The following is a 57,671-nucleotide window of genomic DNA, read 5'->3' as shown; positions in this document are numbered from 1 at the left end:
GACCCGGACGAGCTCGACGAGGATGACGACACCTACCTGGACCGGCGGCCGGACCGCTACCTGCTGTGCCTGTGGCCGGAGGGCGATACGGCCGGCGACCCGGATGCCGGCGGGGCGCGCTCCGACGTGGTCCTGCGCGAGACCAGCGGCGCCGCCGCCTACTGGCACGCGTGGGCCCGCGCGCTGCCGCCCCCGCCCACCCTGTGGGAGCAGGTCGAGGCCGAGCTGCGCATGCGGTTGGAGCGGGAACGCCGCGCCGAGGAGTACCGCATGCGGGATGAGTTACGGCGCTGGGGCGGACGCCTGCCGAGTGAGCGGCTCCGGCGGGTTCAGGGCAACATCCAGGGCATCGTCCTGCTCGACCGGGACCTGGTCGACGCCGTGGCAGCGGCTGATGCCACAGGCCAGCGGCAGATCGCGATCTGGGCGGCGCGGCACGCGCTCACCGTCGCCGGCGTCGCGGACCTCGACTGGATGAGGCCGGCGTGGACGGCGCTGGATCGGGGCGAGCCGCTACCCGCCGAATTCGCCGACCCGACGGCGCTGTGGACACGGGTCCTGGGCGAGCCGGCCGTCACGTTCTCCATCGTGTCGCTGCGCCGGGGAGGTCGGAGCCCGGCCGAGGCGCTCCACACGTCTCTCGACGCCCCGGTGAATCCGGTCGCGATGGCACTGCCGGCGCTCTTGGCCGCTGGTGAGTCGGATCCGCTACAGGCCGCGCTGGAAGCGCTCTGGGCCGGGGTCGCCACCTACGCCGCTCAGCGAGCCGAGTTCCTGACGGAGGTGCGCCGGGCGTTCCCGTTCCTCGGCGCTTAGCCCGCACCACCGCGAGGGCTGCGCGGCCAGCCCGTCCCGCCGCGACGGCAGAATCCGCCGCCGTCGAGGTGGTGGTCACCCGGCCCCGCACCAGCACGTCAACCGATGCGGCAGGAGGAGTCCCCCCGTTGTGCTCCCTGCGGAGCTGACCCCTCCCACGGCACCTTCGGTTTGGGTGGCCGGACCTCGACCCCATCCGCCGCACAACAGGTGTTGAGCAGATTGGATTTCGGCTCAACGCCCGTTGCTCCAAACAGGAGCGAGCATACGCTCACGTTCCGTTCACGTGTCAACGTCTGTTTCGCTGCGGCACGCATCTGCGACACTGTCGTTTCGGTCGCTGGAGGGTGAAGGATCATGGTGGATCAGCACACGGAGCAGGAGTTGCCACCCCTCGACACGCTGGCCGCGAGGCTCGAATACCTGTTCGACGAGATCCGCCCCACCCCGGACGAGCTCGGCGACTCCGACGAACCCGGGCGCAAGTACACGAACAGGGAGATTGCCGACAAGATCAACCAAGCGTCGGCCGAAACAGGCGTCACGATCAGCGCGGCCTACATCGGAGAGTTGCGCCGTGGTGTGGCAAGCGATCCCCGCACCTCACACGTACGCGCCCTGGCCACCGCCTTCGGTGTGAACTCGGGCTACTTCGTCGACGACGCGGCGGCACGGCGGATACAGGACCAGATCACGCTGCTCAGCGAGCTGCGTCGGATGGACGTCAAGCAGGTGGCGCTGCGGCAGGTCCTCGCCGACAACGGACTCTCCGCGACCGACACCCAGCTCATCGAGCAGATGGTGGTCCGCCTGCGGGCCGTGGCCGAGGCCGGTGCGACAAGCTCCGCGCCCGACGAGCCCAGATAGCCGTGCACATCCTCCGGTGGGAGTACGCCGACGAGCAGGGGAACGCCGACGTGAAGCTGTACCGACTACGCAAGCGCTGCGAGCGGATCGTTGCCGAGCTCAGGGTGCCGGAGCCGTTCGACATCCAGACGTTGTGCGACGTCCTCGGCGAACGCCGCGGCCGGCCCATCCACCTGGTGCCGATCAAGCTGCCGGCGCAGACCGTGTGCGGGATGTGCGTGCCCACCGGCGACTTCGACGCCATCTTCTTCGAGCAGGACACCTCGCCGCTGCACCAACAGCTGATCATCGGCCACGAGCTGGGTCACCTGCTCGCCGGCCACGAGGCGACCGAGGTGCTGGACGCGGACGCCTCCCGGCTGCTGCTGCCGGACCTCGACCCGCAGCTGGTCCGACGCAGCCTCGGCCGCAGCAACTACGCCGCCGCCGAGGAACGCGAGGCCGAGATGATCGGCTCACTCCTCCTCCGGCGGCTCCGCGGCGGGCTCGGCGACGACGACGAACCGTTGGACGGCCAGGACGCCGAGCTGTACGGCCGGCTGCGGCACTCACTCGAACACCCCCGCTGGTAGCGCGGCGATGGATACCGTCCTCTACACCGTCTGCGCCGTGGCCGGCTGGATCGCCGTCGCGTACATGGTGCGGCTCCAACGCCGGCACCCGAGCCAGGCCCGCCGTGCGATCTGTCTGGGGCTTGGGGCGTTCGCCGCGGGGATCACCGCCGCCATCCCGCCGATCGCGGCCGCGATCGACCAGGCGTCCGGCCTACCCAACCTGGCCAAGGTCATCTCCCATGGCTGCGCGCTGACCATCTCGGCGAACGCCGAGATCATGCTCCTGCACTTCGCGCTTCCCCCGGCGAAGGCCGCCGCCCGCGCCCGCGTCTGGGTGTGGGTCACCGGGTTCGCCTTCGTCGTCATGGCCGGTCTCTTCGCGTACACCCTGAGCTACGACGACCCGGTGCTGCTGACTGTCGAGTACGCGACCGACCCCGTCGTGACCGCCTACCTGCTGATCTTCCTGTCGCTCGGCTTCTTCGCCTACTGCTTCGACATCACCCGGCTGTGCTGGAGTTTCGCCAAGATCTGCGGGCGACCCTGGCTGCGCCGTGGCCTTCGCATCACCGCCGTGGGCGCGGCCTTCGCGCTGCTCTACAGCACGAACAAGATCGTGTATCTCATCGCCTACTGGGCCGGTCACCAACCAACCGGCGAACGGCAGATCGCCGCGGTCCTGGTGACCATCGGCGCGCTGCTCATCACCATCGGGCTCACCATGCCGGCGTGGGGGCCCACCCTCAAGATCAGCCGACGGTGGGAGGACTTCCACTCCTACCGACGGCTCGAACCGCTCTGGAGCGACCTCATCGCGGCCCTGCCCGAACTCGAACTCGATCCCGCCCTGCGCCGCACTCTCGCGGCGCTGGGCGACATCGACTACGCGTTGACCCGCCGGGTGGCCGAGATCCGCGACGGCCGCCTGGCGCTCCGCCCCTACACGGACGTCGGCGTGACGGTGCTGGCGCAGCAGTTCGCCGAGCGGGCCGCGCTGGGCACGGAGGAGCGGCAGGCTGCCGTCGAGGCCGCCCACCTCGCCTGCGCGCTGCGCCGACATGGCGCAGGTCTCGTGGCCGCCGCCCCGCAGCCCGCGGACGAGCTGCACCGCCCGGACGGTGGCTACGCTGGCGAGGTCGCGTGGCTGACGCTCGTCACCCACGCCTACGTCCACTCGCCGGTGGTGGCGCAGACACTGGCCGCCACCGCCGAGAGCGCCCCGCACCCCACCGCTGGAGACACCCGCCGATGAGAGGCCGCTACGCGAACCTGAGCCGGACCCGCGCTCTGCTGCCGGAGCGCGACTACCTGGACATCTACCAGACCATGCTGCGGTACGAGTTCCCGTGGGACATGAAGCTCGGGCTCAACCTGGCATTCAACAGGTCCTTCTCCATCCCCGCCATCGCCGCCGTGCACACGGCCACCGGTGAGCTGACCGAGCGCACCCAGAAGCGGATCGACGACACCGGCCTGCTGATGTACGAGATGGTGCTCAACGGGTTCGAAGATCCTCGTGGCCGGGACGCGTTGCGGCGTGTCAACCAGATCCACCGCCCGTACGACATCGGCAACGACGACTTCCTCTACGTCCTCGGCTGCCTGGTCGTGATCCCGACGCGGTGGTTGCGGGAGTACGGGTGGCGCCCGCCCTGCTGCCACGAGCGGGAGGCCACGTACCTGTTCTACCGGGAACTCGGCCGGCGGATGGGCATCACGGACATCCCCGGGTCGTACGACGAGTTCGAGACCTGGTTCACCGCGCACGACGCGGTTCACCTGCGGCCCAACGACGACGCGGCGGCCATCGAGCGGGCCACCCGGATGCTGATGCTCACCCGGATCCCCCGGGTGCTCGCACCGCTGGGAAACGCGCTGGTCAGCGCCATGTACGACGCCCCGCTGCGGCGCGCCACGCAGGTCGACGAGCCGGCGTGGCCGGTCCGGGCTGGCCTGCACCTGGCGTTGCGGACGCGCTCGCGGCTGCAACGCTGGTTCGGGGCGCCACGGACGACGGCGTTGTTCGCCGACGGGATCACCGCCCGGAGCTACCCCGACGGGTACGAGATCAGCCAGCTCGGTCCCCGACACTGACGGGGCGTGTTGCGGAAGGTGTCGGGGGAATCGACACGTCCACAACACGCCCCAGCGCGACCCGTCAGCAGCCGAGTCTCTTGGTGGAGAGGGCGATGTCGTCGATCCAGAGGTCGAACTCGCCCGGCGTCGTGCCACCCTGGTAGAGCTGCCAGCCGATCTTCACGGTGTTCACCGTCGGCAGGACGAAGGGCACGTCGTTGCCGCCGTGCTCGGTCGTGGAAGCGGTCAGCTCCGGGTTGGCCACGCCGTCGATCCACACGGTGACGCGGTTGTCCGCGGGGTCGAGTTTCCACTCGAAGCACTGCCAGGTGTCCTCGGTGACCGGGGCGGACTCCCGCCAGTTGGTCCAGTCGCCGGTCGGGCCACCGTCGGCGCCCACACCCCAGAAGATCCCGGGGACGGTGGGCGCGTACTGACCGCCGACGGGACGGACGACCTCCGGGCTCCCGGCGCCGGTCGCCTCCACGAGCGTGAAGTGGGCCCAGTCGGGGGCGGTGGGGAAGGCATCGACGCGCAGCCGCATCCGGCCGTAGAAGCGGTTGCCCGGCGCGGCGAAGTCGTCGACGCGCAGGAAGGCACGCCCGTTGTCCACGGTGTGGACGTGCAGCACCTGGTTGCCGCGCCGGGCACGCTCGACGGTGAGCGTGCCGTTGCGCGTGTCGACGCCCCAGTCCAACGTGCTGGCACCGCCGGGCGGCAACCGCTCGAAGTCCTCGCAGAACAGCAGGCCGCGGGTGCACGAGTGCTGGGGGGCGCCCGACGCGGCGGCCGGGACGCTGCCGGCTGTGGTGCCGAGGAGCAGGGCGGCGGTGATCACCGCGAGGGAACGGCGCATGGTCATCCTCCATGACGTTGGGCCCGCACCGCGTACGGCGGGGCCGGAGCATTTCTCGGACGTCGCGAGCGCCGCTCACCGGGGGTCTGGCGCGTCGACATGGCGATGTGGACGCCTCAGCTACCCGCGGGCGGTCGTCTCGGTGTCGTCAGAACGCGTGGTCGGGGCACGTACGGCGGGCACCTGCCCGTCGTCGTGCGGATGGCCCGGCGATGCGGCGCGCGTGCGCCGACGTGGCGCGCTGCCGGCACTGCGCTGCTCCCGTGCTGCCGGTTGCCAGCACGGTTGCCCCCGTGCCGCGGCGATGTGAGCCATTCCAGCACACCCCCGGCCGATCCAGCAATATCGATGACGAACGCCCGTGCGCACCGGCCGTCGGGGCGGTCAGTGATCCGCCGCTCCGAGGCTGACGGTGAGGCCCTCATCGGCCGCCAGGCGAACTCCCGCTGCGCGGCGGCCACCGCGGCTGCCCGGCCGTTGCCCGGCCAGCAGGGCGCGGTTCCGCCGACCGGGTCGGGTGAGCCGCCGGACGGTCGGGGCCCATCGGGGCACGCGACAGGGTGGCTGAAACGTGAATCTCGCCTAACTCGACAATTCACCCCTTAGGTTCGATGCGCAGGACGCCGCCGAACCGGGGAGAGACGTGGACAGCTATCCGGCGATCGAAGATCACGGACTTATCGGCGACCTGCAGACCGCCGCGCTCGTGACGTGTGACGGGACCGTCGACTGGTTCTGCGCGCCGCGCTTCGACTCGCCGAGCATCTTCGCCGCGCTCCTGGACAAGGAGAAGGGCGGCTACTTCCGTATCGCGCCGCACGACGTGCGGTACGTGACCAAACAGCTCTACCTCCCCGGCACACCCATCCTGATCACCCGGTTCATCAGCGCCGACGGTGTGGCCGAGGTGATGGACTTCATGCCGGTCACCGGTGAGCGGGCCACCGACGCGCACCGCCTGGTCCGCATCGTCACCATGGTGCGCGGCAGCATGCGCTTCCAGGTCGAGTGCCGGCCACGGTTCGACTACGCCCGCGAGGGCCACCACCTGGAGCGCCACCCCAACGGCTACGTCTTCCGCGGCCGGTCGGCGTCGCTGACATTCAACCCGGTCGACCCCACCCGGCGGTTGATCTCCGATCACGGCGACATCCATTTCGAGGGTGACGACCTCGTCGCGTACGGCACCCTCAACGAGGGCGACACCGGCGGGGTGGTCCTGGAGACGGGCGGCACCGAGCCGCGCATCATCGCGGCCGAAGAGATCCAGGGCATGTTCGAGTGGACTCGGGACTACTGGCGGCGCTGGCTCGAACGCTCGCGCTACACCGGCCGTTGGCGGGAGATGGTCGAGCGCTCCGCCATCACGCTGAAACTCATGACGTACGCGCCGACCGGCGCGATGATCGCCGCGCCCACCGCCGCGCTGCCCGAACTGGTGGGCGGCACCCGCAACTGGGACTACCGCTACACCTGGGTACGGGACACGTCGTTCTCGGTGCACGCGCTGCTCGGCCTGGGCTTCACCGAAGAGGTCAGCAGGTACATGGACTGGCTGGACGAGCGGATCCGCGAGGCCGGCGACCTCCAGGATCCGCTGAAGATCATGTACCGGGTGGACGGCTCGTCCGACCTGCACGAGGAGGTGCTCGATCACCTGGAGGGCTACCGCGGTTCACGGCCGGTGCGGATCGGCAACGGCGCCGCCGACCAACTCCAGCTCGACATCCACGGCGAGGCGCTCTACGCCATGCACCTCGCCGACGAGCAGGGCATCCGCGTCTCGCACCAGGTGTGGAAGAGCACGGTGCGGCTCGTCGACTGGCTCTGCCAGCACTGGGACCAGCCCGACGCCGGCATCTGGGAGAGCCGTCACCACCCCCGCAACTACACCTTCGGCCGGGTGATGTCCTGGGTCGCGTTGGACCGGGCCATCCGGCTGGCCACCCGCACCGGCCGCCCCGGGGACATGACCTGCTGGACCGAGCAACGCAACCGCATCTACAACCAGGTCATGGACCGCGGGTACGACCGGGGCCGCGGCACCTTCGTGCAGGCGTACGGCGAGACCGTGCTGGACGCGGCGTTGCTCGCCATGCCGGCGGTCGGTTTCGTCACGCCGAGCGACCCACTGTGGCAGTCCACCCTGAAGGCGATCGAGCGCGAACTGGTGTCCGACAGCCTGGTCCACCGGTACGACCCGGTCCACTCCCCCGACGGCCTCCCCGGCCACGAGGGCACCTTCAACATGTGCACCTTCTGGTACGTCGAGGCGCTGGCCCGTTCCGGACGCCTCGACGACGCCCGTCTCACGTTCGAGAAGATGTTCACCTTCAGCAACCACCTCGGCCTCTACGCCGAGGAGATCGCCGCGACCGGTGAGCAGATCGGCAACTACCCCCAGGCGTTCAGCCACCTCTCGCTGATCAACTCGGCGCTGACGCTCAACGACCTGCTCGACACCGAGGCCGACGCCCGACGCCGCCGGTAGCACGGGGGCACCCCGGTCGGCCGCGCGCACCGCGCCAACGCTGGGACGGGCTTGACGCGTCGACGTCCATCACGCATCGTCATCTTGAATCGACTTCCTTGAATGCATTGACCTTGGGGAGGGTTGATGAAAGCCTTCGTCTCCGCCGTCTCAGCCGCGGTCCTGCTGCTCCTGCCGTCGGGCGGTGGATCCTCCGACCGGCAGGCGGCCGACCCGCCCTGCACCGGGCAGATCCACGCCAACCCGGGTTTCGAGCTCGGCACCACCGGCTGGACCGCCGGCCCTCGCGTCGTCGTGTTCGGCGACGCGACCCGGCCGGCACACACCGGTCAGGCGTACGCCGCCTTCGCGGGGCTGGACGTGACGCGTAGCGACCTGCTGCGCACCACCGTCACGGTGCCGGCCGGGTGCGAGCTGACGGTCCGCTTCTGGGTCCGGACCCTCACCACGGAGACCCGCCGCGGTGACTACCTGAACGTCGGGCTGGCGGTCACCGGGATACCCCCGAAGACGAGGTTCTCGCTGGCCTTCGACGGCGGGTCGCAGTGGCGGCAGTACGCCATGTCGACCGGGACGGCGACGACCGAGCGCACCGCGACGGCGAGCTTCCTCGCCAGCGAGACGGCCGGCAACGGCGTCACGGCCTTCGACGTGGACGACGTCTCCTTCACGTTGAGCTGACCGCGGCGGCGACCACCGGGCGGCCCCGCAGGCTCGGTGGTTCGCCGGCACGCGGCGGACTCGAAGCCCCTGACCCGGGACGCAGGCGCACCCCGGGGGGTCTGGCTGCCTCAGGCACCGCCCTCGCCGGAGGCGGGTAGGAGGTTCGCGGCCGCCCGGGACGGCGTCGTCTCGCGGCCATCGTGTCCGCCCTCGATGTTCGCGTTCGGCAGCACGCGGTCCAGCCAGCGCGGCAGCCACCACACCCTCCGGCCGAGCAGTGCCATGGCGGCCGGCATGAGCGTCATCCGCACCAGGAAGGCGTCGAACAGGACGGCAGCGGCCAGCGTGAGCCCGAAGAGCTTGAGCGAGAGGATCACGGCACCGGAGCAGCCCGTACAGCCGCCTGCGGTTGCGGCGCCGGCCGCGGCGATGGGCACCGGGCCACGCCCGCCCCGGTTGCCGCACGCCCTCGCCACACGAGGCAACCGGCTCGGATCGACACGGCGCCAGCGGGGTACCGTGATCCGACCAGATCAGCCCTGTCGGCCCAAGCGGGTCAACCTACGCTGTCGGACCAGCACCACGACGGCCCACGTGGCGTGCCCAACCCCACCCCACGGACGTCGCCCCCGATGCGGTGCCGAGGAAGGGACCGTCCGTCGTGACTTCGCAGGGGACCCCGTCCAAACCGGGATTACGCGAGCGCAAGAAGGCGAAGACCCGCGCCACCATCCGGGGGCACGCGATTCGCCTGTTCCTCAAGCAGGGATACCACGCGACGACCGTCGGTCAGATCTCCGAGGCCGCGGAGATCTCACACACCACCTTCTTCAGATACTTCCCCACGAAGGAAGACGTCGTCCTGCACGACGACCTGGCGCCGCTGTTCATCGACGCCCTGCGCAGTCAGCCGGCGGCCGTCGACTCGATAGGCGCGCTTCGCGCGGCGATCCGACCCCTGTACGAGGACGACCAGGACGAGGCGTACGGGCAGGACCGGTCGGGAGCGATGGCGCTGGCACGAGAGCGGCACGCGTTGATCCTCTCCGTTCCCGAGCTTCGGGCACGGATCCTCGACGACTTCGCGGAGGCGTTCGGCGCGATCACCGAGGTCCTCGCGGAGCGCGTCGGGCGCGACAGGGACGACCTCACAGTGCGGACCCTGGTGGGCGCGGTCATGGGCCTGGTCACCAGCTCCTACCTGACCGTGACCGGCGATCCACGCGAGGACCTTCCCACCATGTTGGACTCCACCCTTGCCGAGTTGGAGGCCCGCAGCGACTTCGGCCTGTAGGAGCCGAAGCGACAGTCCACTGTCGTCACCGACCGCCTTGCGGACGTTGCGTATCCTGATGCCTACTCTCTGGAGGGTGGCATGGTCGATACGTACACGCGGATGCCCGATCTCGTCGCGGCCGCCGCCCGTGCCGGGGTGGCCCGGCACGCCCCGCAGGCCGTCACGTCGGGGGTGGGTGACATCCTCCCGCCGGACGCGAGCGCGGCCGGTGCCGGTTGGTGGCGCGGCACGCGCCGTCCGCACGACCGCGTCTCCGCACCGAGGTGACCCGCACCGACGGGCAGCCGCCGGCTGCTCCGGTGGTCCGGGGGCCCGCCGGGCCGCCCACTCCCCTGCTCTGGCTCTATCTGCAGGTCGTCGGACTGGTGGGTGCCGTCGGTGTCGCGGTGGGCAGCATGTTCTTCTACGGCAACCGTCCCCTGGCGCAGCCCTACCGGGAGGCGATGCTCCGCTGCGCCAGGGCCCATGACGTCGACCCGAGCGTACCCGCCGAGTTCGATGCCACCCGGACGATGCAGTTCCTGACCTGCATGTCCGACCCGGCCCGGGTACGCGGGCTGGTGATGCTCACCGGTGGCGTCCTGCTGGTGGTGGGGCTCGCCCTGATCGTCGTACTGACCCCGGTGGTCGATCGGTGGCGGCTGCGCCACCACCGACTCGCGAGCCCTGTCGCCGGCGCCGCGCAGCGGTTTGCCGACCTCTGCGATCGGCAGGGGCTGCACGGCCGGCACCGGCCCGAACTGTTCGTGGCGGGACCGTCGGTGCGGCAGGCGTTCACCACTGTCCGGCCCGGCGGCCGACCACTCGTGGTGCTGCCGGCCGCAGTGGCGGTGGCTTACCGGGATCCGGCACGGTTCGACCCGGTCGTGCAGCACGAGTTGGCGCACGTGCGGGGTCGGGACGTCCGGTGGGTCTCCGCCGTGCGTGGCCTGCTGTGGCTTGTCGTACCGGCGGTGGCGGTGGCCAGTGTTTCCGAGACCCGCGCGGTGGGACTGCCCGAGATCACGGTCGTCACGGCCGGCCGGGCGCTGGTGCTGGTGCTGGTGAGCGCCCTCCTGCGGGCACTGGTGCTGCGACTGCGCGAACACGAGGCGGATCAGCAGGTCAGCCGGAGCGGTGACGCCACCGCGCTGGTCCGGCTGCTGGAGGCCGCTGCCGCGACCCGACCGCACCACCCCGGGCGGTTGCGCCGACTGTTCGCCCGGCACCCGACGCCCCAGCGGCGGGCCGCCGCGCTGCGTGCCGGGCAGCAGGTGTCGGTGGATGGCCCGATGCAGGCCGCGGTGACCGGGGCGGTGACGGCGGTCGTCGCGGGGGCGGTGGCCCAGGCGGCGAACGCGTTGGCGTTGGACCGGGATCTCTCCGTGCTGCCGGCCAGTCTGGTCGGTGTGCTGCTCGGGTTCGGGCTGACCCCCGCGCTGCACCGCCGGGCGCTCACCGGCGCCCCGTCGCGGCGTTGGCTCCCGATCGTCGCGGCCGCCGCCGGCCTCGCCGTGGGTGGATTCCTCTTCCCCACCGGAACGACCGACGGCGGTGCGTCGTTCCCCACCGGCACCAACAGCCTGGGCATCAGTCTGTGGTTCGCGATCCTGGCCGCACTCGCCAGCATGGTCGCCGTCACCGCCTGCACCGTGCTGGCCGGGCTGGCAGCCCGCCGGGGCCTGGACCGGTTCACCCGACTCCGGCGAGGGCTCACCTATCTGACGGCTGCCGCGACCGTCACGGCGATCTGCTGGCCGTTGCCGGCTCTCGCCGTCGGCTTGGAATGGCCGGTTTCGATACGCGCCTGGCTGGTCTACGCGCTGCCCGACGCGCCGTGGCCGTGGCTGGGCCTGGCCCTGCCGACGGCGGTCGTGGCCCTGATCGGCTGGCGTCGTCTCGCCACCCGCGCCGCCCTGTCCGTCATGGCGGTGACCGGGCTGATCGGTGCGAGCCTCGCATCGGCACAGGCGCTCACGAATCCACCGGCCACACTGGACGCCGCGGTCGCCCTCCTCCAGCAACGAGAATGGATCTGCGCCCTGGCCGGGTGGGCGGCGTTCGTGGTGCTCGCCCTCGGACGCGGTGACCCCGGTGTGGGGAGGGCCCTCGTCGCCGGGGTAGGCGTCGCGGCACTGACCGGCACCTCGCAGTTCGTGCACCAGGTCGTCTCCGGTCGTACCGTGGACGCGACACTGCTCCGGCTCTATGTCGGTGTGCCGGTGATCTGGTGGTTCTACCTCGCGGTGCTCACGACGCCCGTCCTGATCGGGCTCTCCGCTCTCGCCGGACGGCTCGGCCAACGACCCGACCCGATCGGACGGCCGGCCCGCCGGAGCGGCACGCGAGCACGGGTGTGGCAGGTGCTCGCTCCGGTCACGGCAGCGCTCCTGGTCGGGGCCGCGGCCCTCGTCGGCCTGCCCGGCGGGCCGGTGCCGCTGCCCACCGCGGCACCGGCGACCACCGCCCCGGCGGCCGTGGGGGTGCCGTCACCGACCACCGTCGCTCCGAGCGCCAACGCCTCGCCGGGTACGCGGACCGGTGCGGATCCTGGCCGGATGCTCACCGTCGCGGAGGCGGGCGCCGCCGCCGGCGCGGTCCGGGCGAAACTGCCGGCGTTCTGGAAGCCGGAGCCGCAGCAGCAGGACACCGGTGAGTCCCGCTCCGTCGTCAAGCCGGCGGCCTGCCGGCAGTTGGCCACTGACGACTACCTGCGCCGGATCAAGCCGGACCGACGGGTCGACGAGATTCGCGGCTTCGCCACCAGGAAGACGCCGAGCAGCATCAGCGGGTCGACAGTCATCGTGATCGTCACCTCGTACGCCCACCCCGTGCCCGACACTCTCCTCGACGAGGCCGAGGTCGCCCGCGCCGCGTGCACCCGGTTCACCGCCACCGCCCCCGGTGGCGCACCGGTGCGGTTCACCGTGAGCGCCCAGCCGGCGCCCCAGGTGGGAGAGGAGTCCTGGCGGGTACGGTACGACCTCGCGAGCGGCAGCGGTTCGAGCAAGATCACCGGTACGACTCTGTACGGCCTGGTCCGGCTCGGCCACAACCTCGTGGTGGTGCAACTGACCGCCATCGCGGAGCCGCCGGACGAGGCGGTGTTCGAAGCGGCGGTCGCGTCGACGGTGACCGCCCTCAGCGGCTAGTCGTGCCCCGGCCCCACGTGTTTGCGGCCCGGCAGCTTCGCATCAGCACGACAGCCGGCGCGCGTGGGCCGTCCAACCTCCGTGCGGAGGACGGCCGCGGTCCGGCCCAGGACGCCGACGCCCTGGGCCGGACTGGTGTCGCAGCTCGCGGTCTTGCCGATCAGGTGACGTTGATGTCGCTGCACCACATGTAGGTCTGGTCCAGGTGCGACGCCCTCCAGAGCACGAAGAGGATGTGGTTCCCACTGCGTGAGGGGAGCGAGACGTTGAACGAGATGTTCTGCGCCGGCGCGTAGCGCCCGGTCGTCTGGATCAGGTCGAGGTTGCCCCACCCGAGCTGCTGGGTGACCGGGTTGAACCCCTGCTTGGTGACGTAGACCTGGAAGTAGTCAGCGCCGTGGCTGGCCTGGTCGTACAGCTGGACCGTGAGGTTGCGGCTGACGTTCGTCCTCTTCCACTCCCCGGGCTGGTTCACGCTGTTGTTCCTGGTCAGGCCGTTGCTGCACAGTTGACCGTCCGGGGTGCGAGCCTGGTACTGGCCGGCGAGGCCGTCCCGCAGCTGGCTCATCCAGTTCCACATGGTGTCGGGGTTGGCCTGGAACGCCTGCCAGCACATCGGGTCCTGCTGCTGCATGGCCGGGTTCATGTGCTGACTGCCCCAGGTCTTCCAACACTGATAGGCGCGACTCGCCGGGTTGATGATGGTGCCGTGGGCCTGGGCCGCCCCGGTGAAGGGCAGCGTACCGACCACCATGGCGACCAGCAGGACGACCACCTGGAGGGGTCGACGGACTGTTGACCGGGATCGTCCTCCGGATACATCGGACGTCTGTGAACGCACTGTTCATCCTCCGCTCTTCGGTACTAGAGATCACAATGGGAACGCTCCCAAACCAACTGTTACATCTATGAGCTTAGATATCAATACTGAGCTATTTATGGTCCGACATGGATCAAGGTGACCGGATCGCCCGCAACGGCATCCACCACTGGGTACGCGGACGACCCACACCCACCGGAGGGGCCCGCGGGCGAGCTGTCCAGCCTCCGGCGTTGCCGGGTACGACCGCTACGCCCGACCGCCCGTCGTGGTCAGAGACCTGCCGCGGCGTCGTACCGACGGCGCTGGTCGGCCATCTCCGACTCGGTCAGCGCCTCCTTCATTGCCAACTCCTCGTACTTGTCCGGGAACATCTCCCGCAGCCGGTCGACGAACCTGACGTCGGCGGTCGCCTCGACCACCTGGATGCCCGGCGGGTCGGTGGACATGTCCATGATCACCGGACCGGCCAGCTTGACCGCCACGTCCCAGGGACGCTTCTGCTCGGCGACCCCGCAGAGGTGGAAGCCGTACACCGTCCGCACGTCGGCGAGCGCGGTCGCCTCGGACGGCTCGTAGCCGTAGACGCGGACCCCGCAGATCACCTGCGGCTTCGTCTCCGTGGCTGCCGCCTGCTGGGCATTGTGTCCGGCGTGGTTGTGCTGCCCCGGGTCCGCCTGTTCGAGTGTGGTACGCATCCGGGCCGTGATCTGCCCCTGCAGATCCGCCGGCTCCGCCTCCGGGTCGGCCCGGTTCAGCAGTACGACCGTTCCGGCCGACACCACCAGCAGGATCACCGCCACCCACAGGAAGCGGTTCCGGTACCAACCCGCGAAACTCTCTCGGGAAATCATGACTGCTTCTCACCTCGTCGCCGGTACTGGTGGCTGGCAGACCGATCGGACGTCCCCGGCAGGTCAGACGTCGAGCGCGTGGGCCGCCGAGCGAGGGATGCGTACGGCGACCAGGGCTGCCCACCCGGGACGTGCCCGTGGCCCTGGAGCTGGCCCGGCGTTGCGGCACGCGAGCGCCTGCCAAAGCGGCGCGCTGCCGACACTGCGATGCTCCCGTGCTGGCCGGTCCCAGCGCGGTTGCCCCCGCGCTGCGGCGATGTGAGCCATTCCAACACGTTTGGATCCGTTCTGGCAACATCGACGGGCATCAGCGCAGGTGCGCTCGCCTCGACACCGGCAGCGGGCAGCCGCGTCGAGTGGAACCGCGTACCCCACCAATCGATCACCGACCGAGCAGGCCGGGGACAGACCGACGGGGGCCGTGATGCCGGTGCCGCAAGCAGCGCGATCACGGGCATGAGCAGCTCTCCCGCCGCCCACGGGGCAGCGACACGGCAGGTTTGCCATTCGCGTGAGTCGATGTATCTTGGGAACGCTCCCAGATCGCCACCTCCATCCACCTGCTTGAGGAGCCCCACCATGTCGCGACGGCGTTATCGCCCGGCCACCGTTCTGGCCGGGCTGCTCGCTCTGACCCTGTCTGTGTCTCTCCTGCCACCGTCGCCGGTGGCCGGTGCCGCCGCGGCCGGCCCGTCCCATACCCGCGCCGCGCCACTCGCCGAACTGACAGTGACATCCGAACAGGTGGCCTACGGTCTACAGCGCCCCATCGCGCTCACCGGGCTGCCCGACGGCCGGATGCTCATCGCGGAGAAGAACGGCACCGTGCGCGCCTACCACCCCGACACCGGCCTGGCGGCCGAGCCGGTGCTCGACCTGAGCGCCCGGATCGACACGTCGGACAACGAGCGTGGCCTTCTCGGCATCACGCCCGCGCCGAACTTCGCACGGACCGGGATCCTCTACGTGGCCTACACGAGCCTGCCGGCCGGCGCGCTGACCCTGGCGCGAGTGCCCATCAGCGCACCCGAGCGGTTGCAGGTGCTGCTCACCCAGGAGCACGCCGAGTACGGCAACCACAACGGCGGACAGGTAGCGTTCGGCCGCGACGGCTACCTGTACTGGTCCCTCGGCGACGGCGGCCACGCGAACGACCCGTTCAAGAGCGGTCAGAACCTCGGCACCCTGCTCGGCAAGATCCTGCGGATCGACGTCAACCGCAGCTGCGGGGGCAAGCGCTACTGCGTACCCTCCGACAACCCGTTCGTCCGCACCCCGGGCGCGCGGCCGGAGATCTGGGTCTACGGGCTGCGCAACCCGTGGCGGTTCTCCGTCGACCCGGTCGACGGCTCACTGTGGATCGGTGATGTCGGCCAGGGCCTGGTTGAGGAGATCAACCACATCCGCCCGTCGCAGCGTGGGGCGAACCTCGGCTGGTCCTGCCGGGAGGGCACTCCCGTCTTCGACCAGACGCAGTGCCGCCCGGGCGTGCGGTTGACCGACCCGGTCTTCGAGTACGAGCACTACCTCACGGAGAACTGCTCGGTGACCGGCGGCGTGGTGTACCGAGGGTCCGAAACCCCGGAGGCGTGGGGCACCTACGTGGCGAGCGACTACTGCTCGACGCTCGCATTCGCCGTACGCCCCAAGTCCACGGGCGGCTACGAGTCCGCCACGATCGGCAACTTCCCCATCCAGCCGACCGCGATCGGCACCGACGTGCGCGGCGAGTTGTACGTGCTCAGTGACCTCCCGGGGTGGCTGAGCCGGGTGCGGTTCGAGCGGGTCCAGCCCGCCTCCGGCGGCGGAGCGGCAAACCGCTGAGTCTCGGGTGATCCCGGGTGCTCTCCGGAACCGTTGCCTCCGGAGAGCACCTGCGGACGTGCCGTCAGTCAGCGTGGTCGGAGACGTTCGCGCGGGCGGCGGCGTACCGTTCGCGGACTGCCGGCACGGCTTCCGCGTCGTACACCTCGACCTGCCCGATCGTCCACGCCGGAGGCCGCTGGCCGCCCGACAGTACCCAGGCCGCCTGGCGGGCGGCGCCGTCCGCGACGTACTCCCCCAGCGGTGGGGGGACGAGCACGGGGCAGCCGAAGACCGTGGGCGCGATTCGGCGGACCGCCTCCGAGCGGGCGCCGCCGCCGACCAGGATGACCCGGTTGACAGTCGTGCCCTGCGCGATCATCGCAGCCAGCCCGTCGGCGAGTGCGCACAGAATGCCCTCCACCGCCGCACGTGCCAGGTGCGCGGGGGTCGAGGTCCGCAGGGTCAGACCGTGTACGGCTCCGGTGGCGTGCGGGCGGTTCGGTGTGCGCTCGCCCTCCAGGTACGGCACCAGGACCAGCCCGTCGGCGCCCGGCGGGGCGGACAGCGCCAGCGCGGACAGCTGCGCGTGGTCCACCCCCAGCATCGTCGCGGCAGCGTCCAGCACCCGGGCGGCGTTGAGCGTGCACACCACCGGGAGGAAACGGCCGGTGGTGTCGGCGAACCCGGCCACGATCCCACTCGCGTCGGCGGCCGGCACATCAGAAACGGTGGACACGATGCCACTGGTGCCGATTGACACGATGACGTCGCCCGACTCGGCGCCGACACCCAGTGCGGCCGCCGCGCAGTCGCCGGCGCCGGGGCCCAGGGGCGCGCCGGTACGCAGGTGACCGGCCCGGCCGGTCGGCCCGAGCACCTGCGGCAACAGCAGGCCATCCCGACCGAACGCCAACCGGATCAGGTCCGGACGGTACGCGCCGGCCGCGGCCGACCAGTACCCGGTTCCGCTGGCGTCGCTGCGGTCGGTACGAAGGGCATCCAGCCCCGGCGCGCCGGCCAGACGCCAGGTCAGCCAGTCGTGCGGCAGACACACGGCAGCCGTACGGGCGGCGTTCTCCGGCTCGACCGAGGCCAGCCAGCGCAGTTTGCTGACGGTGAAGCTGGCCACCGGCACCAGGCCGACCGCCTGCGCCCAGGCTCGCCGCCCGGTCTCGCCGCCGCCGAGATCCGAGATCAGGTCGGTGGCGGCACCGGCCGAGCGGGTGTCGTTCCACAGCAACGCGTCCCGAACCACGGCGCCCTCGGCGTCCAGGCACACCATGCCTTGCTGCTGCCCGGCTACCGAGACGGCCGCCACGTCGTCCAGGCCGCCAGCCTGCGCGACAGCGTCGGACAGCGCGGCCTCCCAGACGGCCGGGGGCACAGCGGTGCCGCTCGGGTGCGGTGCGCGGCCCTCGCGCACCAGCTCTCCGGTCTCGGCGTCGCGGATGACGACTTTGCACGACTGGGTCGACGAGTCGACCCCGGCGACGAGCGGCACCGTTCCTCCCGAGGGGTTTTCGATCAGCGGCCAGATTTGTTCAATGGCTGAATTATTTGACCGCGCCACGGCGCCGTCAAGACTGTGGCGCGGCCGGCCGGCGTGGCGCCCAGACCCGATGCGGGCAGTGCGCCGAGTCCCGGGGGCCGTCGTCGGCCCGGTCGCCAGCCAGGACGTTCCGCACGGGCATGCGCACGCCTAACCGAACGACCATCAGTTCTCGGCGCGCGAATACAATCCGGAGCCGGAGAACCGTGAGTCAGATGCACTCATCCCCACACTGGAGGTTCGATGCCCAAGGGCTACTGGGTCAGCGTCTACCGCACCATTTCCGACCCTGAGAAGCTGGCTGCCTACAACAGACTGGCCGGTCCGGCCGCCCGGGCCGGGGGCGGGCGCACCCTCGTCCGTGGCGGTCGGGTCGCCGCATACGACGCCGGGATCGCCGAGCGTACCGTCCTGGTCGAGTTCGACAGCTTCGAAAAGGCCGTCGCGACATACGAGAGTGCGGCCTACCAGGACGCGCTGGTCGCCCTCTCCGACGGCGTCGAGCGCGACTTCCGCATCGTCGAGGGCATCGACTGACCGAGGTCCAGCATCACTGGGACGGGCAGGCGGCCACCTCGCGAAATTCGGGGTAGGGCCTACCCCACCGGCGACCTTCCCGCTCGCTGGATGTCTTCCGGACGGGCCTCTTCCTAGGGTCACAGGAGAGTTGTCTAACGCTACTCCTATCCCTTTCGGAGGTCGTCACGTGAATCCTTCCACCGAGAACCCACAAGTCGAGAATCGGGCGCCCGGGACGCTCTCCCGGATCGTCGACGTCGACGCCCTGCGCGCCGTGGCGCTGCTTTTCATCCTGATCGTCAACATCGCCTTCTTCGCCTCCGGCTATTCCTTCCAGCTCATTCCGGACCCCGCCCACGACTCGTGGAGCGACCACACTGTGGTGTGGCTTGTCGAGATGCTCCTCGCCATGAAGGCGTACCTGCTCTTCTCCTTTCTGTTCGGCTACAGCTTCACGCTCCAGCTCGACTCCGCCGCACGGCGCGGCGTCGACTTCGCCCCACGATTCCGGCGGCGGCTGGCCGGGCTCTTCGTGGTCGGCATCCTGCACGCGGTGCTGCTGTTCCAGGGCGACATCCTGACCACGTACGCGTTGCTCGGCCTGGTCCTGCTCGCCATGCGGGGAGTCAAGGTCGGCACCGCGCTGCGCACCGCCGTACTGGTGACCGCTGGGATCGGCTTCGTCCTCGCGCTCGCCGCCACGGCCGGGACCCAGCTGGTGACCGATCCGGCGACGGCACTCGCGGCGGGGCAGCGGTCCACCGAGGCACTACAGGGCGGCCTCGGCTCCGTGATCGCCGAGCACGTACGTCAGCTGCCGGCGATGTTCGGCGCGCTCCTCGTGCAGGGGCCGCTCGCCCTCTCGGCCTTCCTCTTCGGTTACGCGGCCGGGCGGCGGCGGCTCCTCACCAACGTCGGCGGTAACCGGCAACTCCTGCGTCGCGTACAGCAGGTGGGCTACCCGGTCGGCCTGGCCGGTGGGGTGATCTTCGCATCGGGCGGTGGCACCTCCAACCTGACCGGGCTGACGGCGGGAGTGCTCACCGCGCCGCTGCTCGCGGCCGCGTACGCCGCCACCCTGCTCCAGTTCTTCCAGACCGACCGGGGGCGCAGGGTCGTCGCCGTGCTCGCACCGGCCGGTCGGATGTCCCTGTCGAACTACCTGGGGCAGTCGCTGCTCTGCGTGCTGGTCTTCACCGGCGTCGGGCTGGGCCTCGCCGGTACCGTCGCGCCCCCGGTCGTCGTCCTCATCGCGCTTGCGATCTACGGTGTGCAGGTCGCCCTCAGCGCGGCGTGGATGGCCCGGTTCCGGTACGGGCCGATGGAGTGGCTGCTGCGGGCCTGGACCGAGCAGCGGTGGCCACGGCTGCGGGCGGTGGACCCGGCATGACGGGTCCCGGTGGGGCGCCAGGGTGGCCGGGTGGACGCCGGCGACCGTTGCGGCGGCATCGGCACCCCGCACTCGATGCCGAGTTGCTGGGCGAGCTGGCACGCCAGCTCGCCCAGCCGGGTCTCCCCGGCGCGGTCCAGGGCCACGCTCAGATCGGCGTACGCGTAGACCAGCTCCAGCCGGTCGCCGGCAGCATTGAGCAGAGCGGAGCCCTAGTGCGGCCCCCGGCCAGACCCCAGACATCAACCCTGGCCACACCGAGGATGGTCTGGCCAGGCACCACTGAGCCACCAGCCAGACCCGATGCCAGCGGCCAGGGTCACTCCGCCGCGGGGCCCTCCGCTGCGGGGCCGAGGGAGCGGATGCCGTCGAGGGCTACGCGGGTGGCGCTCAGCAGCACCCCCAGCAGCTCCTCCGGCGACGGGTTGCGGGCGAAGGTGGTGAACGCGACGGTGACCATCGAGCCGACAAGGGCGCCGACCGCGGCCGCCGCGTCAGCCTCCGCCAGCTCACCCGGGAAGGCGGTCAGCAGCGCCGCGGTCAGCTGCTGCTGGGCGGAGACCATGCGGCGCAGCACCCCGGCCTGCAACGCCGGCGTGGACAGCACCACGTGCACCCGACGGACGGCCAGGTCACCGGTCAGGTCGCGGGTCGCCGCGCCGGAGGTCACCGCCGTGCGCAGCGCGCGCAGCAGCACGTCGGCCACGGTCTCCCCGGCGTGCCGCTCGGCGACCAGCGCGGCGATCTCGTCGACCCGCGACTGCGAGTCGGCGAACAGGATGTCCTCTTTGCCGGGGAAGTAGGCGAAGAACGTGCGGGGTGCGATGTCCGCGGCGGCGGCGATCTCGGCGATGGTCGTCTCGTCGTACCCCTTGCTGGAGACGAGCTCGATCGCCGCGGTGATCAGCGCCGCGCGGGTGCGCTGCTTCTTGCGTTCACGCAGGCCGGGTGGTCGGGTCACAGGGGCCAACCCTACTCTTCCGGCACTCGGTAAATAAACGCACTCGTTGCATATTTGCATCGAATGTTGTATCCCTGAAAGACATGGAACGCCCACTGGACCGGCTCGGTCGCCTCTGCGCGCGACATCCCTGGCGGACCCTCGTCCTCTGGCTGTTCGCGGCCGGCGCGCTGCTCGGTGTCGGCCAGGGGGCCGGGAGCACCTTCGTCAACGACTTCCGGGTGCCCGGCACCGAATCCCAGCAGGCCACCGACGTGGCCCGGGAACACTTTCCGACCTACGGCGTGGTGAGCGCGACGATCGTCTGGAGCGCCGAGGGGGGCGACCTACAGGATGCGGCGCGGCAGGCCGCGATGGGGCAGATGATCACCGCGATTCGCGGCCAACAGGACGTGGCGGCGGTGGACGATCCGTTCCCGAGCCCGGACGGACGGGCCGCGATGGTCAACGTCGACTACGGCAAGGAGTTGGGCGAGCTCGACGGCACCCACTACGACCGACTGCGCGAGGCCGCCAAGCCGGCCGAGGCCGCCGGCCTGCGGGTCGAGTACCGCGGCGCGGTCGTCGACCTGGGCACCGAACCCACCACATCCGCCGCCGAGTTGGTCGGCGTCGGTGCCGCGCTGCTCGTGCTGATCATCGCGTTCGGGTCGCTGGTCGCCGCCGGGCTGCCGCTCCTCGTCGCCGGCGTCGGCATCGTGGTCGGCGCCGCGATCGTCCTGCTCATCGGCCTGTTCGTCGACATCCCCTCGTCCGCGCCGATCATCGCGGTGATGCTCGGTCTCGGCGCCGGCATCGACTACGCCCTGTTCGTGCTCAGCCGGTTCCGGGCGAATCTCGCCCATCACGAGGAACCGGTGCAGGCCGCCGGGCACGCCACCGCGTCCGCCGGGCACGCGGTGGTGTTCGCGGGCGGCACGGTCGTGGTGGCCATCCTCGGCCTCAGCTTCGCGGGCATTCCGTTCGTCGGCGCCATGGGTGTCGCCGGTGCGGTGACGGTGGCAGTGATGGTCGTTGCCGCGATCACGCTGCTGCCGGCACTGCTCGGCCTGCTGGGGCACCGGGTCAACTCGCTGGCCGTTCCGAAGCTGTCGCGCCGGGCCCGGGCGGCGGGCCCCGCCGATCCGGACGACGAGAGCGGCCCGACGTACCGGTGGGGCCGACACGTGCAACGCTTCCGCGTGCTCTACGCGGTGCTCGCGACGGCCTTCCTGCTGGTGCTGTCCTCGCCGGTGCTGTCCCTGCGGCTGGGCACGCCGGACGACGGCATCCAGCCCGCCAAGAACACCCAGCGGCAGGCGTACGACCTGATCGCCGAGCACTACGGGCCGGGCTGGAACGCGCCGCTGGTGCTCACCGTGACCGGCGCGGACGAGACGGGCCTGGCCACGCTCGTCCGCACGCTCGCCGCCGACCCCGACGTCGAGCTGGTGACGCCACCGGCGCTCAGCCAGGACGGCGGCGGGGTCGCGCTGGTCACGGCCATCCCCCGGTACGCCCCGCAGGACCAGGAGGTGTCCGACCTGGTCCACCGCATCCGGGACACGATCGGGCCCGAGGCGCTGGCCGCGTCCGGTGGCACCGCGTTGGTCGGTGGCGCGACGGCTGTGGTCATCGACATGGCCGACGTGGTCGGTGAGCGGCTGCCCTGGGTGATCCTGGCCGTGGTCGGCGCGGGCATGCTGCTGTTGCTGCTGATGTTCCGGGCGCCGGTGGTCGCGCTCAAAGCCGCGGTGATGACGCTGCTGTCGATCGGTGTCTCGTTCGGCGTCATCATCGCGATGTTCCAGTGGGGCTGGGGCCTGGACCTGCTCGGCATCGACAAGACGGTGCCCATCATGTCCGCGGTCCCGATGATCCTGTTCGCCGTCCTGTTCGGACTGTCGATGGACTACGAGGTGTTCCTGCTCTCCGCCGTCCGCGAGTCGTACGACAGGGATGGTGATCCGCACCGCGCCGTGGTGGTCGGCATCGGCACCACCGCGCGGGTCATCTCCGCGGCCGCGATCATCATGGCGTGTGTCTTCCTGAGCTTCGTCTCGGTTCCGGAGACGTTGATCCAGATGATCGGTATCGGCCTGGCCACCGCCGTCATCATGGATGCCACGGTGATTCGGATGGCGCTGGTGCCGGCCGTGATGAGCCTGCTCGGTAACACGGCCTGGTGGCGCCCCGGGCGCGGCCGGCCGCGCCTCGCCCCGGTGGTCGGTGCCGGCGGCGAGGCGGATCCGGCGCAGGGGCCCTCGTCTGGCACCACGGATGAGAGCCAGCGGGTCTGACCAGCCCGCACCGCCGGTCAGGCTTTCTCCGACCCCCTTCGGTGGTCTGACCGGCGCTCCCGTGGCCCGGGTCGCCCCACCGGCGCCCCGGGCCACATTTCTTGCCACGGCGGCAAGCCGGCACGGCACCAGAGCCAGCACGGCAGCACGCAGCAACGGCAGCAACGGACCGTCGGACGCGACAGCGTCCGACGGTCCGGTTCTCCTGTCGAATTCAGTCGAGGCGCGTGCGGCGGCGAGCGGACCGCTCGGTCACCGCGCGGGCCGCGGCGGTGAAGCGCGGTGCTCGGTCACGGAAGGTCCGGGGCGGTGAACGACGTGACGGCGTCGCGGATCGCGGCCGCGACGTCGGGCCAGCGGTTGTTCAGGTAGAAGTGGCCCCCCGGGAAGGTGCGCAGGTCGAACGCGCCGGTGGTGTGCCCCTGCCAGGCCCGGACGTGGTCGAGCGAAGCCCGCTGGTCGTCCTCGCCGACCAGCGCGGTGACCGGGCAGTCGAGTTCGCGGCCCGGCCGGTGTCGGTAGGTCTCGATGGCCTGGTAGTCGGCACGCAGCGCCGGCAGGATCATCTCCAGCAGCTCCGCGTCTTCGAGCAGGACGGCCGCGGTACCGTTGAGCTGCCGCACCTCGGCGATGATCGCCTGGTCGCCACGTCGGTGGAGACTCTCCTCGACGTGTGCCGAGGGAGCCCGCCGGCCGGACACGATGAGGCCGGCCGGCGGAGTGCCGTCGCGCTGCAACAGGCGGCCAACCTCGTACCCGATCACCGCTCCCATGCTGTGCCCGAACAGCACCAGCGGCCGGTCCGTCCACGTGGTGATTTCGGCGTGGATCCGTTCGGCCAACTCGTCGATAGTGACCAGCGGCGGTTCGCCGCGCCGATCCTGGCGGCCGGGGTACTGCACGGCGAGCACGTCGACTGTGGCACCGAGGTGGACGCCGAGCGGGTGGTAGAACGAGCCGGACCCGCCCGCGTGCGGCAGGCACAGCAGACGCGGCCGGTCGCCGTGCTGCGTGCCCAGCTTCTGAATCCATCGGCCGGTACGGAGACTGTGCGACATGACGTCCTTCCCGAGGGTGACGGAGCGGTTCACTCGGCGGCGGCGCCGCTGAGGATTCCGTCCAGCGGGGTACGCAGCCAGTGGCGTTCCCGCTGGCAGGGGTATGTGGGCAGGTCGACCAGCCGGCCGGCGACGGGTGCCGAGCGCCCGGAGATGGCGGGCCAGCGCGTCGGGTGTCGGGTGGTCGAAGACCACTGTGGCCGGCAGTTTCAGGCCGGTGACGGTGCTCAGCCGGTTTCGCAGCTCGACCGAGCTGAGCGAGTCGAAGCCGAGCGCCGCCGCCGGTGTCACACCGAACGACTCCCACAACCTCGCCAACGACACCATCACCGCCCAGGACGCCGGCTGCACCACATCCACCCGCGACAGATCACCCGACAACTCAGCAAGCAAATCCCAACCCACCAGCGGACGCAACACCTCAGCACCCTCCGCCACGGCATCCGCGAACACCGGAAACGCCTCCGCCAACTCCACACCCATTCCCACCCTGCCCCGGAAACACGAAAACCGGAGGCGACGCCGCCGCCGACTCGGCCACGCCGGTGTGCCGGCGGCCACCGCGGTGTGCTCAAGGGCGGCCCGGCTGCCGGCGAGAGTCAGGCCTCACGTCAGGTAGGAACGCGCGATCGGGGCGGACAGAGTCCGCCGCCGAGGCCGGGGCTGAACCTGGGGTCGACGGAGTCAACCGGGGTCTCCCCTCCCCTCCACGACGTGTCGGTCCGCGAGGACGGCGAGCCGCCCGACCGGTCCCGGCGGCAAGATCGACTCGGTCTTGGCAAACTCGCGGTGTCCCAGCGGCTCGGACACCCCGGTTTCACCAAAACCGAGTCGATCATCCATGGACTCGCCGCCGTCGCGGCCCGCTGTCGGGGGTGGGTCGTAAGTTCTGCGGCCGTGAGCGCCCTTCAGACGTACCGCTACCTTCGACCGTCCACGCTGCACCGGGGCGACCTGGCGTTGCAGACCAGTGGCGGGCCTGCGACAAACCCGCGGTTCTTCCTCGGCTTCCTGACGACTCCGCAGGCGGCGGCGGCCGGGTTGCTGGCGGTCGCCGAAGTCGCCCGGACCCGTTATCACCAGCCGGTCAGCCCGGCGAGTCTCGATCCCGTGGTCACCGGCAGCCGGGACCGGCTGCGGTTCGAGTCGTTCTCCGGCTGCTGCGGCGTGTACGCGCGGCTGGACGTCGTGCCGGCCGGGTTCGACGGCGACGTGGTCGAGCACGGCACCACGAACGTCGACGTGAACGCGCCGCTGCGGGAGGCGTTGGCCCGGGTGGGCGGCATCGACCCGCTGCACCTGTCGGTGGGGCCCGACGACCTGACGGTGTCCACCCTCGACGGGCCGGTGGTGGAGAAGAAGGTGCCGTTGCCCGGGCGGTGGCTCCGGGGGTTCGCCGAGGTCCATCTGATCGCCGCGGCCATGGCACCGCGGGCGGAGATCCCGGCGGCGGAGGCCGTCGGCTTCCTGCGCCGGCTGCCGGCGGGCAACGACCGGTCGGTGCTCTGGGTGGTGCCGGCCGGGCGCTCGCTGCGGCTGACCTCCCGCCCGGTCCCCGGCGCGGTGTGCCTGGCCGGCGCGGGACGGCTCGCCACCCTGCGGGGGCTGCTCCGCTATGCGAAGACCCTGCGGGTGTACGGGCCACCGACGGCGGCCGGGTCGCCGCCGCTGCCGAGCGTGTGGGAGCTCGACACCGGCGCGCTGCGGCTGTCGCTGACCCTGTCGCCGGAGCCCTACCGGGGTTTCTCCGGTGAGGGCGGCGCGCTGAGCGCACTCGCCACCGACGACGCCGCCGACGACGCCGCGCTTGTCGCCGCGCTGCTGTCCTGGGACCCGACGATCGATGTCCACGCGTTGGCCGCCTCGGCGGGGATCTCGGCGGACCGGGTCCGGGCCGCGCTGGCCCAGCTGGGCACCGCCGGCCGGGTCGGCTTCGACGTGGCCGAGGCGGGCTACTTCCACCGGGTGCTGCCGTACGACGCCGGTCGGGCCGAGCGGGACAATCCTCGGCTGGTCGGGGCGCGGGCGCTTGTCGAGGCGGGCGCGGTCACGCTCGACGGCGAGGCGTCGACCGTACGACACGGCGACGAGGTCTACCGGGTCCGCCGTCGGGCGGACGGGTCGTACACCTGCTCCTGCCCCTGGTGGGCGCGGCACCGCGGTCAGCGCGGGCCCTGCAAGCACGCGCTCGCCACGACGATGGTGGGCGCCGCGGTGGAGGTCGGGGCGTGACCGATCCGTTCGAGTTCCTGGTCCGGGGTGACATCGGCGCGGCAGTCGACGCGGTCACCGGCCTCGACGAGCGGGGGCGGCGGTCGTTCGCCGACGGGCTGGTGACCCACGTGCGCCGCCGGCGCGACAACTGGTGGTGGAACAAGGAGGCGACGGCCCTGGCGGTGGCCGCGATCGGGTGCCTGCCCACCGCCGCCGCGGCGGCCGAGCTGCTCGGCCGGCGCAACGTGTCGCTGCGGCGTGCCGACGCCGAGCCGGTGGTCCAGGTCGCGCGGACGCGCGGGGTGCCCTGGCTGGGCGAGCTGGCACACCGGCTGGCCGACCGGCTCCGCCGGAACGACCCGACGGACGGCTGGGATTTCGTCGCCGAGCTGGTGACCGTCGAGAAGGCGGCGACACCCACCGGTGACCAGTTCGTGCACGGGTGGCTCGCTCAGCTGGCGTGGCCGCCGGAGTCGCGGCGACCGATCCCGCTCGTGGACCGGCTCCGGGCGGATGTGTTCCTCGACGCCCTGGTGCCGCGCCTGTTCGAGGTGGACGGCATCGGGACGCGGATGTCCTTCGACGAGTTCATGACCGACGAGACGTTCGCGCTGCCACGGGCGCTGACGCGGCTGGCCGGCGAGGGCCGCCTGGACCGCCAGACGCTGCTCGACGGTTGCCTGAGCCGGCTGTTGCGCGGCGACCGGCCGGCCGCGTTGCGGGCGTTCGTCACCCTGCACGCCCTGCTGGAGCCCACCGCCGCCGAGGTCGACAGGCATCGCGGAGACTACCTGCGCCTGCTCGCCGACGCCCCCGGGTCGGTGGCGTCGATGGCGCAGCGGACGCTGCGGGGCCTCGCCGGCCTGGAGGTCGACGGGCTGCTCGACGCCTCGCGGGCGGTGCTCGTCCGGCCCGACAAGGCGCTGGTCCGCGCGCAGCTCGGCTGGCTGGACCAGCTCGCCCACCGGCACACCGACCGGGCGGCGCAGATCGCCGAGGTCATCGCGACGGCTGTCGACCACCCGGCGGCGGACGTCCGCGACCGGGCCGGCGCGCTGGCCGCCCGACACGGGTACGTGGTCCCCCGGCGGGTCGTCGTCGCCACGGTGGGCGACGACCTGCCGCCACCGGCCGGCCCGCTGCCCGCGCCCCCGGCCATCACCGACCCGGACGAGTTGGCGGAGGAGGTCGCTTCCCTGCTCGGCGGCCGAACGAGGGCGGCCAGCCTGGAACGGGTGCTCGACGCGGTGGTCCGGCTCGCCGGTGGCGACCGCGCCCGGCTGAAGGACGCCCTGGTTCCGGTGCTGCGGCGGCACCGCGCCAGCACGGAGGAACACCAGTGGGATCCGTGCTGCCTGTGCGGTCTCCTCGGCGGGGTGCTGCACGCGGCGGCCGACCCGGCAGAGGGCAGCGTCCGGCGGGGACGGTGGGCCGCGATGCGGGCGGCGCTGCGACGCCGCAGGACCGGCGGCCCGGCCCTCGATCCACGGGTGCCCCCGCCGCACCGGCTGCTGCGGGCGCGGCTGGCCGAGATCGGTGACCGCGTCGGCCCGCCCCAGCACCCCGGTCTGCTCGCGGCTCCGACCATGGCGAACGGTGCTGTCGATCCGGAGACGCTGTACGACCGCCTGACCCGGCTCGGCGAGCACGGCGCGTGGGAGATGGACCTGACGCAGGCCCTGCTGCGGCTGCCCGCGCGGGTCGACGAGCCCCTCGCGGCCAAGGCGGCGGCCCTCGGCACGCCTGCCGGTGACCGGCTGGCCGGCTGGCTACGCGCCGGGGGCCTGCCGACCCCGGACCAGCAGGTGGTCACGCTGCGCCGCCGGGAGCGTCGGCAGGGCCACGACTGGGGGTACGACGAGCTGCCTCAGCAGCGGACGCACGTGCTCCTCAGCCCGCCGGAGGGCGTGGACGACCCGTTCGGTCTGCTCACCGTGCCGGCCGGTTCCGTGGACAGCTACGTCGGCGACGCGGCCCTGCTCTGGCCGGCGGTGCTGCCCGGCTACCGGGGGCTCGTCGCGGCGTACGCGCTGCCGGACATCGCCAGTGGTGCCGACCAGGACGTGTCCGGTGGCGCCACGATCCTGCCGCTGCTCGCCGAGTGCGGTGGCGACGGCGGTCCCGCCGTCGACCTCGCGCTCGCGTACGGCCTGGGTGCCCGGCGCGAGTCCGACCGGGTCGCCGCCGTGGACGCGCTGCTGATGCTGGCCGCCGCCGGCGACCTGGACGCGCGCCGGGTCGGGGCCCACCTCGGCGCCCTCGCCGCCGTCGGTGACGTCACGCTGACCCGCACCGTGCAGCCGCTGCGCGACGCGGCCGCCGCCGGTGCCCCGCTCAGCACCTGGCGTCTGCTCGCCGCCGCGTTGCCCGCACTGCTCGCCGCGCCGAAGGCCCCGCGTGGCACCCCGGACCTGTTGACGGTGGCGGCGGAGACAGCGGGCGCGACCGGCGCCCGGGCCGACGTGCCCGGGCTGGCCGACGTCGCCGCGCGCGGAGGGTCGAGCCGGCTCGTCACCGAGGCGCGGCGCCTGGCCGACGCGCTCGACAGGTGATGCCCTCTCCGGGGGCCGCCTGGCACGATCACGTCGTACCACCAATTCGTACACCGACGGACCGCGCCGAACCGCCACCGCGTCCCCTACCGGTGCGCCCGGCATGCGAGGCTCAAGGTCCGCAACCAACGGGCCACGCCGCGTGGCCCCCGGCCACCACCGCCCCAGCCGCACGATTCCCGGCAGGACAGCGCGGCATCCCCCAAGCCCACATCCCTTGTGCCCGGAGGAACGCAGACCATGGACCACGCATCTCAGCTCATCCAGGAGCGGAGTGCCCCGCCGGCCACGCTGGTGATCTTCGGTGCCTCCGGTGACCTGACCCGGCGCAAGCTGCTGCCCGCGGTCGAGAGCCTGGCCCGGCACGAGCGGCTCCCGGACCAGTTCGCGCTCGTCGGCGTCGCGCGCACGTCGATGACCGACGAGCAGTTCGCCGCGAGCGCCCTCGGCGAACGCACCCTCGCCAGCAGGCGCCAGGTCCAGGGCGGCGTGCGGTACGTCACCGGCGGTTACGACGACCCGCAGACCTACGAGCGGCTCGTGCAGACCCTCGACGAGCTGGACGCACAGCGGGGCACGTCCGGCAACCGGCTCTTCTACCTGTCCACCCCGGCCGGGGCCTTCGAGCCGGTGATCAACGGACTGGCCGGCGTCGGGCTCAACCAGCCACGCGAGGGCTCCTTCTCCCGCCTGGTCATCGAGAAGCCGTACGGGCGCGACCTCGTCACGGCCCGCGAGCTCGACGGCGTGGTGCACAGCGCGTTCGACGAGCACCAGGTCTTTCGCATCGATCACTATCTGGGCAAGGACACCGTCCAGAACGTGCTGGCGTTGCGCTTCGCGAACTCGATCTTCCAGCCCATCTGGGATCGTTCCTGGGTCGACCACGTGCAGATCACCGTCGCCGAGACCCTCGGTGTCGGCAGCCGCGGCGGCTTCTACGAGGACGCCGGCGCGATGCGGGACATCGTGCAGAACCACGTGCTCCAGGTCCTCGCGCTGGCACTGATGGAGCCACCTGCCTCATTCGAGGCTGAGGGCCTGCGCAACGAGAAGGTGAAGCTGTTGCAGGCGATCCGGCTCCCCACCGACCGGGACATCGCCGAGGCCGCGGTCCGGGGGCAGTACACCCGGGGTGGCACCCGCGAGGAGCTGATGGCCGGCTACCGCGAGGAGACCGGCGTCGACCCCCTGTCCCGGACCGAGACCTACGCCGCCATGCGGCTCAACGTGGACAACTGGCGCTGGGCCGGGGTGCCGTTCTACGTACGCACCGGAAAGCGGCTGCCGGCCCGGCTCACCGAGGTGGCACTGCAGTTCCAGCGGCCGCCGCACCTACCGATCCCGACCGACCAGCTCACCGGCCTCGATGCTGACGCGCTGATCCTGCGGATCCAGCCGAACGAGGGCATCTCGCTGCGCTTCGGTGCCAAGGTGCCGGGCCACTCCTTCCGGGTCCGCACCGCCACGATGGAGTTCTCCTACGACCAGACGTTCGTCGAGGAGTCCCCGGAGGCGTACGAGCGTCTGCTCCTGGACGCGCTGATCGGTGACGCGTCGCTGTTCATCCGCAGCGACGAGGTGCAGCAGTGCTGGCGGATCGTCGACCCGATCATCGACAACTGGGAGAAGGACAACTCGCCGATCCCCACCTACGAGGCCGCCTCCTGGGGCCCGACCGACGCCGACCGGCTCATCGGCCGCAACGGCCGCAAGTGGCGCAACTCCGCGTGACCCTGCCGCTGGACGCCGGCCTACGCCTGGGCGAACTGTGGACAGTCGTCGGTGGTTCTCCTTGCCGACGGCGATCTTGGTGTCACCAAACGGCTGGCACGGCTGATTGAGCTGGTGTGACCCGGGGCGGGGCAGGTGACCGCGCCCCGCCCCGGATCAGATCAGAGTTCCCGGTAGTAGACGGTGACCGGCAGCGGCGTGCAACCAAGTGCTTCGTACGGGGCTCGGGCGGGCGTGGAATCCGTCCCCGCCCGTGCCGATCGTGACGACCTCGACGCTTCAAGAGAACAGGTCAGTGCGAGGCTGATTGTCGATGAGTCGGACGCGGCGAGTCGCTGCTGTCGTTCGAACGCGAACAGCAGATTCGCGAGTTTTGAGGCGTTGTAGGCCGTGGTTGGTCGGTACCCGTCGAGGTTCCTGAGGTCGAGGTGGGTGACGGAGCCTGCGGCGGCCGCCTTGCTGCTGACCGTGACGATCCGCCCGGCCGGTGATCGCTCAAGCATGTCGAGGAGGAGACCGGTCAGCGCGAAGTGGTCGAGGTGGTTGACGCCCAGCTGAGACTCGAAGCCGTCCTTGGTGCGCCGTGCCGGCTGTCACCACAGACCGGCGTCGTTGATCAGGACGTCGAGTCGCTCGAAGCGCTTGTGGAGGTCGCCTGCCGCGTGCCGCACGGTGTGGAGGCTGGCGAGGTGGAGTGCGAGGACACTGCCTCTGCCGGGTAGCGCACGCACGGCGTCCGCACCGCGTGCCGCGTCACGGAGGCCGGCCTCACCAATCGCGCCATCGCGGACGCTCTGGCCAGCGGCGGTTACCAGATACCCGCCGACGCTGACGCCGCCCTCAACGCCGCTTTCGCCGAACTCCTGCGAGAGGCGCAGCGACGCGGAACCGTCCGTCCGGACGGCACGCCCGACGACATCCAAGCCCTCGTGATCGGCTGCGTCGCGACCGCGCGGCACCTCGGCGTCACCGACCTCGTTCAGATCGTCGTCGTTGGCCTCCGCGCCTGACGCACGAAGTCTTCCAGCTCCACTTCGGCACACCCGGAGTGCCGAGAACGAGTGCGCGATCATCGGCAGAAGCCCGACTGCGGGGCAGCGGGAGCGACCGCCGGGCGGCTTGGCTGCTAGCGTTCGCCGCCATGTGGACCGAGGAGTTCGTGGCCGGGCGTCCGGCATGGCGGCACATCCCGTCGGGGGTCGTGTTCCGGGAGGTTCCGGGCGGCACGTTCCGGATGGGACTGTCCGAGGCGGAGCTGGACACGGTGCGCGCCATCGAGCGCAGCGGCGGTGTCGAGGACACGATCGAGCCGTTCCTCGCCAGCGCCGGGGACGCACAACCGGTACGCGACGTGCGGGTCGAGCCGTTCCTGCTCGCCCGGCACCCGCTGACCGTGGCGCAGGTCCAGCACTGGCTGCCCGAGTACGAAGACGACTACGCCGAGGCGACCACCGGCACGGCCAGGCTCGAAGGCGACCTGGAGGACCTGCTCAAGCTGTTGCCGTTCCAGCTACCCAGCGAGGCGCAGTGGGAGTACGCGGCGCGAGCCGGCACCACCACGCTGACCTTCCGCGGCGACGGAAAGCCCGACGAGGACCAACTCCTCGACGACTTCCGCGCCGACACGCGGACCGCGGCCAGCGAGAACGCGTTCGGCCTGGCGGCGATGGGGTCGGCGAACGAACTCTGCGCCGACGTGTGGATCCCCGGGTTCGACGGCGCACCATCAGACGCGCGACCACGGACCGGCGACGGCCCCCGGACCGTACGTGGCGGAGCCGCCGACCTCTACCCCTGGCAGGGCTGCGACGAGTGGCTGCTACTGCTCTCCGCCACCCGGTATGAGCACGCCGGCTTCACCGCGGTACGCCCGGCCGCACCACTGCCGCCCAACTGAGGGCGGCGGGCCTGAGCAGACCCTTCCTCAGGCCGGCAAGCAGACTCGATGGTCGCCGGACGGGGCTGCGGCCCCACCGCCGCGTACGCACGGCGAATCTGCTCCGGCTCGTCGGCGTCGAGCGGCAGCCAACGACCATCCGTGCCGGCCGTCCACCCCGGACGGACGGCCGCTCCGCCGATCCTTGATCCATGTTCGTCCGGCGCCGCGACGATGTTCCTGGCCTTTTGGCAGCCTCCGTGGCAGCGGGTGTGGCGCGGGCGCCGCACGCCCCACCGCAACCCCCGACGGGATGAGTGATCAACCGTAAAGGTTGATGATCATCGACTTAACTTGGGGTTATCTGAGCGCTACTCACTTTTCGGGAGGACGTAGTGGAGTCAGGTAGACGGCTGTGGGGTGCTCCCTCACGAACTTCTCACATGTCGCATGGCCGCTGGGGGCGCGTGGGTGCGGTGGGCATGTCAGTGGTGCTGGCCGCGACGATGGCGGACTGGGTGACGCGGGAGCCGGCTGCTGCTGCGGCGCCGCAGGCGCCCGTTCAGCAGTCAGCGCCGAGCCCTCAGGTGCTGGAGCGGCCTGATGAGGCAGCCGCGTTGGTGACAGCGCGGGTCACGGGCAAGAAGGTGAAGATCACCAGCCGGACGTCGGAGACGGCGGAGCATTGGGCGCTACCGAGCGGTGAGATCGAGGCGTTGATGGATTCCGCCCCGGTGCGGTTCCGGGAGTCGGACGGATCCTGGCGACCGATCGACACGAAGCTCGTCGCGCGAGGCGATGGCCGTCTGCAGATGGCAGCGAGCCGGTTGCAGGTGTCCCTTGCTGGGCCGGCGGTGTCGAGCCGGGGTCGGTCGCAGCCGTTGGCGTCGGTGACCGTGCGTCCTGGTCGCACGTTCGGTTACAGCCTTGAGGGCGCGGCGAGCGTCGCCCCGGTGCTGGACGGCCCGACAGCCCTGTACCGGGACGTGTTACCGCACACGGACGTGGAACTTGTCGCCTCCGGCGCGGAGCTGAAGGAGACGGTGATCCTCCAGTCACCGCAGGCGGGCAACTCATGGCTGTTCCCGCTCCAGCTCGATGGGCTCACACCGCGGATGGAGAAGGACGGTTCCGTCGCGCTGCTGGACACCGCCGGCAAGGCGGTGGCATGGATCCCGCACGGCTCGATGCAGGACTCCCGGGTGAAGTTGCCGACCGGTGAGCCAGTGTCGTCGGCCGCGGTGGACTACGAGCTGGTGAAGACCGCGAAGGGTAGCGCGCTGCGGGTGACAGCGGACGCCGCATGGCTCCGAGACCCGGCGCGGGTGTGGCCGGTGCGGGTGGACCCGACGATCACGACCCTGACGACCGGCGATGTGACAGCGGACAGCGACCCGGGCACGGACGCGGCTTCGCAGAACGGTCACTCGCTGGCGGCCGGGACGGACAACGACGGCGACGCGCGTTCGTTCATCCACTTCGACAATTTCACCAGCGACGGCCTCTTGGGCAAGCAGATCACGGCGTCGAAGTTGAAGCTGTTCCACACCTGGTCGTGGGACTGCACCACCCACCTGCCGTTCAACGTGCACAAGGTGACTCAGGCGTGGACGGTGGCGAACCTGTCCAGCGGGGTGTGGCCCGGTCCGACGCTCAGTTCGGCGATTGCGTCATACACGATCGCCGACAACTATCCGGCGTGTACGAACACGTCGGCGAACCGAAGCACCGGCAAGTGGCACACGGTGACCCTCCCCACGACGACGTTCAACGAGTGGGCCGGTGGTGGTCTGAACGAGGGTCTGGCGTTGACCGCGTCCGAGACCGACCCGAAGGCGTGGAAGCGGTTCACCTCGGCCAACTACAACGCCGGCTCGCACATGCCGAAGCTGGAGTTGACCTATCAGTCGTACGCGACGGTGACGGCACGAACAACCGTTCCGTCGACGCCCTGCGCCACCGGCTCCGGCGCCCCGTACATCAACTCGAAGACGCCGCAGTTGCGGGCGCAGGTCAACGACGCGGAGGGCTCGCAGGTGCGGGCTGAGTTCGAGTGGCTGACCGCCAGCGGCACGCGGATTGGTGGCACGACCGTCGGCCCCGGTTCGTCGGGTTCCTGGCTCGCAACCACCGTGCCGACCGGCACCTTCACCGAGGGCAGCACGTACTCGTGGCGGGTCCGCGGCAACGACGGTATCGCGAACGGGCCATGGACGGGCCTGTGCTCGATGATCATCGACACTACCGCGCCTTCCGCGATGCCGGCGGTTTCCTCCACGGCATACCCTGCGGGCCAGTGGGCCGGAGCGGCCGGCACCGCCGGCAACTTCACCTTCGACGCATCGGGCGTGAGCGACGTGGCCGCTTACGAGTACGGCCTCAACGTCAACCCGCCCAACCAGACCGTCAACGCGGCCAGTCTCGGCGGGAGCGCCACCGCCGCGATCACCCCGACCGCTGATGGGCCGCAGACGCTGTACGTGCGCTCGCGTGACCGGGCCGGCAACCAGTCGACGATCCGGGCGTACACCTTCAACGTCGGCTCTGGCGCGGTGACCTCGCCCAAGGAGGGTGACATCACCGCGGCGAAGGTGGCCATCACCGGCGTGGGCCAAGCGGCCGCCGCCGGTGTTACGTACCAGTGGCGACGCGGCGACGCCGACGGATGGGTAAGCATCCCGGCCGCTCACGTGAGCGTGGCCGCGGGCGGCGCGGCGGTCACCTGGCCGCTGGCCAGCAGCGGCGGCGGGGCCTTCCCCAAGCTGAACTGGGACGTGGAGGCGACGCTCGCCGCCGCGGACGCCGAGTCGATCCCCCGCGACGGCCCGCTCCAGCTACGCGGCATCTTCACCGGCGGCACGGGCGGCACGTCCAGCCCTGCGAAGATCATCTTCGATCGGGCCCAGGCATCCGCCGCGTCCGAGGAGGTTGGACCTGGCTCCGTCAATCTGATCACGGGTAACTACAGCCTCTCGGACAGCGACGTGTCCGTGGACTCGTTCGGCAGTGATCTGACGGTCACCCGCTCTTACAACACCCGCCGAGCGAACGACACCGACGCGGCGAACATGTTCGGCCCCGGCTGGGTCTCCGGCACGGTGATCGAGGAGGCCGACGCGCCCTACACGGCGTTGAGCGTCTACGGCTCACTCATCCAGGTCGGGCTGCCCGAGGGCGAGACGATCGGGTTCACCAAACGCACCGCCGCTGCCTTCGATCCGGAGGTCGGGATGGAGTCGCTGAAGCTGGCCTACGACGGCACCGGCGACAAGTACACCCTCACCGACGACGAGGGCAACACTGTGCTGTTCACCCGGGTCACCGGTACCGCGGCCGGAAAGTACTTCCCGACCTCGGTCACCGCGCCGGGCAGCAACCAGACCAGCACCCTGGGCTGGGAGAAGGTGACGATCAACAGCAAGGAGATCGTCCGACCCACCCGGATGCTGGCACCGGTGCCAGACGGGGTCAACTGCGCCACCCTGACCCGCGGCTGCCGCGCCCTCACCTTCACCTACGCGACGGCCACCACCGCGACCGGCACGGCGGAGGCGTCCTGGGGCGATCACGTGGGCCGGGTGAAGGACATTTCCTTCACCGCCTGGGACCCGGACCTGGCCACTCCCGCGATGCGCACCGTGCCAATGGCCCGGTACGCGTACGACAACGCGGGGAGGCTCCGGGCGAGCTGGGACCCGCGCCTGGACTGGAATGACGCCGGTACCACCCGCCACCTCTGGGACACCTACGGCTACACGGCGGAGGGAATCCTCAACGTCGTCAAGCCGAACGCCCAGGAGCCGTGGCAGCTCAGCTACACCACCATCCCGGGTGACCCCGGGCTGGGCCGGCTGCACAAGGTGACCCGCTCGGCGCTCACCGCCGGCACTGCCACGCAGACGGTGGTCTACAAGGTTCCGGTCTCCGGCACCGGGGCGCCCTACGACCTCTCACCAGGACAGACCACCCGGTGGGCCCAGACCGAAGCGCCAACCGACGCCACTGCGGTCTTCCCGGCCAACCAGGTTCCGAACGGCAACCCGGCGACGGGCACCCTGCCGTCGTCGTACGAACGGGCGACTGTCACCTACCTCGACGCCAACGCCCGGGAGGTCAACACCGCCACACCGGGAAGCCACATCGGCGCGACGTGGTACGACCAGTGGGGCAACACCGTCCGCACACTGAGCGCCGGCAACCGGGCCCGTGCCCTCAACACCGGGTCGTCCGACGACGCGGCAGCGGAAAGCATGCTCGCCCGCCGCTACTCCACCCTCAACCTCTACTCCTCCGACGGCCAGCGGTTGACCAGCACGATGGAGCCCGAGCACGACGTGATGCTGCCAAACGGCACCACCGTGCGTGGGCGCAGGCACACCATGAACACCTACGACCAGGGCGCGCCGACCACCGGCGGCCCGTACAACCTGGTGACCACCCAGGTCGTCGCCGCCCGGATCTGGGACGCCAACGGCGTGGAGAGTGATACCGACCAGAGGATCACCACCACCGCGTACGACTGGGCGCTGCGCCAGCCGACCGTGGTGACGGTGGACCCGGCCGGGTTGGCCCAGAGCACCCGCACGACCTACGACCCGGTCACCGCCCTGACCACCTCGACCACGGCTCCGGCGGGCGGCGCCACCACCAACACACCCGCCACCCGGACAACCATCTACTACCGGGCGACCTCCGGTTCCGGTTACGGCGAGTGTGACCTGAAGCCGGAGTGGTCCAACCTGCCCTGCCGGGTGCAGTCCGGCGGCCAAGCCGCCAGCGGACCAGAACTGCCGGCCAAGTCCATCACCTACGACATGCTCAACCAATCGCGGGTGGTCACCGAGAAGACCAGCGCCGGCACGCTGCGGGCCACCACCACGACCTACGACAGCGCGGGCCGCGCGTACGAGACCAGCGTGGCCGCGCCAGGGCTCGGCACGGCAGTGCCCATCAGCCGGAACGTCTACGACCCCGCGACGGGCCGCCTGCTGCGCAGCCAGCAGGTGGTTGGCGGACTGGCGACCGCGCAGGTGGAAGAGGGATACGACAGCCTGGGCCGGCAGACGTCATACACCGACGCCGACGGAGTCACGTCGACCACCACGTACGACCTGCTCGGGCGGGTAGCGACCAGCAACGACGGCAAGGCCACCCGGACCTACACCTATGACGGTGGCGCCGAGCGGCGTGGTCTGCTCACCTCGGTCAACGACACGCAGGCCGGCACCTTCTCCGGCAGCTACGACGCCGACGGCACACTGATATCGGAGACCTGGCCAAACGGCATGCAGGTCACCACGGAAACCGACGAGACGGGCACCCAGGTCGGCATGACCTACGTCAAGCCGGGCTGCGCGTCCACCGACTGCACCCTGCACACCGAGTCGGTGGTGGAATCGACGCACGGCCAATGGCGAGACCGGTCGTCCAGCCTGTCCGAGCAGAACTACACCTATGACCAGGCTGGCCGACTCACCTCGATCCAGGACACCATTGGCGGCCAGTGCACCACCCGCTCGTACGGGTTCAGCACCTCGTCGAACCGCACCTCGGCCAGCGCCTACGGTCCGGGCACAGACGGTGTCTGCCAGACATCGACTCCGGCATCGTCGCGTACCTGGACATATGACACAGCAGACCGGGTCAACACCGCCGGTTACGCCTACGACGCGTTGGGCCGCACGACGACGGTGCCCGCGATCGACACCGCCGTCACGTCGGGAGCGAACGCGACCATCACGTACCACTCGACGGACCTGGTGGACACGATCACCCAGGGCGGACGCACGACGGATTACGTCCTGGACGTCACCGGTGAGCGAGTCCGCTCGTGGACCGACAACGCCAGCGGCACCGCCCTACAGTCGGTGCACCACTACGACGGGGACGAGGACAGCCCGTCGTGGACACAGGAGACCGCCGCCCGATTCACCCGACCGGTGTCGGGCCTGTCAGCGATGGCCGGCATCTTCGACAGCGAAAGCGCACAGGTCGACTGGCAGATCACCAACCTGCACGGAGACCTGATCGCGACGATCCACGCCGACGACGAAGGCCTGTCCCGCACCAGCGAAGCGACCGAGTACGGAACGCCGCGCAATCCAGGCGACACCGGAACGCAGCGCTACGGCTGGCTCGGCGCCAAGCAGCGAGCAGCCGACACACCGTCAGGCATCATCCTCATGGGCGTCCGTCTCTACAATCCGACTACCGGCCGCTTCCTCCAAGTCGACCCCGTCTACGGGGGCAGCGCCAACCCCTACGAATACTGCGGAGCCGATCCGGTCAATTGCATCGACCTTGACGGAAAGCGGGCAGAATGCGGCTGTAGTAGCGACAGCGGCTGGAAGAGACCGGTAAAGAAATGGATCCAGCGCGTACTCAGCGGCGCCAAGCGTCTAAATAACAAATTCACCAACTGGCAGGCCAGGACGGCAGCGCGAGGCTTCTTGAACGGAGCGAGGGGGATCAGGTCGGGCTGGTCGGCCGCAGGAAAGAAGCTCTGGTCAAGCAAGTTCTTTGGTGTGCGAAGCAGATGGTTTGGCAATCAGGGTGCCGGCAAGGGAGCGCGTGCAGGTCGCCTCAACGGACCTGGCAAAAAGGGCTGGCGTGTTGGTTGGAGCGTGAAGCCACGCGGGGGCGGAGGATATGGGTGGGTCTTCCGTGTCCGCACCGGTGGCGGGCGAAAGTGGGACATCATCAATGGGCCGCGAACATAATAGGAAATTTTCATGGAAAAGTTCTTGAAAGACATGGTCGAAGACATTAATGACGCAGCCACCATCAGGTGGAACATCGATCGAGATGGGGTCTCGACGCTATTTGTGGAGCCGATAAAAACTGGGCCCTGCCCATTCAGCGTGGCCTGGAGCGCACATGAGATTGTTGTCGGTTTCGCGCTCGACTCCCGTTTGGAATTCGGGCCGGGCGACGAGGACCTGCCCCTCATCGAGAAAGTGATCGCCGCGTGTATCGACGGGCGGGTGACGGTGGTCGCTTCGGGCCGGCGGCGCGGCGCAGCGATCGAACTCGATGATGGCTCGGTTGTAGGTGACGCCGCCGCAGTTCGCCGGGCGGACACCGAACGGCGGTCCTACTACCAGCCCTACCAGCGGACGGAACGGTAATTAACTGAACCCGGGGGCTTGCGGATTCAGTGTCCGCAAGCCCCCGGGTGTCTTGATGGCGGAGGCCACCCGGAGGAGCCGGTCCAAGCTGACCTACAGGTGAGCGGCGAGAGCGCCGGGATAGTCGCGGTCGGTGCCCCTCGCGTTCCTCTCCCCGCGCAGCATGTCGTCGACCCAGCTGGTTGCGGCCCCTGACGACGGTGACCAGCACGACGGCGGTGCCGGGATCGTCCAGGACGGGGCGCAGCCGGCCAGGTGAACATTGCGCGAACGAATGAGTGTCGAGTGGATGTTCGGGGCACCACCTGTGCAGACACCGAAGACGACAGGCGAGGTGTGTGATGACCGAACCCGCAGCCAGTGGCGGTCTCGTCGACCCGGAGATCGCCCTGCAACGCCAGGTCGAGACGCTGAAACAACGTTTCCCGGATGCTGACGAGAGGGAGATCTCCGCCCTCGTCCACGGGACGCACCAGCGCCTCAAGGACGAGGCGAGCATCGACTCGCACCTGGTCGCCCTGACCGAGAAGCAGGTGACGGAGGAACTGCGCAGCGGCGGTGGGACCGTTCACATCCGTAGCGACAACACGGCCTGAGCAGCAGCAGGAGGTGATGGACACGAAACCGTCGCCTGCCGACAGCGGATGCCGGTCCCGGACGACCGACGCGGCCACCCGCGGCTGGCCCGCCGTGCCGGGACCGGCACCTCGACGGTCAGGGCCGGAGCCACCAGGGGCTGGTGTAGGCCACCGCGAAGTCGTTACAGGGGTGACCGGCGGGGCCAGGGGTGCCGTTGGTCAGCGACGGGTCGGAGATCCGCAGCACCACCCAGTCGCCGTCGGTGACGTTGAGCGGCACTGTGAGGTCGGTGACCTGACCGTTGACGGTGTCGACGACGTCGACGACGGTCGGCGCCGAGGTGCCGGGACGGAGGACCTGGATCCGCAGCGGCTTGCCGTCCCAGGCTGGCCCGCGGTCCAGATCGAGGAGGAACCGAACGTCACCGGAGGTCATGTTCAGCACACCACCCATGCGTACACCGTTGGCGACGGCGTCCACCCGCAGCCCCGAGACGCGGGTGGCGAAGGAACGGCGAGCGGCCATCGCCTCGAACACCGCGGCGCGGGTGTTCTCGGCGACCCACAGGCCGCTGCGGCCCTTGCCTTCGTGGAAGCCCCAGGTGGTGCCGTGCTCGTCGGTGACGCCGGTCAGAGCCGGCCGCCAACCGGCGTTCAGGCACGCCACCAGCGGTGACGTCATGCCCGACGACCAGCCCTCGAAGAGGAAGTCGTCGGTGCGGTTGAACATTTCCAGCCCCACGAGCTGAGCACGGGCCGAGGCGTTGAAGGAGAAGTTGTTGAACCGGCCCGCCTCCCGACCGGGGTGATTGAAGCTCGCCAGACCCCCGGGCCGGCCGGCGAGCCAGTTGTACAGGCTGCCAGGGCTGCCGGCCCGCAACAGGTCGGCGAAGTCGGAGGTGTTCCAGACGTTGATGTGCCCCTGCAGCGGATGCGACCACTCGAAGCCGCGGATCGCGGTGAACTGACCCGGGTCGTTGGCCGCGTTGGCCAGGTCACCGGTGGTCCGCCACTCGGACGAGCTGAGCCCGTCGATGGAGAAGAGCGTCGCGTGATCGGTGAGGGCGGCGACGTCCAGGCCGGCCTCGCGCATGGAGGCGAACGCGGCCTCGGCACTGCCGTCACCATCCGACATGACCGTGTGGTTGTGCATGTCCGCGTGGACCAACGTCGTGCCCTGGGTGATCAGGGAGGACCGGCCGGCGCCGACCGCCGCGGTCGGGGCGCCGGCCGTCCTCGTGTTGGCCGCCCGGGCCGCACTCGGCAGCGCGGCCAGCATCAGCGTCCCGCCGGCGCCGGCCAGAAGCGCCCGTCGGCCGAGGCCTGCGGGGACCTCGACCTGGCCGTACGGCACCTCGTCGTCGGATCCGTGGTCGTGCTGGCAGTGGTGTGGGTGATGTCCAGTCATGGGTATATGGGGATCGATAAAGCTGGCGGAGACGTCACGACGAGCCGTCGGTCAGGCGAACACTGCGGTACGCCTCGGACCCCATCGGCCGCACCCGGAAACGACCCGTGGGCGCGGCCGTCGGCTTCGGGCGGCACGGTCAGCAAGCCGTCTCAACCGGACTCGACGCCCGATCCGGGTGGCACCATCGAAGAATGCCTGCCCAGCTCCTGGAGCGCCGGTCCGCGCTGACCACGCTGCGGGCCGCCGTCGACGCCGCGCTGGGCGGCGCCGGCTCGGTGGCCCTGCTCACCGGTGAGGCGGGGATCGGCAAGACCAGCGTCGTGCGCCACCTGCTCGCCGAGGTCGATCCGGCGGTGCGGGCACTCTCCGGCGGCTGCGACGATCTGATCGCCCCCGCTCCGCTGGCGCCGTTGCGCGAGGCGGTGGCGAATCACGGTGGTCCCCTGGCCGCCGCCCTGGCCGCCCCGCACCCACCAACCGCGCCGAGCGCCGCGGCCACGTACCCGTTGGTGGCGGTGCTGCCCGCGATTCTGGCCGAGCTGCGCGCCGCCCCCGCGACGCTCCTGGTGGTGGAGGACATCCACTGGGCAGATGAGGCGACGATCGACGTGCTGATCTACACCGCCCGGCGGATCGGGCCGCTGCCGGCGGTCCTGCTGCTGACCATGCGGGACGACGTGGACGATGCGCATCCCGTCCACCGCCTGCTCGGGTCGTTGGCCGCGGCGCCGGTGGTCCGCGTCCCGCTGGCCGCGCTGTCCGCGACCGCGGTGGCCCGGATGGCGGCCGACACCGGCCATGACGGCGCCGCGCTGCACGCCCTGACCGGCGGCAACCCCTTCTTCGTCACCGAGTCGCTGGCGTCCGACGGCTCGGCCGCCTCGGGGGCCGTGCGCGACGCGGTCCGGGCCCGGTGCCGTCGCCTGGCACCCGCCTGTCAGGAGGCGTTGGCGCAGCTCAGCGTGATCCCGGGGGCGGTCGGGGTGGACCTGGCCGCCATCCTGCTCGGGCCGCAGGCGCTGGCCGCGCTGGCCGAGGCGGAGCAGAACGGGGTGATCGAGGTACGCCCGGACGGCCTGGCCTTCCGACACGAGCTGGCCCGACGGGCGATCGAGGCCGACCTGCCCGAGCTGCGTCGGCGACTGCTGCACCGCCGGGTGCTGGCGGCGCTGCGGGCCGAGTCGTCGCCGGACCGGGGACGCCTGGTGCACCACGCGGTCGCCGGGGACGATCCGGCGACAGTCGTCGCGGTCGGCCCGAGCGCGGCCCGGGCCGCGGCGGCGGCGGGCTCGCACCGGCAGGCGCTGGTGCTGCTCGAGTCGGTGCTGCCCTACCGCGACCGGCTGGGCGGCGCGGAGAGCGCCGCGCTGTTGGACGAGTACGGCTGGGAGCTCTACAACGCGCACCGGTTCCACGAGGCGGTGCGGGTCGGCGAGCAGGCCGCCCGGGAATACGCCGCCCTCGGCGACGAGCCGGCCCGGGGGCGCTGCCTGATCCGCGTCTCCCGGCACCAGTTCATGGCTGGCGAGACCGACGCCGCCCAGCGGACCGCGGGCGAGGCCGTGCGGATCCTCGACAACCGGGCCGACGACGCGGCGGCGGCACACGCACTCCTCTATCAGGGCGCCATCCTGGCGTTGACCGACGACTTCGCGCGGGCGGTCACCGCCCTGGAGTCGGCCCGCAAGCGGGCCGGTCAGGCCGGCCGCACCGACCTGGACACACTGTGCCTCAACTATCTCGGCATCGCCCGGATCGAGGTGGGTGACGCCGGTGGGCTGGCCATGCTGCGCCAGAGCGTGGACACGGCCCGCGAGGACGGCCTGCTGGAATATGTGGCGCGCGGTTACACCAACCTCGGCGAGATGCTCTTCCGGATGGGCGCACTGGCCGAGGCGGCCGGGTGCGTGCGCGCCGGGCTGGCCTTCGCCGAGGAGCACGGTTTCTGGTCGCACGCCTACAACATGCGGGTGCACCACCTGCTCGTCGAGCTGCGCCGCGGCGGCTGGGACCACGCCGAGCCGGGGCTGCGCGCACTGGCGCAGCGCCAGAACCACCCGGACATGCTGTACGTCTACAGCGTCCCCTGGTACGCCCGACTACGCGCCCGCCGGGGCGACCCGGCCGCCGCGCCGCTGCTGGCGCAGGCGTGGGACCGGGCCCGTCGCGGCCGACTGTTGCTGGGCACGGCGTACGCGGGCCTCGCCTACCTGGAGTGGGCCTGGCTCACCGACGACCGTCAGCGCGCGGAGGAGGTCGCCGCCGAGTTGCTGCCCCGCCTCGCGCACCCGGGTGCCGCGCCGTTCCGGGCCGAGGCGGTGCGGTACCTGGTCCGCCTGGGCGTCACCGTCGGCGCGGTCAGCAGCCCGGTGACCGATGCGGCGGGCACGCGGGGGTCCGATCTGGCGGGCACGCAGGCCTCCGATCTGGTGGTGACCCAGGCGTATGCGGCGGGTGTTCGTGGTGACTGGGCCACCGCGGCGGCGCAGTGGGCGACCCACGGCGACCCGTACGAGCAGGCTCTGGAGCTGGCCGAATCCCCGGACGCCGACACTGTCGCCGAGGGTCTGCGGATGCTCGACGGGCTCGGCGCGGTGGCGGCGGCCGACCTGGTCCGCAGCCGGCTGCGCGATCGTGGTGCCCGGGTCCCCCGTGGTGCGCGTCGCGGCACCCGGGCCAACCCGGCCCACCTCACCGAGCGGCAACTGCTGGTGCTCAGCCAGCTCAGCGCCGGCCGGACCAACGCCGAGATCGCCGCCGACCTGGTGCTGTCGGTGCGCACCGTGGACCACCACGTCGCGGCGATCTTCGACAAGCTGGGGGTGCGCACCCGGCAGGAGGCCGCGGCGGTCGCCCGCGACCGGGGCATCGGCCCGGCTAGCGCCACGCCCGAGGTGCCAGGTCGACAGGCGTGAGCACCCGGCTCAGGGTGCCGGCGAGAGAGTCACCGACGTAGGCCACGCCGGTGACCGGGTCGACCGCCACCGAGCACGGTGCGGTGCCCAGCTTGACCGCCACCCGCAGGGTCCGGGAGCGGCCGTCCACCATCAGTAGACCGGCCGAGGTCGCGACGTAGCCGATGCCGGTCCCCGGTCGGGTGGCCACCGCCCGCCCACCGGCGGGCACCGGCAGCACCGCGCCGGCCGGCACCGGCCGGGTGCCGCCGTCGGTGGGAAAGTCGCCCTGGTCGAGCACCACGACCGCGGGGTGGGTGGTGTTGCCGCCGAGACAGGACACGAAGACCAACCCGGCCGGTACGTCGACCGCCACGTCGACCGGCTGTAGCAGCACGTCCTCCAGGTCGATCGTGCCGGTGATCGCGTGCCGGCCGTCCGCGCGTCGGGTGATCACCGAGATGGCCGCCGTCTGCGGTACGCCGGCACGGTAGGTCCGGGCGACGTAGACGCGTGCCGCGGTGCTGTCCACCGCGGCGGCGATGATCCCGGCGAAGCCGTCCTCGTCACCGACCACGTCAAGTTCGCTGAGGTCGGCCGGGGCGAGCACCCGCACGTGCATGTTGGCTCCCACCGGCGGCGCACCACCCTGGTGCACCACGTAGAGCCGCTGGGCGGCCGCGTCGAGTGCCACGTCGACCACGCCCAGCCCGATCGGCCTGCTGATCCCCGGCTGTGGCAGGCCTGCGGTGACCTCGAAGCGCTGCACGGCGAAGTCGTGGTGGCCACCGTTGACCACGAATCCGTGGTTGCCCTGCGGCTGGATGGTGAGCGCGCGCGGCCCGTGACCCACGGTGACCGTCCGCGCCTGGGCCAGTGCCAGGTCCCAGCTGCTCAGGGTCCCGTCGTCGTCGGGCCGGTCGTGCGGTGCGTGGGTGGCGAAGACCCGTCCGCCGGCACCGTCGCGGGACACCGCCACCGCCGCGACGGCGCCCGGACCACCCAGGGGCACCGTCGTCACCAGCGGCGCCGCCGGCACCGGTGGCGGTACGTGCACGATCGCCGCACGCCGGACGCCGGCCATGCTGGCCGAGATGTCGATCGGCAGCGGACCGGTGGGCGCCAGCACCTCGATCGTGAAGTCAGCCGTGGACGCTCCCGCGACGACGTCGACTCCACTGGGGACCCGGACCAGTTCGGGCCGGTCGCTGTGCAGGGTGACCCGCTTGCCGCCGACCGGTGCCGGGCCGGTGAGCAGCACCCGGCCGGTCGCCCGGGCCCCGACGAAGAGCCCGGTGCGGGCGTGCTCCACCCGCTTGAGCGACACCGAGTCGAGGGACTCCAGCGCCTCGTACTGGATGTTGACGTCGACCTGGTACAGGCCGGTGAACGGGACTGTCACCGAGTCGTAGGCCAGCGTCCAGCCACCGGTGAGGCCACGCCCGTACAGGCTGAACAGGTGCTCCTGACCGGCGACGGCGGCCGTCTCGCCGGTCCACACCTGGGTGGCCGGTTCGAAGCGCAGCACCAGCTCCTGGGTGGCCGGTGGACCGGTCAGGTCGTGCACGCCGAGATCAAGGTCGCGCTGTTGGGAGAAGCCGGCGTGCGTGATCGTCATCGGCAGACTGTTGTCGTTGCCGGCCATCCCCCGAAGGTTCACGGTGACCCCGACCACCTTCAACTCGGCCAGCCCGGGCGGCAGCTTGGCCAGCGGCAGGTCGAACCACAGCGACTTGGCGTTGACGAACCGGTTGATCGCGGCGGTGTGCACGTCGACGGAGAACGCGTTGTGGATCACCTGGGTGCCGTCCTGGACCACCAGTGACCGCCCCCTGGCCCGGTGCCGGTCGCGCTCCGCCACCGGGTCCCGGGTGAAGATGGCGTTCATCATCAGGTCGTAGGCGCCCACCGGGAAGTCGGGCGGGACCTTCTCGTCCAGGTCCAGATCCAGGTCCGGGTAGGCCAGCGCCGCGGTCTGTCCCGAGATGCCGCCGGGGTTGCCGCGGTCCAGGATGTAGAGCTTCAACGCCCGCTGGGCCCGCTGGCTCCAGTGGTCCAGTGCGTCGAAGAGGCAGAGCAGGCCGCGCAGCAGTCGGGACACCGGCGACTTGGCCGGCCGGTCGTCGGTGGCCACCGAGTCCAGGTCCCGGATCGCCTCCCGGGCACGCCGTTTGAGGTCGGCGACGGCCGCCGTCGTGCCGGCGATCTGCCCCAGCCGCAGCGTCGCCAACCGCCAGCTGTGGCAGGCCTCGGTCAGCTCGACCAGCAGGTCCCGCAGGGGTCCGTCGCCCTGGGCGGCGCGCAGGTCGGCCGCGACCCGGCGCAGGTGCACGACCCGTCCGGAGCCGGGGGCGCCGATCTGGGCCCACTGACTGTGCGCGGCCAGGCCGACACCGGCCGCGGCCAGCTCGGTGGTGGTGGGTAGCCCGGCGAGGTACGGGCCGCCGGCCGCGGTTGCGGCGTCGACGAGCAGGGCGGTGTCCGCCGGCAACAGCAGCCCCGCGGCGCCCTGCGGCTGGGTGGGGTCGGGCGCGCCGAGCACCTGGGCGATCGCCGTGACCAGGTCGGACCCGGAGACAGCGCCGGAGCCGTACGAGATCATCGCCTCGGCGGCGGTCAGGTCGCCGAGCCGTTCCTGGATGCGCAGCACACTCTGGCCGATCAGCTGTCCGGAGGCCAGCTGGGCCTGCTCGGCGGCTGCCCGCCGACGCCGGGCGCTCTCCCCGATTGTCTCCTCCAGCGGCCCCTGGTCGCCCAGCAGCGCGGTCAACTGGGTGCGGATCGCCTCCCGGGCCCGCAGCAGCCGTTGCTGGTCGCCGGCGAGCAGCAGCGGGCCGTCGTCGGGCGCGAACAGCGCCGCCCGGAGGGTGTCCGCCGCCGCACGCCACTGCCCGGCGTAGAAGTCGACAGCCGGCACCAGGTCCAGCTCCAGGTCGCGTTCCACGCCGATCTCGGTGCGGTGATCGGCCATGAGGGCCCGCAGCTGTGCTGCCATGGTGCCCGGGCGCAGCCGCTCGGCGGCCGCGTACTCCCGTTCGGCCTCCATCAGGTTCCCGGAACGGAACTCGTACCACGCCTGCCTGCCGCGCTGTTCGGCCCAGCGGTCGCCACCGCGCCCGGAGAGCTGTGGGCGTAGCTCCTCGTCGTACTGCTGCGGGGTGCGTGCCAGCACCTCGGCGGCGCGGGCGCCGCCCGGCACCCCCGGCTCCCCCGGCGGCCCCTGCGGTCCCTGGTTCTCCGGTTCGTTCGGAATGCCTGGCCCACCTGGTCCACCGTCGCCGCCCGTGCCACCCGGGCCGCCGACTCCGGCGAAGGTGTTGGTGCCGGAAGCCTCGACGAAGAACACGTGCACCGGACCTCCGGCTCCTCCGGGGCCGCCCGGGTGACCTCGCAGGCCGGGATGCCCGCCGATCGGCGGCGGGGGCGGTGGTGGCAGCGCCGTGGTCCGCGAGACGTTCGGGTCGTTGACAGGTGGGCCGGGGTCACCTGTCGCACCCTTGCCGCCGCGCTGCCCGGTGCTGGTGGCGGAGACGTCCGTCAACCTGCGGGCGTGGATCACCAGTTGGCGGCCGGCGAGGCCCTCCTCGCCCTGCGCCGGGGTGCCGGGCACCTCCATCGCCAGCGAGGGCGTACCGGCCGGGCCGGCGCCGACCACCTCGTCACCGACGATGAAGACGTTGCGGAAGCCGCGGATCACCGCGCCGAGCAGCACCACCCGGCGGCCGATGAAGACAAGTGCTCGACCACCGCTGGCGGGCGAGGGCGGCAGAGCGTCGACGAACGCCTGATCGATACGGATCTCGTCACGGATGTGCAGTCCGAAGACGTCCACTGTGCTCAACTCTCCTCGGTCGCGGCGGTGGTGGCTGACGGGTTGGGGTCGATCACCGCACGGTCGAGGACCTCGGTGTAGACCGTGCGCAGGGCCTCGCCCGGGCCGGTGACCGCCCAGCCGCGCTGGCGCTCCTGCACCACGACCCGGCCGGCGCGCAGCTCGCGCATGAGCTGATCCGGTGGCGCCCCGGCGGCCACCCACTCCAGGCGCATCGCGGCGATGCCACCGGCCGGGGCGGGCAGGGCGGTGACCCGCCAGCCGTCACCGGGCGTGCCGGTGGTGCCCTCCTGCGCCCGGACGCCGACATCGGAGCCGATGTCGGAGCTGGCCAGGAAGGGGTCGGGCATCCGGCGCTCGTGGCGCATCGTGAACTCGCTGGCGGCGGCGGGCTTGCCGAAGACGTTGACCCGCACTCCTGTGGAACCGAACTTCTTCACCTTGATCTGCCGGTGCGGGGGCAGTTGGACCAGGTCGGTGGTAACCACGCGGGAAACCGCGCGGCCGGGCAGTGAGTGCGGCTGGAAGCGCACTAGTCCCAGCCGCAGGAACGGCCACACCGCGAGATCGACGTCCACGTCGATGTCGGCGAACCACAGGTCACGCTCGGCGTCGAAGTGCACAGGGTGCCCGATCACCGTGACCTGCCGACCGCCCGCGGCCGGGTCCAGCAGCGTGACGGTGGTCGTGACCTGACCCGGCGTGTCGAAGTCGCCGGCGACGAAGTGCTGCTGGTCGCCGAGGCCGATCTCCTCGATCGGGTCGCTGCCCCAGCGGGTGACCAGGCCGGACAGCGCCCGGCCCTCCTCGACGTCACCGTCGGCCGGGTTGGCGAAGAGCACCACGCCGAGCAGCTCGCCCTCGCCGGTGCGGTTCCAGCGGCGGTTGAGCCAGACCCGCACACCCATCGTCTCCCGGGTGCTGGTCCACTCGCCGAACTCCATGCCCCTGGTGAAGCGGAACGACGGCACCACCGAGTGCACGTCCGGGGGTGGCGGCACGGCCCGGTTGGGCACGTGCACCAGCATCTCGGTGCCCTCGCGCAGTTGACTCTGGTCACCGTCCGGCACGGCGGGGAAGTACTCCCGGAACCGGGTGGACCCGACCGGTCGGTAGGTGACCGCCCGGTGCCGGGTGTCACCGAAGAACTGCGACGCGGTCAGCGTCACCGGTCCACCGGCGCGCTCCAGGTCGGTAGGGGCGAGCGTGGCGGTGCGCGGCTGCGGGTCGACGCTGCCGGTGCCGGCGTCCACCGCTTCGAGCCAGGACGCCGCCAGGTGCACCCGGCCGGTGGTCGGCCGGTGCGCCTGCACCTGCGCGGTGACGGTGACCTGCCCGGTCAGGCCGGTCGCGGTGACAGTGGGCGGCCCGAGCAGGGCCGGTGCCACCAGCGGCTTCTGCACCGCGTGCACCACGGTGACCGGTTGCCGGGAGGACAGGCCCAGCACCTGCCCGTCCAGGACGTCCTGCGGGTCGGCGGCGCCGACGGCGAGGTGGTCCAGACGGTCGGGGTGCAGCGTGCTGGACAGCTCGAAGGTCTGCTCCACGCCGGGCGGAACCTCGACGATCAGCACCGACCGGTCACCGGACTTCTTCACCGAGACCTGCACCGCGCTGGCGCCGGCCGACATGGGGCGGACCACCAGCTTCGCCGGCGGCAGATCCGGCCAGCTGCCCCCGTACTCCGTGCTCACCACCGGCGACGCACCGGGCACGCCGCCGATGGCCACGCCCGCGACGGCCGGGTCCGGCAGGTAGGGCAGCAGGGCGGCCGGCGCGTCGATCACCACGTAGGCGCCGTTGGGCAGCGCTCGACCGCGCGGCACCGGCAGAGTGCCCTTGACAGGCCTGGCCGGGTCGCTGGTGACCACCTGGAGCCCCGGTTGGGGCACCATCGCACCGCTCGGGCCGGGCACCATCGGGTCGAGGAACGAGCCCTCCTCCCGGCGGGCGACGGCGAACATCCGCTCGCGGACCGCCGGGTTGGCCTGCGGCCCGAAGGCCGCGTCGAACATGCCGTGCCGCTCGGCCAGCATCTGCGGGCTGTCCGGTGCGGCGACGTGCCGCTCGCAGGTGCCCAGCGGGGTGCCCTGGCCGTCGCTGCGCACCACCAGCCGCAGCAGCGACTCGCCCTCGGTGAAGCGCCTGGTCGGCACCAGGGTGGGCGAGCCGGCCGCCTCGTGGCGGAGGTAGCGCACCGCGGGCAGCACCTGGGTGGGATCGCAGACGTCCGGGTCGATCGCGGTGCCGGCGAGGTCCACCGCCCGGGCCCGCAGCTGGTAACCGCGTCCGTAGCGCAGTCGCGGCAGCGTGCCCGGCGCGGTGGTGACCTCCGCGCGCAGCGGGTAGCCGGGCGCGAGGACGCTGTCGATCTCCTCCACCTCCGGGCTGTCGCGACCGTCGCCGCCCACCTTCGGCCCCGGCTTGCCGACCGACAGGCCCCAGCCGTCCCACCCGGCGATCTCCTCGCCGACGACGAGCCGGACGACGCCGAACTCGTCATCCTGCTGTGCGGCGACCACCGCTTCGGTGCGGCCCTCGTCGTCGGCGTCGACTGTCAACCCACCCACCGTGTAGCGCACCCGGCGGCGCATGAGCGACCGGAACGGCCCGCCGTCGGTGGCCACGTCCAGCCGGTAGCCGGTGGTCACGTCGTCGGCGAACAGCACCGCCGGGGCCTGCACGCCAGCCGAGGCGATCGCGTCGGTGCGGCTGGTGGCGTGGCTGACCACCGCCTCGGCGCGGGCCTGCTGGCCGAGGGTCAGACCGACGTCGCGGCGCACCGGCAGCCGGGCCGGCAGCGGCTCGCCGGAGCGCGCCGACGCGGTCGACGCCGCCGCCAGCTGACCGCTCAGGCTGGCCACATCCACGCTGGTCAGCACGTAGGTGGTGGCCGGGTTACGCAGGTTGAGCACCCCGCCGACGATTTCGGCGCGGGCGTCCGGCTCGGTGGCCATGGTGAACCGGCGCGCGGAAAGGTCGCTGACCACCGCGCTGAACGGCTGGGATCGGGACACCGGCCCGTTCAGCGGCTGACCGGCCGCGTCCACCACCCGGACGGTGCGCGCGCCGTCGAACGCCGCAAGCTCGAGATCAATGCGCAGACCCAGGGGTACGGAGAGTGCGGGGTGCGCCATCAGCAGGGTGCAGACCTGGTGGAAGTCGGCCTGGGCGACCGAGTTGACCCCGGTCAGCGGCCCACCGGCGGCCCGCCCGTCCGGGCCGGGTGCCCGGCGGGGGCCACCCGCGCGGCGTAGCCAGCGGGCGTAGGCGGCGATCGGCAGCGCCATCGCCAGATCCTCGTGGCCCTCCTCGCGCAGCCGTCGCACGGCGGTGGCCAGCGTCGCGCTCGACGTCGCCGCCGGGGCGAGCAGGGCGGCGCCGGCCTCCCGGCCCATCGCCCGGGCCACCCGGGGATCACTGTCCACCGTGGCGAGCGCGGCGATCGCCCGTCGCACGACGTGGTCGGCGTCCAGCGAGCCGGTGGGGTTGGTGTCGTTGACGCTGGCGTACATCTGCTCCAGAGCTGTCGCGGTCACGGCGAAGGTCGGCCCCGGTCGGGCGGCGCCCAAGGCACGGCGCCCGCCAGCCTTGGTGAGCACCCGGGTGGCCGGGCCGAAGAGCGCCGTCCACAGCGGCGACGACGCCGGGCCGCCGCGCCGGGTCAGCGGCTGCGGTTCGCCGCCACCGGTGTCGGCCAGGAAGAGTGGCCCGAGGGCGTTGACCACCGCCGGCCAGTTCGCCAGCGGCGTACCGCCGATCGTGGTGATGCCCTGGCCGCGCGGGGCGGCGACCAGGCTGAGCTGTGCCTTGCCGTCGGCGAAGCCGGCCGGCAGAACTGTCCAGAGCACGCTGTACGTCATCGTCTACTCCTGTGCGAACGCGGCGCAGTAGGTGTCCCACGGGCGCGGGCCGGGCCGCCCGGTCGGCGCCATCAGCTGGGCGAAGGTCGGGTCGGCGCTGGGGCCGGCGAAGCGGCGTTCCATAGGCACCACCACTGACTCGCTGAAGAACAGCACCTTGATCTCCACGGCGATCTCGGCGTAGCCGTACAGCTCGTTGGAGTCGAGGTCGTAGTCGAGGGTGAGCGTCAGGGTGATCGAGACGCTGATGATGCTCAGGACCTCGACCTCTCCGCGGATGCGGAAGTAGCCGCCGATCCGGGCGATGTCCTTGCTGGCGTCGATGTCGAAGAGCACACCGCCCATCGCCTCCACCGACCCGCGCGCCACGAACAGGTCGACGGAGAGCGAGGCGCCGAACTCCAGGGCGCCGACCAGCTTGATCAGGCCGGTGGTGGCCACGCCGATGGCGAGGTGCCCACCCCCGCCGAGCGCGGCGATGGTCAGCCGGAACGGGTTGTCCGGGGTCGAGAAGCCAAGATCGAAGGAGAGCGGGTACGGGTCGCCGGTGAAGTTCAGTTCGGCGCCGGCGGAGATGGCGATGTTCTCCAGCGCGAAGACGCCGATCGCCAGCGACGGCACCGGGAAGCTGAAGCCGGACCGCACCCCGGTCGGGGTGACGGTCAGCGCCGGCGGATCGGAGAAGCCCTCCTGGTCGATCATCTCGGCCAGGGTGGCGATGAAGGCGAGCACCTGGCCGTAGCGCAGCGCGCCCAGCTTGATGTCGACGTCGGGTTTGCCGGCGTCCCTGCTGGTGAACCGGATGCTCCTGATCGGCACGCTGAGCAGCGGCACTGTGTCGAAGGCCGGCGTCGTGGTGGAGTGGATCTGCAACTCCACCCGCTCGACCAGGCACTCACTCGTGGACCGGGTCTCCAGCCGAGCGGTGTCCACCTCGGTGGTCTGGGTGATCCGCAGGTTGGCCCTGTTGGCGTCACCGGGGTTCTCCCGCAGCGGCCGTAACACCACGAAGCCCTTGTGGAAGCGGGCCTGCGGCTTGTCGCCGAAGAGCTTCGTGTCCCAGGTCAACACCTGCGAGGCGACGCCGTCGACCAGGTCGCTGACCATCTGGTAGGCCTTGCCCAGCTCCCGGACGGTGCCCTCGTCGGTGGGCAGTAGATCCTTGAGCCTGGCCAGACCCAGCAGCTTGTCGGCGTCCTTGAGGAACGACAGGTCCATCGCCCCGGCGGCCAGGGTGGTCAGGTCCGCGCCCGCCAGCGCCCCGAACTGCCGGGAGATCGCCGAGGTGCTCAGGCTGAGGGCGGCCAGCCCACCGGTGGCCTGCTGCGCCAGGCCGACCGCCGGCGATTCGCCGACCAACTTCAGGAAGACCTGTCCCTGGGCGTTCGCCCCGTCGAAGAGCGCCTGGGTGTATGGCGCGGCGTACTGCAACACCGCCTCTTTCGCCCCCGGCGCGTAGCGGTCCAGGGTGGCGATGCGCCCGACGATCTGTTGGGCGACCGGCAGCCCGGTGGCGGCGTCCAGCGCCAGGTCGACCTTGCGGGTGAGCACCGTCGTGGCCTGCTCCGGGGTGGGCACCTCCGGGCCGGCCGCCGACCCGGCCGCCGATCGGGTCGCTGCCGATCCGGGCTCCGGCATCGGGGCGACCGCCATCGGCTGCCCACCGGCCTGGATGGTCCGGAAGACGTTCTCGGGCACCTGTGCCCCGCCGCCGAGGGTGTCCCACAACGCCCGGGCCTGCGCATCGGAGGCGGTGCCGGGCACGAAGAGCAGCGGCAGCGCGAACGGCACCGGGCTGCCCTCCTGGTCGTAGCCGACCAGCTGATAGGCGAACGGTGTGGCGGCGTCCAGCCGCAGCACCCGCGAGCCGGTCATCCCACCGGCCGGCTGGACAGCCTCCAGCGGCGGGGTCACAGTGGTGACGACGTCGACGCGGGTGAACGGCCAGCGCCGGTGCGCGTCGCCGCCCACGTCGTCCACCGACGTGGCGGGCGGCACGAACGGCATCTGCGGATCGGTGACCACGACGGTCGCCGCGGTGCGCAGCGCGGCAACCCGGGTGCTGCCGCTCTCGAAGCGTCGAACCGTCTCCTCGGTGAAGATCGCCCGGTGGCCGAACGGGTAGAGCCGGCCCACCACGACGATCCGTTGCGCCTGGTCGCGGCCCATCGACGTGTCGTGGCGCCACTGCGCGACGGTGGCGGCGATCTGCTCGGGCGTGGAGCCCGGCGGCGGGTCGGGCCAGTCACCACGCGCGCTGAGCCAGCCGCCCAGGCTGCTCAGTGCGAGCCGCCGCACGGTGGCCGGCGCGATGGTGCGCGACTGCTCGGAGATCTCGACGCACAGGTCGGCCCGGAGGGTGTTCTTGAGCCGCGCGTCGTTGACGTCGTCGGCCCACCCCGGCTGCGGCGCACCGCTCTGCGGGGTGTGGGTGAAGCGGGCCGCCAGCGGCACCTCGGCGCTGGCCGAGAAGTCCACCGAGGTGACCTCCAGGCGGGTGCTCCACAGGGCGGTGCGGCCGGCGTTCACCCGCGCCGCCGCGGCGTGCCGCAGCCGGGCGTGGCCACCGGGAGACTGGAGGTTGAGCAGGTAGGGCAGGCGGAACTGCGAAGCCTGCGGAAAGCCCGGCGGCGGGACGGGCACCGGCGCGGCGTCGGCGGCGCGGGCGCTGGACGTACCGCCGGATCGTGGTGGGCCGACGGCGGCCCGGCGGGCCGCGCGGTCCTGGCGCAGGTCCTCCGCCGCGGCCGGGTCCGCGGGCCGGCCGACCTGCCCGGCCATCGCGGCCGCGACCAGGTGGTACGCCGAGGTGGCCGGCCGGGGTGGTCGGGCGTCGAGTGGGCCGACCGCGCCACCCTGTTCACCGGGGACGATCTCCAGCCGGGAGATCGCGGCCAGGATACCGGCGACGGACAGGTCGATCGGACCGTCCGACGGGCGCACCACGAGCACCACGTCGCTGGGAGGCGTGAAGATCGGCTTGGTCTGCACCAGTCGCGGGCTGGCGCCCCGGGCGGCGTTCTCCAGGAGTTGCTGCGGGGGAAACCGCACCCACAGGTGCCCCTGTGCGGCGCCGGCAACCAGCGTCAGGTCGTAGCCGGTCGGTGGGCCGGGGCGCAGCTCGTGCTGCAGGTTGCTGACCGACACCTGCAACACGAGCTGGTCCTCGGCCCGGGTGAGGGCGAACGACGACGAAAAGGCCATACGCCCACCCTGGCCTCCGCCACCCGCTGCGACATCGGTAGCCGCTGCCCATACTGTGCCGGCCCGCTACCTACGTTGCGGCTTCGGAGCGGTGCAAGGAGGCCGCGCACGTCGCGTGCCAGAGGCGGTCGCTCATCGATCTGCCCAGGCCCGGCCTTCCGGTTCGGGCCAGCAAGCGGCGATCCACCTAGCACGAGATCAGGGTGGTGAAGGGCCCGTCACGCCCGCTCGCGCAGCAGCGCGTCACCGGTCCGGTAGAGCTCGACGAGCAGTGGGCGCAGCTGTGTACCGGCGCGGGTGAGGCGGTAGCAGGTGCTCGGTGGGAAGGTGCGGGAGCGGTCGCGCTCGACCAGGCCCTGCCGGGTCAGCGCCGCGAGCCGCTCGCTGAGCACCTTGGCACTCAGGTCGGGCAGCGCCGCCTGGAGTCGGCCGAACGAGCGGGGGCCGTGCATCAATTCCCGCAACACCAGGGTTGCCCACCGGCCGCTCACCGCGGCCAGGGCAACCTCGACGGGGCAGCCGGGCTCCGGCCGGCGGGTCGCGCCGCGCTGGTCCGGCACCAGGTCACGATCCCAGACGCTACTGACCGTTTGGTTACCTGCGCGCCCAGCACCTTGACTGTCGGCATGTCTCGCGACCTCAACACCCACGCCAGGAGTGTCCCACTCAGCGACAGCGCGGCCCACCACCCATCGGTGTTCGCCCGCGCCTTCAACTCCGGGGACGTCGCCGCGGTCGAGCAGGTCTACGAACCCGGCGGCCTACTCGTCACCGTGCCAGGTCAGCCCGTCACCGGTGCCGACCGGATCGCGGCCAACCAGCGCCTTCTCGATCTGGGGCTCCCCATCGACGTGCGGCCCCGCCACGTCTACGTGGCCGACGACATCGCGCTGCTCATCGTCGATTGGACAATTGACGGCACCGATCGCGACGGCCGTCCCGTACACCTCGAAGGCACCGCCACCGATGTCGCCCGCCGCGGTCCCGACGGCCGCTGGCGGTACGTCATCGACAACCCGTTCGGCACCGCCGAGCCGGAGACTCACCACGGTCAGTGGTAGGACGTCAACGCCAGGGTGGCGGTCCAAACTCGGGGTTCGAGCTCGCGCGGCTGCTCCTCGAAGGTGGCCCTGTGGACGGACGCCGGGGTTACGAGACGTCCCTCGGGCGGGCCGGTTGGTCGGCGACCACGTTCAGTCGCGGCGGATCGCTACTGCCCCCCGCATCGGGGACAGCACGGATCTGCCGGCGTAGGGGTCCGGCTCGCCCAGCTCAGGTCGCCACTGGTTGAGTGACACCAGCCCCGGCTCGACGAACTCAAAGTCGCCGAAGAGTGCGGCAAGTTGGGCGTCCGAGCGCAGGACGATGTCGGCGGCGGCCTTGGTGCGGTACACCTCCGCGACCGAGGAGACGCTCGATTCGTCGTACCCGTCGGTCACCGCCGTGCCCGGGTGGGAGATGGTCAGGGCGCTGCCGGGCACGAGCCGGTCGCGAATCGGCGCGACGACACTGTCGATCAGGTGGTGTGGGACCAGTTGCAGGACGGAGCAGTACAGCACCGCGGTGGGCCGGTTCAGATCGATCACGGTGGCGAGGTCACCGCTGGTCAGTGCGTCGAGGAGCAGTTGGGGGCGGGTGAAGTCGGCCTCGATCGCGCGGCACGTGGGGTTGCCCGTGAGGATGTGGTTGGCGGCGACGACCGCCACCGGGTCGATGTCGACGTAGAGAACCCGGATCGCCGGGTCGATCGCCTGAGCGATCTCGTGCACGTTGCCCTGGGTGGGGATGCCGGAGCCGAGATCGAGGAACTGTCGAATGCCGGCCTCGGCCAGTGTGCGCACCGCACGTGCCAGAAACAGGCGGTTCGACCGGGCAGTGTCCGCCGCGTCCGGAAATGCCCGCAGGAGCTGTCGAGCGGCCTCGCGGTCGGCCGCAAAATTCTGCACACCGCCGAGGAGGTAGTCGTAGATGCGGCTGAAGGTGGCCCGGCCGTCCTCGAAACTCTGCTCGCTCTTCTGCTGGTCTGCCATCGCCGCTGTCTCCGATGCAGTCGTCGGTGAGCCGCAGCCTAAAGGATCTGTCGCACGCTGGCCCAGCATCCGTGTCACGCCGACACCCTCCACCGGCAACGCACGGTTCGGCGACAGCGCGGCAGGCCGGTGGCAGAGCCGCACATGTCAGAGGCGGAAGATCCGAACTACCAAGCCGGTGTCGTGCATCGTGTGCGGCGCGAAGGCGTGGTACGCCCACGCGTGCACCCAGGCGTTGCCGGTCCGGACGGTGAGCCAGGTCTTGAACGCGCCGGGCAGCGTGTAGATGAGAAGCACGAACAGGATCGTCAGCGTGGCCTCGCGCGGCGAGCCGAACCTGCCCCAGCCCTCGAACACGTGCAGTGCCGC

General features: G+C 71.4%; 39 protein-coding genes (2 of these 39 cut by a window edge). 24 read left to right on the top strand and 15 right to left on the bottom strand.

Annotation, left to right across the window (positions count from 1 at the left end):
- The 5 genes from AB0A95_RS13605 to AB0A95_RS13585 all read left to right on the top strand — a co-directional run.
- On the top strand, nucleotides 1–816 hold the 3' portion of the coding sequence (locus AB0A95_RS13605) for a hypothetical protein (RefSeq protein ID WP_357555989.1). The gene continues 411 nt to the left of window position 1, outside the view; the window shows 816 of its 1,227 coding nt (coding positions 412–1,227); its start codon lies beyond the left edge, outside the window; it ends in the stop codon at nucleotides 814–816.
- 357 nt (nucleotides 817–1,173) lie between these two features.
- Complete coding sequence (locus tag AB0A95_RS13600; RefSeq protein WP_357555988.1) at nucleotides 1,174–1,683, top strand: hypothetical protein; 510 nt, start codon at nucleotides 1,174–1,176, stop codon at nucleotides 1,681–1,683.
- Nucleotides 1,684–1,685: 2 nt separating this feature from the next.
- Nucleotides 1,686–2,255, top strand: a complete 570-nt coding sequence (locus tag AB0A95_RS13595) for a hypothetical protein (RefSeq protein ID WP_357555987.1) — start codon at nucleotides 1,686–1,688, stop codon at nucleotides 2,253–2,255.
- A gap of 7 nt (nucleotides 2,256–2,262) precedes the next feature.
- The gene (locus AB0A95_RS13590; RefSeq protein WP_357555986.1) at nucleotides 2,263–3,489 is read left to right on the top strand and encodes an MAB_1171c family putative transporter; all 1,227 of its coding nucleotides are present in this window, start codon (nucleotides 2,263–2,265) and stop codon (nucleotides 3,487–3,489) included.
- Entirely contained in the window at nucleotides 3,486–4,331 is an 846-nt protein-coding gene (locus tag AB0A95_RS13585; protein ID WP_357555985.1) for an oxygenase MpaB family protein, read from the top strand. The genes AB0A95_RS13590 and AB0A95_RS13585 overlap by 4 nt, the downstream gene beginning before the upstream one ends.
- A 64-nt stretch (nucleotides 4,332–4,395) precedes the next feature.
- On the opposite strand, the gene AB0A95_RS13580 is transcribed toward AB0A95_RS13585, so the two are convergent.
- Nucleotides 4,396–5,169: a hypothetical protein gene (locus AB0A95_RS13580; protein ID WP_357555984.1), complete on the bottom strand. Its 774-nt coding sequence runs from the start codon at nucleotides 5,167–5,169 to the stop codon at nucleotides 4,396–4,398.
- Nucleotides 5,170–5,812: 643 nt separating this feature from the next.
- Here AB0A95_RS13580 and AB0A95_RS13575 point away from each other — a divergent pair.
- A complete protein-coding gene (locus AB0A95_RS13575; RefSeq protein WP_357555983.1) occupies nucleotides 5,813–7,660 on the top strand; it encodes a glycoside hydrolase family 15 protein in 1,848 nt (615 codons plus the stop codon).
- Between the two features lie 126 nt (nucleotides 7,661–7,786).
- Nucleotides 7,787–8,341 carry a hypothetical protein gene (locus tag AB0A95_RS13570; protein WP_357555982.1) on the top strand — a complete coding sequence of 185 codons (555 nt, stop codon included), beginning with the start codon at nucleotides 7,787–7,789 and terminating at the stop codon, nucleotides 8,339–8,341.
- 110 nt (nucleotides 8,342–8,451) lie between these two features.
- Here AB0A95_RS13570 and AB0A95_RS13565 read toward each other — a convergent pair whose 3' ends face one another.
- The gene (locus AB0A95_RS13565; protein WP_357555981.1) at nucleotides 8,452–8,760 is read right to left on the bottom strand and encodes an MMPL family transporter; all 309 of its coding nucleotides are present in this window, start codon (nucleotides 8,758–8,760) and stop codon (nucleotides 8,452–8,454) included.
- A gap of 224 nt (nucleotides 8,761–8,984) precedes the next feature.
- On the opposite strand from AB0A95_RS13565, the gene AB0A95_RS13560 reads away from it, so the two are divergent.
- The 3 genes from AB0A95_RS13560 to AB0A95_RS13550 all read left to right on the top strand — a co-directional run bounded on the left by AB0A95_RS13560 (nucleotide 8,985) and on the right by AB0A95_RS13550 (nucleotide 12,751).
- Nucleotides 8,985–9,617 (top strand): TetR family transcriptional regulator, encoded by a 633-nt coding sequence (locus AB0A95_RS13560; protein WP_357555980.1) that lies wholly within the window; start codon nucleotides 8,985–8,987, stop codon nucleotides 9,615–9,617.
- An 81-nt stretch (nucleotides 9,618–9,698) separates the two neighbouring features.
- Nucleotides 9,699–9,887, top strand: coding sequence for a hypothetical protein (locus AB0A95_RS13555; RefSeq protein ID WP_357555979.1), 189 nt, complete (start codon nucleotides 9,699–9,701; stop codon nucleotides 9,885–9,887).
- Complete coding sequence (locus tag AB0A95_RS13550) at nucleotides 9,884–12,751, top strand: M48 family metalloprotease (RefSeq protein WP_357555978.1); 2,868 nt, start codon at nucleotides 9,884–9,886, stop codon at nucleotides 12,749–12,751. The genes AB0A95_RS13555 and AB0A95_RS13550 overlap by 4 nt, the downstream gene beginning before the upstream one ends.
- A 160-nt stretch (nucleotides 12,752–12,911) precedes the next feature.
- On the opposite strand, the gene AB0A95_RS13545 is transcribed toward AB0A95_RS13550, so the two are convergent.
- The gene (locus AB0A95_RS13545; protein WP_357555977.1) at nucleotides 12,912–13,526 is read right to left on the bottom strand and encodes a lytic polysaccharide monooxygenase; all 615 of its coding nucleotides are present in this window, start codon (nucleotides 13,524–13,526) and stop codon (nucleotides 12,912–12,914) included.
- A 317-nt stretch (nucleotides 13,527–13,843) separates the two neighbouring features.
- Nucleotides 13,844–14,425: a hypothetical protein gene (locus tag AB0A95_RS13540; RefSeq protein ID WP_357555976.1), complete on the bottom strand. Its 582-nt coding sequence runs from the start codon at nucleotides 14,423–14,425 to the stop codon at nucleotides 13,844–13,846.
- 579 nt (nucleotides 14,426–15,004) lie between these two features.
- Between AB0A95_RS13540 and AB0A95_RS13535 the strand changes: the two genes are divergently transcribed.
- Nucleotides 15,005–16,249: a PQQ-dependent sugar dehydrogenase gene (locus AB0A95_RS13535; RefSeq protein WP_357555975.1), complete on the top strand. Its 1,245-nt coding sequence runs from the start codon at nucleotides 15,005–15,007 to the stop codon at nucleotides 16,247–16,249.
- Nucleotides 16,250–16,313: 64 nt separating this feature from the next.
- On the opposite strand, the gene AB0A95_RS13530 is transcribed toward AB0A95_RS13535, so the two are convergent.
- Nucleotides 16,314–17,732, bottom strand: coding sequence for an FGGY-family carbohydrate kinase (locus AB0A95_RS13530; RefSeq protein WP_357555974.1), 1,419 nt, complete (start codon nucleotides 17,730–17,732; stop codon nucleotides 16,314–16,316).
- Between the two features lie 291 nt (nucleotides 17,733–18,023).
- On the opposite strand from AB0A95_RS13530, the gene AB0A95_RS13525 reads away from it, so the two are divergent.
- The gene (locus AB0A95_RS13525) at nucleotides 18,024–18,317 is read left to right on the top strand and encodes a DUF1330 domain-containing protein (RefSeq protein ID WP_357555973.1); all 294 of its coding nucleotides are present in this window, start codon (nucleotides 18,024–18,026) and stop codon (nucleotides 18,315–18,317) included.
- A gap of 169 nt (nucleotides 18,318–18,486) precedes the next feature.
- Nucleotides 18,487–19,689 carry a DUF418 domain-containing protein gene (locus tag AB0A95_RS13520; protein WP_357555972.1) on the top strand — a complete coding sequence of 401 codons (1,203 nt, stop codon included), beginning with the start codon at nucleotides 18,487–18,489 and terminating at the stop codon, nucleotides 19,687–19,689.
- A 319-nt stretch (nucleotides 19,690–20,008) separates the two neighbouring features.
- Here AB0A95_RS13520 and AB0A95_RS13515 read toward each other — a convergent pair whose 3' ends face one another.
- On the bottom strand, nucleotides 20,009–20,650 hold the full coding sequence (locus AB0A95_RS13515) for a TetR family transcriptional regulator (protein ID WP_357555971.1): 642 nt from the start codon (nucleotides 20,648–20,650) through the stop codon (nucleotides 20,009–20,011).
- Nucleotides 20,651–20,733: 83 nt separating this feature from the next.
- Between AB0A95_RS13515 and AB0A95_RS13510 the strand changes: the two genes are divergently transcribed.
- Nucleotides 20,734–22,929, top strand: coding sequence for an MMPL family transporter (locus AB0A95_RS13510; protein WP_357555970.1), 2,196 nt, complete (start codon nucleotides 20,734–20,736; stop codon nucleotides 22,927–22,929).
- 290 nt (nucleotides 22,930–23,219) lie between these two features.
- On the opposite strand, the gene AB0A95_RS13505 is transcribed toward AB0A95_RS13510, so the two are convergent.
- Nucleotides 23,220–24,470, bottom strand: coding sequence for an alpha/beta fold hydrolase (locus tag AB0A95_RS13505; RefSeq protein ID WP_357555969.1), 1,251 nt, complete (start codon nucleotides 24,468–24,470; stop codon nucleotides 23,220–23,222).
- A 414-nt stretch (nucleotides 24,471–24,884) separates the two neighbouring features.
- On the opposite strand from AB0A95_RS13505, the gene AB0A95_RS13500 reads away from it, so the two are divergent.
- The 3 genes from AB0A95_RS13500 to zwf all read left to right on the top strand — a co-directional run bounded on the left by AB0A95_RS13500 (nucleotide 24,885) and on the right by zwf (nucleotide 30,487).
- On the top strand, nucleotides 24,885–26,219 hold the full coding sequence (locus AB0A95_RS13500; protein ID WP_357555968.1) for an SWIM zinc finger family protein: 1,335 nt from the start codon (nucleotides 24,885–24,887) through the stop codon (nucleotides 26,217–26,219).
- Nucleotides 26,216–28,753, top strand: a complete 2,538-nt coding sequence (locus tag AB0A95_RS13495; RefSeq protein WP_357555967.1) for a DUF6493 family protein — start codon at nucleotides 26,216–26,218, stop codon at nucleotides 28,751–28,753. Before AB0A95_RS13500 ends, AB0A95_RS13495 begins: the two co-directional genes overlap by 4 nt.
- Nucleotides 28,754–28,993: 240 nt before the next feature.
- Nucleotides 28,994–30,487: a glucose-6-phosphate dehydrogenase gene (zwf, locus tag AB0A95_RS13490; protein ID WP_357555966.1), complete on the top strand. Its 1,494-nt coding sequence runs from the start codon at nucleotides 28,994–28,996 to the stop codon at nucleotides 30,485–30,487.
- A 161-nt stretch (nucleotides 30,488–30,648) separates the two neighbouring features.
- Here the strand turns inward: zwf and AB0A95_RS13485 are convergent, their stop codons facing one another.
- Complete coding sequence (locus AB0A95_RS13485; RefSeq protein WP_357555965.1) at nucleotides 30,649–30,990, bottom strand: hypothetical protein; 342 nt, start codon at nucleotides 30,988–30,990, stop codon at nucleotides 30,649–30,651.
- 279 nt (nucleotides 30,991–31,269) lie between these two features.
- Between AB0A95_RS13485 and AB0A95_RS13480 the strand changes: the two genes are divergently transcribed.
- The 5 genes from AB0A95_RS13480 (at nucleotide 31,270) to AB0A95_RS13460 (ending at nucleotide 40,086) form a co-directional block, all read left to right on the top strand.
- Nucleotides 31,270–31,497, top strand: coding sequence for a hypothetical protein (locus tag AB0A95_RS13480; RefSeq protein WP_357556032.1), 228 nt, complete (start codon nucleotides 31,270–31,272; stop codon nucleotides 31,495–31,497).
- 131 nt (nucleotides 31,498–31,628) lie between these two features.
- Nucleotides 31,629–32,384, top strand: a complete 756-nt coding sequence (locus tag AB0A95_RS13475) for an SUMF1/EgtB/PvdO family nonheme iron enzyme (RefSeq protein ID WP_357555964.1) — start codon at nucleotides 31,629–31,631, stop codon at nucleotides 32,382–32,384.
- Nucleotides 32,385–32,845: 461 nt separating this feature from the next.
- Nucleotides 32,846–39,082 carry an RHS repeat-associated core domain-containing protein gene (locus AB0A95_RS13470; protein ID WP_357555963.1) on the top strand — a complete coding sequence of 2,079 codons (6,237 nt, stop codon included), beginning with the start codon at nucleotides 32,846–32,848 and terminating at the stop codon, nucleotides 39,080–39,082.
- A gap of 12 nt (nucleotides 39,083–39,094) precedes the next feature.
- On the top strand, nucleotides 39,095–39,490 hold the full coding sequence (locus AB0A95_RS13465) for a hypothetical protein (protein WP_357555962.1): 396 nt from the start codon (nucleotides 39,095–39,097) through the stop codon (nucleotides 39,488–39,490).
- 341 nt (nucleotides 39,491–39,831) lie between these two features.
- Nucleotides 39,832–40,086 carry a three-helix bundle dimerization domain-containing protein gene (locus AB0A95_RS13460; protein ID WP_357555961.1) on the top strand — a complete coding sequence of 85 codons (255 nt, stop codon included), beginning with the start codon at nucleotides 39,832–39,834 and terminating at the stop codon, nucleotides 40,084–40,086.
- 118 nt (nucleotides 40,087–40,204) lie between these two features.
- On the opposite strand, the gene AB0A95_RS13455 is transcribed toward AB0A95_RS13460, so the two are convergent.
- Nucleotides 40,205–41,476 carry a CehA/McbA family metallohydrolase gene (locus AB0A95_RS13455; protein ID WP_357555960.1) on the bottom strand — a complete coding sequence of 424 codons (1,272 nt, stop codon included), beginning with the start codon at nucleotides 41,474–41,476 and terminating at the stop codon, nucleotides 40,205–40,207.
- 194 nt (nucleotides 41,477–41,670) lie between these two features.
- Here AB0A95_RS13455 and AB0A95_RS13450 point away from each other — a divergent pair, with 194 nt between their 5' ends.
- Nucleotides 41,671–44,394 (top strand): AAA family ATPase, encoded by a 2,724-nt coding sequence (locus AB0A95_RS13450; RefSeq protein ID WP_357555959.1) that lies wholly within the window; start codon nucleotides 41,671–41,673, stop codon nucleotides 44,392–44,394.
- Here the strand turns inward: AB0A95_RS13450 and AB0A95_RS13445 are convergent.
- From AB0A95_RS13445 to AB0A95_RS13430, 4 genes are all read right to left on the bottom strand, one after another.
- A complete protein-coding gene (locus tag AB0A95_RS13445) occupies nucleotides 44,357–48,205 on the bottom strand; it encodes a hypothetical protein (RefSeq protein WP_357555958.1) in 3,849 nt (1,282 codons plus the stop codon). The two genes, AB0A95_RS13450 and AB0A95_RS13445, sit on opposite strands and share 38 nt — an antisense overlap.
- 5 nt (nucleotides 48,206–48,210) lie before the next feature.
- Nucleotides 48,211–52,068 carry a hypothetical protein gene (locus AB0A95_RS13440; RefSeq protein WP_357555957.1) on the bottom strand — a complete coding sequence of 1,286 codons (3,858 nt, stop codon included), beginning with the start codon at nucleotides 52,066–52,068 and terminating at the stop codon, nucleotides 48,211–48,213.
- A gap of 3 nt (nucleotides 52,069–52,071) precedes the next feature.
- Nucleotides 52,072–55,272 (bottom strand): hypothetical protein, encoded by a 3,201-nt coding sequence (locus tag AB0A95_RS13435; protein WP_357555956.1) that lies wholly within the window; start codon nucleotides 55,270–55,272, stop codon nucleotides 52,072–52,074.
- A 218-nt stretch (nucleotides 55,273–55,490) separates the two neighbouring features.
- Nucleotides 55,491–55,832, bottom strand: coding sequence for a helix-turn-helix domain-containing protein (locus AB0A95_RS13430; protein ID WP_357555955.1), 342 nt, complete (start codon nucleotides 55,830–55,832; stop codon nucleotides 55,491–55,493).
- 66 nt (nucleotides 55,833–55,898) lie between these two features.
- On the opposite strand from AB0A95_RS13430, the gene AB0A95_RS13425 reads away from it, so the two are divergent.
- Complete coding sequence (locus AB0A95_RS13425; protein WP_357555954.1) at nucleotides 55,899–56,333, top strand: DUF4440 domain-containing protein; 435 nt, start codon at nucleotides 55,899–55,901, stop codon at nucleotides 56,331–56,333.
- A gap of 132 nt (nucleotides 56,334–56,465) precedes the next feature.
- Here the strand turns inward: AB0A95_RS13425 and AB0A95_RS13420 are convergent, their stop codons facing one another.
- Together AB0A95_RS13420 and AB0A95_RS13415 are read right to left on the bottom strand one after the other, a co-directional pair.
- The gene (locus tag AB0A95_RS13420) at nucleotides 56,466–57,302 is read right to left on the bottom strand and encodes an SAM-dependent methyltransferase (protein WP_357555953.1); all 837 of its coding nucleotides are present in this window, start codon (nucleotides 57,300–57,302) and stop codon (nucleotides 56,466–56,468) included.
- Between the two features lie 147 nt (nucleotides 57,303–57,449).
- A protein-coding gene (locus AB0A95_RS13415; RefSeq protein ID WP_357555952.1) for a hypothetical protein crosses the window boundary here: on the bottom strand, nucleotides 57,450–57,671 show its 3' portion. 765 nt of this gene lie beyond the right edge of the window; the window shows 222 of its 987 coding nt (coding positions 766–987); the start codon falls outside the window, past its right edge; the stop codon is at nucleotides 57,450–57,452.

Origin of the sequence: Micromonospora sp. NPDC049230, assembly GCF_040647875.1 — a bacterium.
GTDB lineage: Bacteria > Actinomycetota > Actinomycetes > Mycobacteriales > Micromonosporaceae > Micromonospora.
This window is presented reverse-complemented; position numbering and strand designations above follow the sequence as displayed.

What these genes read in the sequence shown, in the direction of transcription:
- AB0A95_RS13600 (WP_357555988.1), top strand. Translation starts at nt 1,174, where the DNA reads ATGGTGGATCAGCACACGGAGCAGGAGTTGCCACCCCTCGACACGCTG.
- AB0A95_RS13590 (WP_357555986.1), top strand. Translation starts at nt 2,263, where the DNA reads ATGGATACCGTCCTCTACACCGTCTGCGCCGTGGCCGGCTGGATCGCC.
- AB0A95_RS13585 (WP_357555985.1), top strand. Translation starts at nt 3,486, where the DNA reads ATGAGAGGCCGCTACGCGAACCTGAGCCGGACCCGCGCTCTGCTGCCG.
- AB0A95_RS13580 (WP_357555984.1), bottom strand. Translation starts at nt 5,169, where the DNA reads ATGCGCCGTTCCCTCGCGGTGATCACCGCCGCCCTGCTCCTCGGCACC.
- AB0A95_RS13570 (WP_357555982.1), top strand. Translation starts at nt 7,787, where the DNA reads ATGAAAGCCTTCGTCTCCGCCGTCTCAGCCGCGGTCCTGCTGCTCCTG.
- AB0A95_RS13555 (WP_357555979.1), top strand. Translation starts at nt 9,699, where the DNA reads ATGGTCGATACGTACACGCGGATGCCCGATCTCGTCGCGGCCGCCGCC.
- AB0A95_RS13540 (WP_357555976.1), bottom strand. Translation starts at nt 14,425, where the DNA reads ATGATTTCCCGAGAGAGTTTCGCGGGTTGGTACCGGAACCGCTTCCTG.
- AB0A95_RS13535 (WP_357555975.1), top strand. Translation starts at nt 15,005, where the DNA reads ATGTCGCGACGGCGTTATCGCCCGGCCACCGTTCTGGCCGGGCTGCTC.
- AB0A95_RS13525 (WP_357555973.1), top strand. Translation starts at nt 18,024, where the DNA reads ATGCCCAAGGGCTACTGGGTCAGCGTCTACCGCACCATTTCCGACCCT.
- AB0A95_RS13510 (WP_357555970.1), top strand. Translation starts at nt 20,734, where the DNA reads ATGGAACGCCCACTGGACCGGCTCGGTCGCCTCTGCGCGCGACATCCC.
- AB0A95_RS13505 (WP_357555969.1), bottom strand. Translation starts at nt 24,470, where the DNA reads ATGGGTGTGGAGTTGGCGGAGGCGTTTCCGGTGTTCGCGGATGCCGTG.
- zwf (WP_357555966.1), top strand. Translation starts at nt 28,994, where the DNA reads ATGGACCACGCATCTCAGCTCATCCAGGAGCGGAGTGCCCCGCCGGCC.
- AB0A95_RS13485 (WP_357555965.1), bottom strand. Translation starts at nt 30,990, where the DNA reads ATGCTTGAGCGATCACCGGCCGGGCGGATCGTCACGGTCAGCAGCAAG.
- AB0A95_RS13475 (WP_357555964.1), top strand. Translation starts at nt 31,629, where the DNA reads ATGTGGACCGAGGAGTTCGTGGCCGGGCGTCCGGCATGGCGGCACATC.
- AB0A95_RS13470 (WP_357555963.1), top strand. Translation starts at nt 32,846, where the DNA reads ATGTCAGTGGTGCTGGCCGCGACGATGGCGGACTGGGTGACGCGGGAG.
- AB0A95_RS13465 (WP_357555962.1), top strand. Translation starts at nt 39,095, where the DNA reads ATGGAAAAGTTCTTGAAAGACATGGTCGAAGACATTAATGACGCAGCC.
- AB0A95_RS13460 (WP_357555961.1), top strand. Translation starts at nt 39,832, where the DNA reads ATGACCGAACCCGCAGCCAGTGGCGGTCTCGTCGACCCGGAGATCGCC.
- AB0A95_RS13455 (WP_357555960.1), bottom strand. Translation starts at nt 41,476, where the DNA reads ATGACTGGACATCACCCACACCACTGCCAGCACGACCACGGATCCGAC.
- AB0A95_RS13450 (WP_357555959.1), top strand. Translation starts at nt 41,671, where the DNA reads ATGCCTGCCCAGCTCCTGGAGCGCCGGTCCGCGCTGACCACGCTGCGG.
- AB0A95_RS13440 (WP_357555957.1), bottom strand. Translation starts at nt 52,068, where the DNA reads ATGACGTACAGCGTGCTCTGGACAGTTCTGCCGGCCGGCTTCGCCGAC.
- AB0A95_RS13435 (WP_357555956.1), bottom strand. Translation starts at nt 55,272, where the DNA reads ATGGCCTTTTCGTCGTCGTTCGCCCTCACCCGGGCCGAGGACCAGCTC.
- AB0A95_RS13425 (WP_357555954.1), top strand. Translation starts at nt 55,899, where the DNA reads ATGTCTCGCGACCTCAACACCCACGCCAGGAGTGTCCCACTCAGCGAC.
- AB0A95_RS13420 (WP_357555953.1), bottom strand. Translation starts at nt 57,302, where the DNA reads ATGGCAGACCAGCAGAAGAGCGAGCAGAGTTTCGAGGACGGCCGGGCC.